Annotated in this window: 60 protein-coding genes (1 of these 60 running past the window's edge); 41 read left to right on the top strand and 19 right to left on the bottom strand. The window is 55.8% G+C overall.

What is annotated here, in order from left to right; genetic code table 11:
* The 5 genes from pckA to C0560_RS19295 form a co-directional block, all read right to left on the bottom strand.
* A protein-coding gene (pckA, locus tag C0560_RS19315) for a phosphoenolpyruvate carboxykinase (ATP) (RefSeq protein WP_123429790.1) crosses the window boundary here: on the bottom strand, positions 1-172 show its start. 1448 nt of this gene lie to the left of the window's left edge; the window shows 172 of its 1620 coding nt (coding positions 1-172); it begins with the start codon at positions 170-172; the stop codon falls past the left edge of the window.
* 331 nt (positions 173-503) lie between these two features.
* Positions 504-1382, bottom strand: a complete 879-nt coding sequence (gene hslO, locus C0560_RS19310) for an Hsp33 family molecular chaperone HslO (RefSeq protein WP_100778598.1) — start codon at positions 1380-1382, stop codon at positions 504-506.
* Between the two features lie 23 nt (positions 1383-1405).
* Positions 1406-1807, bottom strand: coding sequence for a ribosome-associated heat shock protein Hsp15 (hslR, locus tag C0560_RS19305; RefSeq protein WP_100778599.1), 402 nt, complete (start codon positions 1805-1807; stop codon positions 1406-1408).
* Positions 1804-2487: a GMP/IMP nucleotidase gene (yrfG, locus tag C0560_RS19300; RefSeq protein WP_102105332.1), complete on the bottom strand. Its 684-nt coding sequence runs from the start codon at positions 2485-2487 to the stop codon at positions 1804-1806. The genes hslR and yrfG overlap by 4 nt, the downstream gene beginning before the upstream one ends.
* A gap of 64 nt (positions 2488-2551) precedes the next feature.
* Entirely contained in the window at positions 2552-4690 is a 2139-nt protein-coding gene (locus C0560_RS19295) for an intracellular growth attenuator family protein (RefSeq protein WP_100778601.1), read from the bottom strand.
* Positions 4691-5011: 321 nt separating this feature from the next.
* Here C0560_RS19295 and nudE point away from each other — a divergent pair, with 321 nt between their 5' ends.
* Positions 5012-5572: an ADP compounds hydrolase NudE gene (gene nudE, locus C0560_RS19290; RefSeq protein WP_100778602.1), complete on the top strand. Its 561-nt coding sequence runs from the start codon at positions 5012-5014 to the stop codon at positions 5570-5572.
* Positions 5573-5659: 87 nt separating this feature from the next.
* Here nudE and mrcA read toward each other — a convergent pair whose 3' ends face one another.
* Positions 5660-8212, bottom strand: a complete 2553-nt coding sequence (gene mrcA / locus C0560_RS19285) for a peptidoglycan glycosyltransferase/peptidoglycan DD-transpeptidase MrcA (RefSeq protein ID WP_100778603.1) — start codon at positions 8210-8212, stop codon at positions 5660-5662.
* A 119-nt stretch (positions 8213-8331) separates the two neighbouring features.
* Between mrcA and C0560_RS19280 the strand changes: the two genes are divergently transcribed.
* From C0560_RS19280 to trpS, 12 genes are all read left to right on the top strand, one after another.
* Positions 8332-9114, top strand: coding sequence for a DNA utilization protein HofM (locus tag C0560_RS19280; protein WP_248859257.1), 783 nt, complete (start codon positions 8332-8334; stop codon positions 9112-9114).
* Positions 9111-9629: a PilN domain-containing protein gene (locus tag C0560_RS19275; protein WP_123429787.1), complete on the top strand. Its 519-nt coding sequence runs from the start codon at positions 9111-9113 to the stop codon at positions 9627-9629. The genes C0560_RS19280 and C0560_RS19275 overlap by 4 nt, the downstream gene beginning before the upstream one ends.
* A 3-nt stretch (positions 9630-9632) precedes the next feature.
* Complete coding sequence (locus C0560_RS19270) at positions 9633-10094, top strand: DNA utilization protein HofO (protein WP_248859255.1); 462 nt, start codon at positions 9633-9635, stop codon at positions 10092-10094.
* Positions 10084-10488 carry a HofP DNA utilization family protein gene (locus C0560_RS19265; RefSeq protein WP_248859253.1) on the top strand — a complete coding sequence of 135 codons (405 nt, stop codon included), beginning with the start codon at positions 10084-10086 and terminating at the stop codon, positions 10486-10488. Before C0560_RS19270 ends, C0560_RS19265 begins: the two co-directional genes overlap by 11 nt.
* Complete coding sequence (gene hofQ / locus C0560_RS19260) at positions 10397-11638, top strand: DNA uptake porin HofQ (protein WP_248859251.1); 1242 nt, start codon at positions 10397-10399, stop codon at positions 11636-11638. Before C0560_RS19265 ends, hofQ begins: the two co-directional genes overlap by 92 nt.
* A 297-nt stretch (positions 11639-11935) precedes the next feature.
* Positions 11936-12457, top strand: coding sequence for a shikimate kinase AroK (gene aroK, locus C0560_RS19255; RefSeq protein WP_010436374.1), 522 nt, complete (start codon positions 11936-11938; stop codon positions 12455-12457).
* A gap of 57 nt (positions 12458-12514) precedes the next feature.
* Complete coding sequence (aroB, locus tag C0560_RS19250; RefSeq protein WP_100778610.1) at positions 12515-13603, top strand: 3-dehydroquinate synthase; 1089 nt, start codon at positions 12515-12517, stop codon at positions 13601-13603.
* Between the two features lie 92 nt (positions 13604-13695).
* Positions 13696-14976, top strand: a complete 1281-nt coding sequence (gene damX / locus C0560_RS19245; RefSeq protein WP_248859250.1) for a cell division protein DamX — start codon at positions 13696-13698, stop codon at positions 14974-14976.
* 67 nt (positions 14977-15043) lie between these two features.
* Positions 15044-15859, top strand: coding sequence for an adenine-specific DNA-methyltransferase (gene dam / locus C0560_RS19240; RefSeq protein WP_100778612.1), 816 nt, complete (start codon positions 15044-15046; stop codon positions 15857-15859).
* Between the two features lie 41 nt (positions 15860-15900).
* Entirely contained in the window at positions 15901-16578 is a 678-nt protein-coding gene (rpe, locus tag C0560_RS19235) for a ribulose-phosphate 3-epimerase (protein WP_100778613.1), read from the top strand.
* Positions 16571-17332, top strand: a complete 762-nt coding sequence (gph, locus tag C0560_RS19230) for a phosphoglycolate phosphatase (protein WP_100778614.1) — start codon at positions 16571-16573, stop codon at positions 17330-17332. Before rpe ends, gph begins: the two co-directional genes overlap by 8 nt.
* Complete coding sequence (trpS, locus tag C0560_RS19225) at positions 17325-18329, top strand: tryptophan--tRNA ligase (RefSeq protein WP_100778615.1); 1005 nt, start codon at positions 17325-17327, stop codon at positions 18327-18329. Before gph ends, trpS begins: the two co-directional genes overlap by 8 nt.
* 116 nt (positions 18330-18445) lie before the next feature.
* Here trpS and C0560_RS19220 read toward each other — a convergent pair whose 3' ends face one another.
* The 4 genes from C0560_RS19220 to nirB all read right to left on the bottom strand — a co-directional run bounded on the left by C0560_RS19220 (position 18446) and on the right by nirB (position 23167).
* A complete protein-coding gene (locus C0560_RS19220; protein WP_100778616.1) occupies positions 18446-18619 on the bottom strand; it encodes a YhfL family protein in 174 nt (57 codons plus the stop codon).
* A 155-nt stretch (positions 18620-18774) separates the two neighbouring features.
* The gene (gene cysG / locus C0560_RS19215; protein WP_194513804.1) at positions 18775-20148 is read right to left on the bottom strand and encodes a siroheme synthase CysG; all 1374 of its coding nucleotides are present in this window, start codon (positions 20146-20148) and stop codon (positions 18775-18777) included.
* A 152-nt stretch (positions 20149-20300) separates the two neighbouring features.
* Positions 20301-20627, bottom strand: a complete 327-nt coding sequence (gene nirD / locus C0560_RS19210) for a nitrite reductase small subunit NirD (protein ID WP_102105343.1) — start codon at positions 20625-20627, stop codon at positions 20301-20303.
* Positions 20624-23167 carry a nitrite reductase large subunit NirB gene (nirB, locus tag C0560_RS19205; protein WP_100778619.1) on the bottom strand — a complete coding sequence of 848 codons (2544 nt, stop codon included), beginning with the start codon at positions 23165-23167 and terminating at the stop codon, positions 20624-20626. Before nirB ends, nirD begins: the two co-directional genes overlap by 4 nt.
* Before the next feature lie 240 nt (positions 23168-23407).
* Here nirB and C0560_RS19200 point away from each other — a divergent pair, with 240 nt between their 5' ends.
* On the top strand, positions 23408-24724 hold the full coding sequence (locus tag C0560_RS19200; RefSeq protein ID WP_123429780.1) for a cytosine deaminase: 1317 nt from the start codon (positions 23408-23410) through the stop codon (positions 24722-24724).
* A gap of 3 nt (positions 24725-24727) precedes the next feature.
* Here C0560_RS19200 and tsgA read toward each other — a convergent pair whose 3' ends face one another.
* The gene (tsgA, locus tag C0560_RS19195; protein ID WP_102105346.1) at positions 24728-25912 is read right to left on the bottom strand and encodes an MFS transporter TsgA; all 1185 of its coding nucleotides are present in this window, start codon (positions 25910-25912) and stop codon (positions 24728-24730) included.
* A gap of 276 nt (positions 25913-26188) precedes the next feature.
* Between tsgA and ppiA the strand changes: the two genes are divergently transcribed.
* The 5 genes from ppiA (at position 26189) to C0560_RS19170 (ending at position 29529) form a co-directional block, all read left to right on the top strand.
* The gene (gene ppiA, locus C0560_RS19190; RefSeq protein ID WP_095283699.1) at positions 26189-26761 is read left to right on the top strand and encodes a peptidylprolyl isomerase A; all 573 of its coding nucleotides are present in this window, start codon (positions 26189-26191) and stop codon (positions 26759-26761) included.
* Between the two features lie 106 nt (positions 26762-26867).
* Entirely contained in the window at positions 26868-27035 is a 168-nt protein-coding gene (locus C0560_RS19185; protein ID WP_100778622.1) for a YhfG family protein, read from the top strand.
* On the top strand, positions 27025-27627 hold the full coding sequence (locus C0560_RS19180) for a putative adenosine monophosphate-protein transferase Fic (protein WP_248859249.1): 603 nt from the start codon (positions 27025-27027) through the stop codon (positions 27625-27627). Before C0560_RS19185 ends, C0560_RS19180 begins: the two co-directional genes overlap by 11 nt.
* 32 nt (positions 27628-27659) lie before the next feature.
* Entirely contained in the window at positions 27660-28223 is a 564-nt protein-coding gene (pabA, locus tag C0560_RS19175; RefSeq protein WP_129034796.1) for an aminodeoxychorismate synthase component 2, read from the top strand.
* Between the two features lie 85 nt (positions 28224-28308).
* The gene (locus tag C0560_RS19170; RefSeq protein ID WP_123429778.1) at positions 28309-29529 is read left to right on the top strand and encodes an aspartate aminotransferase family protein; all 1221 of its coding nucleotides are present in this window, start codon (positions 28309-28311) and stop codon (positions 29527-29529) included.
* Between the two features lie 45 nt (positions 29530-29574).
* Here the strand turns inward: C0560_RS19170 and C0560_RS19165 are convergent, their stop codons facing one another.
* Positions 29575-31662, bottom strand: coding sequence for a YccS/YhfK family putative transporter (locus C0560_RS19165; RefSeq protein ID WP_248860313.1), 2088 nt, complete (start codon positions 31660-31662; stop codon positions 29575-29577).
* Positions 31663-31720: 58 nt separating this feature from the next.
* Positions 31721-32353, bottom strand: a complete 633-nt coding sequence (crp, locus tag C0560_RS19160; RefSeq protein WP_000242758.1) for a cAMP-activated global transcriptional regulator CRP — start codon at positions 32351-32353, stop codon at positions 31721-31723.
* 306 nt (positions 32354-32659) lie between these two features.
* On the opposite strand from crp, the gene C0560_RS19155 reads away from it, so the two are divergent.
* Positions 32660-33064 (top strand): OsmC family protein, encoded by a 405-nt coding sequence (locus C0560_RS19155; RefSeq protein WP_100780801.1) that lies wholly within the window; start codon positions 32660-32662, stop codon positions 33062-33064.
* Between the two features lie 83 nt (positions 33065-33147).
* On the opposite strand, the gene C0560_RS19150 is transcribed toward C0560_RS19155, so the two are convergent.
* Genes C0560_RS19150 through C0560_RS19140 form a run of 3 tightly spaced genes read right to left on the bottom strand, consistent with a single transcriptional unit; the run spans position 33148 to position 35285 of the window.
* A complete protein-coding gene (locus C0560_RS19150; RefSeq protein ID WP_100778627.1) occupies positions 33148-34017 on the bottom strand; it encodes a phosphoribulokinase in 870 nt (289 codons plus the stop codon).
* Positions 34018-34047: 30 nt separating this feature from the next.
* Positions 34048-34266, bottom strand: a complete 219-nt coding sequence (locus C0560_RS19145; RefSeq protein ID WP_095283693.1) for a YheU family protein — start codon at positions 34264-34266, stop codon at positions 34048-34050.
* Positions 34263-35285, bottom strand: coding sequence for a hydrolase (locus C0560_RS19140; protein ID WP_100778628.1), 1023 nt, complete (start codon positions 35283-35285; stop codon positions 34263-34265). Before C0560_RS19140 ends, C0560_RS19145 begins: the two co-directional genes overlap by 4 nt.
* Positions 35286-35564: 279 nt before the next feature.
* On the opposite strand from C0560_RS19140, the gene mdcA reads away from it, so the two are divergent.
* The 8 genes from mdcA to mdcH all read left to right on the top strand — a co-directional run bounded on the left by mdcA (position 35565) and on the right by mdcH (position 42614).
* Positions 35565-37220, top strand: a complete 1656-nt coding sequence (gene mdcA, locus C0560_RS19135) for a malonate decarboxylase subunit alpha (RefSeq protein ID WP_123429775.1) — start codon at positions 35565-35567, stop codon at positions 37218-37220.
* Complete coding sequence (locus tag C0560_RS19130; protein WP_100778630.1) at positions 37220-38077, top strand: triphosphoribosyl-dephospho-CoA synthase; 858 nt, start codon at positions 37220-37222, stop codon at positions 38075-38077. Before mdcA ends, C0560_RS19130 begins: the two co-directional genes overlap by 1 nt.
* Positions 38078-38086: 9 nt before the next feature.
* Complete coding sequence (gene mdcC, locus C0560_RS19125; RefSeq protein ID WP_100778631.1) at positions 38087-38386, top strand: malonate decarboxylase acyl carrier protein; 300 nt, start codon at positions 38087-38089, stop codon at positions 38384-38386.
* The gene (locus tag C0560_RS19120) at positions 38379-39212 is read left to right on the top strand and encodes a biotin-independent malonate decarboxylase subunit beta (RefSeq protein WP_100778632.1); all 834 of its coding nucleotides are present in this window, start codon (positions 38379-38381) and stop codon (positions 39210-39212) included. The genes mdcC and C0560_RS19120 overlap by 8 nt, the downstream gene beginning before the upstream one ends.
* On the top strand, positions 39212-40012 hold the full coding sequence (gene mdcE, locus C0560_RS19115) for a biotin-independent malonate decarboxylase subunit gamma (protein WP_100780802.1): 801 nt from the start codon (positions 39212-39214) through the stop codon (positions 40010-40012). The genes C0560_RS19120 and mdcE overlap by 1 nt, the downstream gene beginning before the upstream one ends.
* A gap of 126 nt (positions 40013-40138) precedes the next feature.
* Complete coding sequence (locus C0560_RS19110; protein ID WP_248859248.1) at positions 40139-41098, top strand: AEC family transporter; 960 nt, start codon at positions 40139-40141, stop codon at positions 41096-41098.
* A gap of 2 nt (positions 41099-41100) precedes the next feature.
* The gene (locus C0560_RS19105; protein WP_248859247.1) at positions 41101-41721 is read left to right on the top strand and encodes a malonate decarboxylase holo-ACP synthase; all 621 of its coding nucleotides are present in this window, start codon (positions 41101-41103) and stop codon (positions 41719-41721) included.
* On the top strand, positions 41718-42614 hold the full coding sequence (gene mdcH, locus C0560_RS19100; RefSeq protein ID WP_181826944.1) for a malonate decarboxylase subunit epsilon: 897 nt from the start codon (positions 41718-41720) through the stop codon (positions 42612-42614). The genes C0560_RS19105 and mdcH overlap by 4 nt, the downstream gene beginning before the upstream one ends.
* Positions 42615-42691: 77 nt before the next feature.
* Here the strand turns inward: mdcH and C0560_RS19095 are convergent, their stop codons facing one another.
* A complete protein-coding gene (locus tag C0560_RS19095; RefSeq protein ID WP_100778636.1) occupies positions 42692-43624 on the bottom strand; it encodes a LysR family transcriptional regulator in 933 nt (310 codons plus the stop codon).
* Positions 43625-43639: 15 nt separating this feature from the next.
* Positions 43640-45544 carry an ABC transporter ATP-binding protein gene (locus tag C0560_RS19090; protein WP_123429771.1) on the bottom strand — a complete coding sequence of 635 codons (1905 nt, stop codon included), beginning with the start codon at positions 45542-45544 and terminating at the stop codon, positions 43640-43642.
* A gap of 121 nt (positions 45545-45665) precedes the next feature.
* On the opposite strand from C0560_RS19090, the gene kefG reads away from it, so the two are divergent.
* The 4 genes from kefG to slyD all read left to right on the top strand — a co-directional run bounded on the left by kefG (position 45666) and on the right by slyD (position 48918).
* Positions 45666-46220 carry a glutathione-regulated potassium-efflux system ancillary protein KefG gene (kefG, locus tag C0560_RS19085; RefSeq protein WP_123429770.1) on the top strand — a complete coding sequence of 185 codons (555 nt, stop codon included), beginning with the start codon at positions 45666-45668 and terminating at the stop codon, positions 46218-46220.
* The gene (kefB, locus tag C0560_RS19080) at positions 46220-48025 is read left to right on the top strand and encodes a glutathione-regulated potassium-efflux system protein KefB (RefSeq protein WP_107702728.1); all 1806 of its coding nucleotides are present in this window, start codon (positions 46220-46222) and stop codon (positions 48023-48025) included. Before kefG ends, kefB begins: the two co-directional genes overlap by 1 nt.
* A 10-nt stretch (positions 48026-48035) precedes the next feature.
* Positions 48036-48236: a YheV family putative zinc ribbon protein gene (locus tag C0560_RS19075; RefSeq protein ID WP_100778640.1), complete on the top strand. Its 201-nt coding sequence runs from the start codon at positions 48036-48038 to the stop codon at positions 48234-48236.
* A gap of 94 nt (positions 48237-48330) precedes the next feature.
* The gene (gene slyD, locus C0560_RS19070; RefSeq protein WP_095283679.1) at positions 48331-48918 is read left to right on the top strand and encodes a peptidylprolyl isomerase; all 588 of its coding nucleotides are present in this window, start codon (positions 48331-48333) and stop codon (positions 48916-48918) included.
* Positions 48919-49096: 178 nt separating this feature from the next.
* Here the strand turns inward: slyD and C0560_RS19065 are convergent, their stop codons facing one another.
* On the bottom strand, positions 49097-49315 hold the full coding sequence (locus tag C0560_RS19065) for a protein SlyX (protein ID WP_100778641.1): 219 nt from the start codon (positions 49313-49315) through the stop codon (positions 49097-49099).
* Positions 49316-49551: 236 nt separating this feature from the next.
* On the opposite strand from C0560_RS19065, the gene fkpA reads away from it, so the two are divergent.
* From fkpA to C0560_RS19020, 9 genes are all read left to right on the top strand, one after another.
* Positions 49552-50373, top strand: coding sequence for an FKBP-type peptidyl-prolyl cis-trans isomerase (fkpA, locus tag C0560_RS19060; protein ID WP_095283677.1), 822 nt, complete (start codon positions 49552-49554; stop codon positions 50371-50373).
* A gap of 164 nt (positions 50374-50537) precedes the next feature.
* Positions 50538-51260 carry a transcriptional regulator gene (locus C0560_RS19055; RefSeq protein WP_100778642.1) on the top strand — a complete coding sequence of 241 codons (723 nt, stop codon included), beginning with the start codon at positions 50538-50540 and terminating at the stop codon, positions 51258-51260.
* Positions 51260-51646: a sulfurtransferase complex subunit TusD gene (gene tusD / locus C0560_RS19050; RefSeq protein WP_248859246.1), complete on the top strand. Its 387-nt coding sequence runs from the start codon at positions 51260-51262 to the stop codon at positions 51644-51646. Before C0560_RS19055 ends, tusD begins: the two co-directional genes overlap by 1 nt.
* Positions 51646-52005, top strand: a complete 360-nt coding sequence (tusC, locus tag C0560_RS19045) for a sulfurtransferase complex subunit TusC (protein ID WP_100778644.1) — start codon at positions 51646-51648, stop codon at positions 52003-52005. Before tusD ends, tusC begins: the two co-directional genes overlap by 1 nt.
* Positions 52006-52012: 7 nt before the next feature.
* A complete protein-coding gene (gene tusB / locus C0560_RS19040; protein ID WP_100778645.1) occupies positions 52013-52300 on the top strand; it encodes a sulfurtransferase complex subunit TusB in 288 nt (95 codons plus the stop codon).
* Positions 52301-52423: 123 nt separating this feature from the next.
* Complete coding sequence (gene rpsL, locus C0560_RS19035; protein WP_000246815.1) at positions 52424-52798, top strand: 30S ribosomal protein S12; 375 nt, start codon at positions 52424-52426, stop codon at positions 52796-52798.
* Between the two features lie 96 nt (positions 52799-52894).
* Entirely contained in the window at positions 52895-53365 is a 471-nt protein-coding gene (gene rpsG, locus C0560_RS19030) for a 30S ribosomal protein S7 (RefSeq protein ID WP_004106370.1), read from the top strand.
* Positions 53366-53460: 95 nt separating this feature from the next.
* Positions 53461-55575, top strand: a complete 2115-nt coding sequence (fusA, locus tag C0560_RS19025; RefSeq protein ID WP_100778646.1) for an elongation factor G — start codon at positions 53461-53463, stop codon at positions 55573-55575.
* A 68-nt stretch (positions 55576-55643) separates the two neighbouring features.
* The coding region (locus tag C0560_RS19020) for a GTP-binding protein (protein WP_248859245.1) at positions 55644-56093 on the top strand (450 nt) is incomplete at its 3' end.

The raw sequence follows: 56093 nt of genomic DNA, 5'->3' as shown, positions 1-56093 counted from the left end.
TGTCCACGGCGATAGCACCAGTGTTCGTCAACACACCTCGCTCGTATCCTTCCAGTGCTGGATTGAGCTCTTCCTGATACAGCGTATCGTAATCGGGGTTGTAGACGATTTCCTGGACGTCGTTGATACCATAAGCCTTGAGATCTTGCGGGGTTAAGTCTTTAACGCGCATGTCACTGCTCCTTAGCCAATATGTACTGCCTGAAATTGTAGGGTTTTTCTTAGGATGTTAACCGCGACGGGGCTCATAGATTTACGTATCTGGACAAAACCCTTCCTGACGGAAAACGCTGTGACTCCTGTCACGAAGCAGGGCGGATTATCGCAGGATTCGCTTTTTTGTGGGGGGAAATGTTCTCAAAAGGTTAAATGATGGAGTATTTAACCGGAAGAATGTGAATGTAATCGCATACATGTAAGAAAGTTACGTAAGGATTACATTACGAAAAACGATTCAGCTTAAAAGGGAGTTTTCCCCCTCACCGGGCGTGAGGGGGAGGGCATCAATGAACCTGCGGATCCGCCGGGGAGGCGTTGTTGCGGATCTCGGCGATATCCATCGAGTTGAACACGTAGTGAGAACCACAGTAATCACAGTTCATATCGATTTCGCCATCTTCAGCCATGATGCTGTCGATCTCTTCATCCGGCAGAGTACGCAGCGCGCCTGCGCAACGTTCACGGGAACAGGTGCATTTGAACTCCACGTCCTGCGGATCGTAAAGCGTCACCTCTTCTTCGTGGTACAGACGCCACAGCACTTCATTCGCAGGCAGCGTAAACAGCTCTTCTGCTTTGATGGTTTCGGTCAGTGTCGCCAGATGCTCGAAATCGTTGCCCTGCGCATTTTGAGCAGGCAGAACCTGCAGGAGCATACCGCCCGCCGCCAGTTGACCGTCCACTTCACCGGTGCGGATAAACAGGCGCGTTGGCAGCTGTTCGGAACGCAGGAAGTAATCTTCCAGGCACGCGGCCAGCGTATCACCTTCCAGACCCACCACACCCTGATAGCGCTCGCCTTCTTCTGGCGTAATGGTAATCACCAGGAAACCGTTGCCGACCAGCGTTTTCAAATCAGCACCTTCCGGCACCTCACCCTGCACGCGCGCCACACCGCGCATCTGCTGCTGGTTATTGCCGTTGATCACCGCCAGGGTCATCGGGCCGTCGCCCTGCAGCTGCACGGTGATATCCCCTGCAAACTTCAGCGTCGCTGTCAGCAGGCTGGTCGCCACCAGCAGTTCGCCAAGGATGTTTTTCACCGGCTGAGGATAGCTGTGGTTTTCGAGGATCTGTTTCCAGGTTTCGGATACCGTCACCAGCTCGCCGCGAACGGCAAATTGCTCAAACAGATAGCGATGTAATTGGTCGTGTTGGGACATAATTTTCTCTCTTTAAACGGCGATTACTCGTGTTCGCCGTGTTTAAATTTCATCAGATCGCGACGTTCTTTTTTATCCGGTCGCCTGTCCGGATGCGGCATGGTGAGGGCATTCATCTTGCGAGCCAGCGCCACTTTCTCGCGCTTTTCAACGCTTTCTGCCGTCTCTTCATACATCAGAACCGCTTCGGCAGCCGGGCGACGATGCTCGGTAACGGCTTTGACGATCACCGTGCGTTCATCGTTCCCCTGGCGCAGGGTCAGGGTGGCATTCAGTTCGACAAGTTTACTTGGCTTGCTGCGCTGCCCGTTGTAGTGCACCTTTCCCCCGTCGACCATTTCACGGGCCAGCGCGCGCGTTTTATAAAAACGGGCGGCCCATAGCCACTTATCCAGTCTTACCCCTTCGGAGGGTTTTTCTTTCATGGCGTCTCCTTCACGGTGAGTGAGGGGATCATTCGGCGATAGTCGTTCAGCGCCGGATGCCGCAGATAGCTTTTATCCGCCAGGCCGGAATCAGGATTCGTCACGCCCAGACAATAGCGAATACCAAATTTTGCCGCCGAATCCAGAATCGGTTCACTGTCATCAATGAACAAGGTTCTTTCGGGCTGCAAACCGGTCTCTTCCGCCACGGCCTGCCACAATCGCTGATCCTCTTTTGGATAACCAAATGTGTGGGTGGAAAGTAATAAATCAAGGTGCGACGCTAACCCGGTATGTTCGAGCTTTACCGCCAGATTGTGCGGATGCGCGTTGGTCAGCAAAATGCGTCGCTTGCCGCTCGCTTTTAGTGCATCCAGAAACGGCACTGTATCGTCGCGCAGCACCGCGTTTGGCCCCTGGGCGGTAGTCATGGCGCAGATATCCAGCCCGAGCTTTTCGCTCCAGTAATCCAGGCAGTACCAGTTTAGCGTATGCTGCACGGCGTGATACTGCTGGCGAATATAATCCTGCGCTTCTGCCGGAGTGATGCCCTGCTGCGCGCCATAAGTTTCAGGCACCAGCTTTTGCCAGAAGTGGGTATCAAATGCGAGATCGAGCAGCGTGCCGTCCATATCCAGCAGGACGGTATCAACGTCCTGCCAGGCAATATCAAGATGCATGAGGGGAACTCTCCAGCCAGAAGAAACGTGCGCGACAGGGTAGCATAACTGTCGCGCAGCGGTATTATCCGATCAGGCTGTCAGGCGCGGGGATGAGCTGCGGGTTGAGGCAGTTCTCGTAGTACTGCTGGATCTCGGCAAGACGCGTTCGCGAGCGCTGGTAGCGGCGCAGAGCGGCAATCCCGTTCCAGATAATGCACACCAGCATTGCCAGCATCAGCAGGGTGGTGCCGATATAACGCCACAATCCGGCGCTGTCCGGCATACGGTGCAGGTCAACGTGGCGCGTGCCGTTGGCGTCCGTGAAAATGCCCGTCACAATCCCTTCTGCACTGAACGGCGTTTGCATCAGCATCTGCGCCAGGCGCTGGAATTCGCCCCACTGATCCTGCGCCGGATAATCATACAGGGCCACCGGCGGGTAAGGCTGGTCGACCAAATCGCTGCCCTCGTCGCTGACAATCACAAACCCACCCGGTGCCGGGCTGTTTAACGCCTGGGCCGCGCGGGTGGTTTCCCGCATCACAAACGGTGCGGTGGAGGTGGTCACCAGATTCTCAAGCGATTCGGCACTCACCGGGCGCAGCAGAACGTTCACGCCATCGAGACGCCCTGCGTCAGCGCGTTTCACCAGCGCTTCCCAGTCTTTGCTGTTCCCGAGATTCACCAGCGCGTTTTTGAGACGTACACACTCATCTTCCGCAGAGCATAAATCCTGGGTTTTCATCACGATGTCGCCAAAATCATCCAGCAGCACCATTCCGGATTTCTGAATCGCGGCGCGCAGGGACTGGCTTACACGGGAGTTGTCTTCCGGCTTTGGATGAAGCTGGCGGCTCAGCGCCTGCGTCAGGGCTGTCGCTTTGCTGACCGTGTCTGATTCCGGCAGCGGCAGCGGTGGGGCGTCGTTCCAGATGATTTGTGAGCAATCAAACGGCGTAAACGGTGAATTCTGCCGCGTGTTCCAGGTGCCAGGCGCATGGATATTACACATGCCCGTTCCTTTCAGCTTCAGCGTATCACCCACGCGCACACCGGCCTCTTCCAGCTGATTAACGCTGGTGGCTTCAATGGTTTGTGCGCCTTTGATCCAGGAAAGAGTGAATTTGATTGGCATATCGAGCGGCACCAGCAAAATCAGCATCGCCAGCACCAGCGCAGCGCCACCGGCGATGACGGTACTGCGCAGCCAGTGCTGCAGCGGGAAGTTTTTCACTTCATCATGAAGCGATAAGAAACGGCCCTGACGCACGACGTGGCGGTCGAGGTAAATATCGATATCGGTTTTCTGCCCTAAATCCTGGGCGATCCACGGCTGCCAGTGGCGGGGATAGATCAGGTCGATAATCCCGAGCGAAATGTTGTTGATATGCTCCTGATCGTTCTCGCCGAACAGGCCCCAGCGCTTTGGCGTACCGCGCAGGCAGTGGATCTCACGCAGCGCGGTTTTGGCCGGTTTCGCGAACAATCCCCACAGGCCTGCGGCCAGCAGCAGAACGGCGCCGCCCGCGAGCCACGGTGCGAAGACGTCAGGCGTCATCAGGCAGAAGAAAAAGAGCAGGAAGGCAGCGACAATAAGGACCGCTTCACGAATGCCGTCCGGGCGGCTGAGGGCGTACTCTTCGTGGGTTTCCTGGCGAATATTCAGCAGTTCGATCTGCTCGGTCTCTTCGCCGCGAATGGAGGCCTGCGTGCCGCTGGTGCGTTCCAGCGCAAAGCGCGGCGCTTCCTGAACATATTCGCTCAGTGTATGGCCATTCAGGGCAATCACCAGCGGGATGGAATCCGTATGGATCAGCTCAACGCTATTTTCGTCATTAATATATTGTTCCCAGAACGGCGGCAGATGCACCTCGACGGAGTCGAGATAGTAGCGCCATTTATTGGGATCGTCGGTGTTAATGCCGTAGCGGGTGATCGAGCGCGTCACGCAGAGCACAGTATCGCTTTGCGCGTTCAGCGTCAGGGAGATGGGCGCGGTGCTGGCGCCGGTCGGGCCTGGCGTCTGCAGGACACGGTTCAACGTATCGAGGTAATTTTCAATCGCGCTGCGCTCTTCAGGTGCGAGTTTGCGCGTGGTGGCTCCGGCAAAGGCGTTTAAAAAAGGCAGACGGTATTGCCGTTGTGCCCGACGCCTGAATAACCACCCTGCGAGCAATGCGCAGGCCAGCATAGCAACGAAAATTATTAGAATGGTGCTCATGCTTTCCCCATCTTACTTATCTTCAGGTGTTGTCAGTTGCACCCTTTACCGTGAATGAGTCTCTGTGGTTGGCTATCGGCAAGTATGGAGTCGAACTTGAGCGTTTTGAAGCGCATCCCAGTGACCGGAGATAATAGCAAAGGCAGCGAAGGCGGGATATCAGCAAATTCCTGGAGTTATTTCAACCTCTTGACTTTTGTTGTGAAATGAGGATTAACTCACGATACGTTGCAAAAATGTAAATAAAGAGCGATTGACATTGCCGAAACCGTGCGGCGTATCGCACAATGCACTCAGTTCACACAGCAAAGACCCATCAAGATGAGCAAACCCTTACAAAAGCCCACCATTCTGAATGTTGAAACCGTCGCCAAATCACGCCTGTTTACGGTGGAAAGTGTCGACCTGGAGTTCAGCAACGGCGTGCGTCGCGTATATGAACGTATGCGTCCCTCCACGCGCGAGGCGGTGATGATCATCCCCATTGTGGACGATCACCTGATCCTGATCCACGAATATGCGGTGGGCACAGAATCCTATGAGCTGGGTTTCTCGAAAGGGCTTATCGATCCCGGTGAAACCGTTTTTGAAGCGGCGAATCGCGAGCTGAAAGAGGAAGTGGGTTTTGGCGCGAAAGATCTGACGTTTTTGAAAAAGCTGAGCATGGCGCCGTCCTATTTCTCCAGCAAAATGAATATCGTGCTGGCAGAAGATCTCTATCCGGAGAAGCTGGAAGGGGATGAGCCTGAGCCGCTGCCGCAGGTGCGCTGGCCACTGGCGCATCTGATGGATCTGCTGGAAGAACCCGATTTTAACGAAGCGCGTAACGTGAGTGCGCTGTTCCTGGTGAGGGAATGGCTGAAAGGACAGGGTCGGCTGTAGCGCGTAAAAAAGCCGGGTGGTATTACCTTACCCGGCCTGGATTGTTAAAAACGGCAGCCCCAGGGCTGCCGTTTTGCATTTTACTTCTTAGAACAACTCGTGCGTCTCGCCGTTATCGATAAGCTCGGTTCCCACCTCATGCACTGCCTGTGTGGTCGGCTGCGTGCCTTCGATGAAATACTCTGCCCGGCTGTTACCACCGTTCGCTAACTGACCGGTGCTGCGATCGATATTCACCGTCACGATACCTGGCGGAGGGGTAAGCGGCTGCTCTGGTACGCCCTCAAGAACTGCTTTCATGTAAGCGTCCCAGGCTGGCTGCGCACTCTTCGCTCCGCCTTCGTAACCCGAAATCTGGTCTTTAATCGCGCCGGATGCCGTCGTGCGACCTAAATCGCGGCGGTGATCGTCAAAACCGATCCACACGGAGGTCACCACGCCCGGGCCGTAACCCGAGAACCAGGCGTCTTTCGAGCTGTTGGTGGTGCCGGTTTTACCGCCGATATCGTGGCGCTGCAAATCACGCCCCGCACGCCAGCCCGTACCCTGCCAGCCCGGTTCCCCAAAGATGTTAGTGTTCAGCGCGCTTTTGATCAGGAACGACAGCGGCGTGTTGATCACGTGCGGTGCATACTCCTGCGCGCCGCTTTGGGCGACCAGCGCCTGGTTTGCCTGCTCAAGCTGCGGCTGCGGAACGACGGCGTTTTGCTGCTCCTGCGACTGAGCAACGTCTTCCATATCTTTGTTATCCAGCACGTTTGATTTTGGCGTATCGCCATAAATCACCGGAATATCGCACTCCGGACAGGCGATTTTCGGTTTCGCCTCAAACAGCACGCCGCCCTGATCGTTTTCAATCTTGCTGATGAAATATGGGTCGACCAGGAAGCCGCCGTTAGCCATCACGGAGTAACCGCGTGCCACCTGTAATGGCGTAAAGGAGGCGGAGCCGAGGGCCAGCGATTCCGTATGCACAATATTTTGCGCCGGGAAGCCGAAGCGCTGCAGGTACTCTGCCGCGTAATCGACGCCCATTGCGCGCATCGCGCGAACCATCACCACGTTTTTGGACTGCCCCAGACCCTGGCGTAAACGGATAGGGCCTGAATATTCCGGCGGGGAGTTTTTCGGCTGCCAGTCGGAACCGGCACCCGCATCCCAGCGTGAAATCGGTACGTCGTTGAGGATACTCGCCAGCGTCAGACCTTTATCCATCGCTGCGGTATACAGGAACGGTTTGATGTTCGAGCCGACCTGGCGCAGCGCCTGCGTCGCACGGTTGAATTTGCTCTGGTTGAAATCAAAGCCGCCAACCAGCGCCATCACGGCACCGTTTTGCGGATTGATCGACACCAGCGCGGAGTTCACGTCGGGAACCTGCGCCAGCCACCAGGCGTCGTTCACCTGACGCACCCAGATTTGCTGTCCGGTTTGCACTGCATCGGTCACTTTACGCGGCGTCGGGCCTTGCGCTGTATCAGAGCGATACGGACGCGCCCAGCGGATACCGTCCATGCGCAGCGACACGGAGGTGCCGTCGGCCATCATCGCGGTGGCTTCCTGCGGATCGGCACGGGTGACGACTGCCGGTAACAGCGGCCCATAGGTCGGCAGCGTTTTCAGGGAGTCGATGATTTTTTTGCTGTCCCATGCGCTTTCGCCCACTTTCCACAGCACGTTCGACGGGCCACGGTAGCCGTGACGCATGTCGTAATCCATCACGTTGTTACGCACCGCCTGCTGTGCCGCCTGCTGCACTTTGCGGGTGATGGTAGTGGTGATCCGGTAGCCATCTTCATACGCCTGCTCGCCGTAACGGCTGACCATCTCCTGTCGAACCATTTCAGTCAGATAGGGGGCAGAGAAGGCGATTTCCGGCGCGTGATAGTTGGCGTCGATGGCGTCGTTGCGCGCCTGATCGTACTCAGTCTGGCTGATGTAGCCTTCGCTCAGCATGCGCGACAACACCACGTTACGACGCGCAGTGGCGCGGTTGAGGGAGTAGAGCGGGTTGAACGTTGACGGCGCTTTCGGCAGACCGGCAATGGTCGCCATCTCGCTTAAGGTCAACTGATCGACAGGTTTACCGAAATAGACCTGCGCTGCTGCACCTACGCCATAGGCGCGATAGCCCAGATAGATCTTGTTGAGGTAAAGCTCGAGGATCTCGTCTTTGCTCAGCAGTTGCTCGATGCGAATGGCAAGAAACACCTCTTTGATCTTACGCGTCAGGGTTTTTTCCGGGCTGAGGAAGAAGTTACGCGCCAGCTGCTGCGTGATGGTACTCGCCCCCTGAGAGGCACGACCAGAGAACAGCGCGACGCTGGCGGCACGGAAAATCCCCACCGGATCGACGCCATGGTGTTCGTAAAAACGGCTGTCTTCCGTGGCGATAAAGGCTTTCACCATCACCGGCGGAATCTGGTTAAGGGTCAGCGGGATACGTCGTTTTTCGCCGTACTGGGCGATCAACTCGCCATCGGCGCTATAGACCTGCATTGGGATCTGGAGTCGCACATCACGCAGTGTGGCGACATCGGGTAGTTGCGGCTCAATATATTTGTACAAACCATAAATCGAGCCTGCTCCCAGCAGAATGCAACAGACTGCAAGGATCAATAAATACTTTACGAACTTCACTGGAGATTTCCCATTTAGTTTCACTTGGGCAGTTTCTAAACAATCGCGCGGTAGTATAAAGGCAAGCCTGAAGCATTGATAGAGCCGTCACCTGACGGGCGATAAGGAGATCGTGAAGTATGGCTTTCAAAACGTGGCGAACAGGTTTTCATCTTCAACAAGATAGCGTTCTGGCTGTCTCAGTCACCCAGGAGCGCACCGGGTGGTGTCTGCGCCGCTGGTGGCGTATCCCGCTACCAGCGGGAATTATCCGCGACGGGAAAATTATCCAGCCGGAACAACTGGTTGCGGCGCTGAGGGACTGGAGTCAGGCACTGCCCCATTATCACCGCCTGTTTATCGCATTTCCGGCCGCCCGCACGCTGCAAAAGACGCTGTCTGCTCCGGCGCTGACGTTACGCGACAGTGAACAGGCGTTGTGGATTGCCTCAGCGATCTCCCGTGAACTGGAAATGCCGCCAGAAGCGCTGTGCTTTGACTATACGCAAGACACCTTTAGCCGTGCCTTTCACGTGACAGCCGCACAAAACCAGGAGGTGGCGGCGCTGTTAACGCTCGGGGAGTCGTTGCGTCTGCATGTGGCGGCGATTACGCCCGACGCTGCGGCGCTGGCGAATCTCCTGCCGCTTCTTGACCCTCCCGCGCAGTGCGTGGCGTGGTGCGATGGCCAGCACTGGCTATGGTCGATGCGTCACCAGTGGGGGCGAAAACGCGCGGATGAGGCGAAAGATGTGGCCGAGCTGGCGGCCCTGTTAGCGCTCAGCCCTGAGGATATCGCGCTCTTCGACGCCGCAGCGCGTGATCCCTTTAGCCTGCTGGCACGTTCCCAGCCGCCGCTGCCTGAATGTGGCGCGGATTTTACCGTTGCTCTGGCCCTCGCGATGGGAGAACTCTTCGAGTGACAACGACTAACTTTTTGCCGTGGCGCCATCAACAACAGCACGCCTGCTGGCGTTTTTGGGTATGGCTTTTTGCAGGCTCCGGTCTGGTTTCTCTTGCCGTGATGATAAACCTGCGAACTGGCGATGGGCTTAAGGTGCGGGCGCTGGAGGCGCATCTGGCGGGTGAGCGCGTGATTCAACAAAAACTGCACGCCCATCGCGCACAGTGGCAGGCGCAGCAGAAAGCGCACCCGCAAACCCTGCAAGCTGGCGTACAGCGCGCGAAAACACAGGCCTGGCAATCATCGTTGGTTTCACTGGCATCAAAGATGCCGGAGCAGGCGTGGCTGACACAGCTTCAGTACCAGAAGCCTCGGCTAATGTTGACGGGGTTTGCCGCGACACCCGTCGCGCTTTCTGCACTGGCGGCGTCGCTCAGGCAACTGCCGGGTTTTATTCTCGGGCCTGCGGGTGAAATGCAGCAGGACGCTGAGGGACGCTGGACGTTCAGTTTTACCCTCACGAGTCAGGGGTGAACCGTGCGCCTCTTTTATGAACGTTGGTATGAATTTCTACCGCGCACGCGCCTGTTCTGCTGGAGCCTTTTTACCGTCGCTGTACTGCTGGGTGCCTGGCTGCTGTTGGTGCGACCGGTTATTCAGCAGCTGACACAGCTTGAGGCAAAGCGAAGTCAGGCTGGCGCAGAGCGCGCTGAATTATGGGCGAGTGAAGCGCAGCCACATCCGGTTTTGGCTGCGCCTGTGATCCCCGCGTCGCTGCTGTTTTCTCCACTGGATTTTCAAACCGACGGCGTGCGGCTGGTGCGCTGGCTGCCTGGCGCGAAGGGAGGTGAATTAACGCTGAAAGTAGACTGGGCGCAGATTCCGGCCTTGTTTGAGCGGCTTGCGCAGCGTGGGATGGGAGTGAGCGGGTTTTCCGTCAAGCCGGAGGAGACGCGGTTACAGCTGGTTTTGCAGGTGGAGAACACCGATGCGAACTGAGCTGCGCTGTCTGATTTTGTGTTCACTGGCGCTGCTCACCGGCATGCGTGACCCCTTTCGCCCGCCGGACGATCGCTGTGCCACAGGGACATTAGCGCGCTGGCGCTATCAGGGGATGATCCAGAGCGGAAGTGCTGTGGGTATCGTCAAGGATGAAGAGGAGCGCTGGCATCGCATACGGCAGGGCGAACGACTGCCAGCGGGCTGGCAGGTGCTGACATTCAATGAAACGGAAATGGTCGTCGGGCTTGGCGAGGGATGCGAGCCGAAAGCGTGGCGATGGCAACGAGAGGGAACGAAGAATGAAACGACTCAGGAGAATCATCCTGCTGATGATGCTCAGCATGCCGACATGGGCCGCAGTGCCAAAACCCGTCACTCTGGCGGTGGATGACGTACCCGTGGTGCAGATTTTACAGTCACTGGTGGAGCTTGAGGGCCGTAATCTGATTGTTGCACCGGACGTGAAAGGCGCGCTTTCGCTGCATCTCACCCATGTGCCGTGGCGGCAGGCGCTGCACATCGTCGTGACCAGCGCCGGACTGGTGCTGCGCGAAGAGGGCGGTATTTTCTATGTCAACACTGCTGCAGGGCAACATGAGCAGCAGACGCGAAAAGAGGAGGAGCTGGCACAGCAGAAACTGAATGTGCCGCTCTCCTCGCGCGCGCTCTCTTTAGCCTACGCGGATGTCACCGAGCTGCAAAAAGCGGCAGAAAAACAGCTCAGCCCCAAGGGCAGTCTCTCCGTGGATAAACGCACCAACCGCCTGCTGGTGCGGGATATCCCCGTGGTACTCGATTCTCTGGAGCACTGGGTCGAACAGATGGACCTGCCCGTGGCGCAGGTGGAACTCGCCGCCCATATCGTCACCATCAATGAAAAAAGCCTGCGTGAACTGGGGGTGAAGTGGAATCTGGCGGAGGCGCAGAGTGCCGGTTCACCGGGACAAGTCACCACGCTGGGTGCCGATTTGTCAGTGGCGAGCGCCACAACGCACGTCGGATTTAATATTGGACGGATCGACGGCAGGCTGTTGGATCTGGAGCTGTCGGCACTGGAGCAAAAGCAGCAGCTGGAGATCATCGCCAGCCCACGGCTATTGGCGTCGCATATGCAGCCTGCCAGTATCAAACAGGGCAGTGAAATTCCGTATCAGGTGTCCAGTGGTGAGAGCGGGGCGACATCGGTGGAGTTTAAAGAGGCGGTGCTGGGGATGGAAGTGACGCCCGTGGTGCTTCCAAATGGCCGCGTGCGATTAAAGTTACACATTAGCGAAAACATGCCTGGCCAGGTTTTACAGCAGGCCGATGGCGAAACCCTGGCGATTGATAAACAGGAAATCGAAACGCAGGTAGAAGTAAAAAGCGGTGAAACACTCGCGCTGGGTGGAATTTTCTCGCAAAAGAATAAAACGGGCAGTGACAGTATTCCGGGTCTCGGTGGACTTCCCTGGGTGGGGCAACTCTTTCGCCACGACGGCAAGGATAACGAGCGGCGCGAGCTGGTGGTCTTCATCACACCGCGTCTGATTAGTATTCAATAATGGAAACGATCCCCGCGAGGATTTTGCAGCCAGTTTGTTGCAGATGTTTGACGTGGGGCATGAATTAGCATACAAGGAGTACCGATTTGAGTTTCAGCTTCTCCTAATCTTACCTCTTGTTGCTTTAAGCATCTGGCGTGGTGATTTAATCAGTTGCCAAACAAGCAGGACTACTGAGATAATTTTTAGTCTGACTCTCGCACTATCGCATATGAGGTTTCAGTTCATGTCCTGCTACGCTGAGTGTCTGCGAAGCGGGGATTACCATTAACGAATAGTCTTAGTAGTACCGAAAAAATGGCAGAGAAACGCAATATCTTTCTGGTTGGGCCTATGGGTGCCGGCAAAAGCACTATTGGGCGCCAGTTGGCTCAACAACTCAATATGGAATTTTACGATTCTGATCAAGAGATTGAGAAACGAACCGGAGCTGATGTGGGCTGGGTCTTCGATGTAGAAGGCGAAGAAGGTTTCCGTGACCGTGAAGAAAAAGTTATCAATGAACTTACGGAAAAACAGGGCATCGTGCTGGCAACGGGCGGTGGTTCTGTAAAATCTCGCGAAACTCGTAACCGTCTCTCCGCCCGCGGCGTTGTGGTCTATCTTGAGACGACCATCGAAAAACAGCTGGCACGGACGCAGCGCGATAAAAAGCGCCCGTTACTGCAAGTTGAAACGCCTCCACGTGAAGTTCTGGAAGCATTGGCCGGTGAGCGCAATCCACTGTACGAAGAGATTGCTGATGTAACCATTCGTACCGACGATCAGAGCGCTAAAGTGGTTGCAAACCAGATTATTCATATGCTGGAAAGCAACTGATTCTGGCTTTATATACACTCGCCCACGGGTATAAGCATTTAAGGTGGATGTCGCGTCATGGAGAGGATTACAGTTACTCTCGGGGAACGTAGTTACCCTATCACCATCGCGGCTGGCTTGTTTAACGATCCAGCTTCCTTCTTACCACTGAAAGCGGGTGATCAGGCAATGCTGGTCACCAACGAGACTCTGGCTCCGCTTTATCTCGACAAGATTCGTCATCTGCTGGAACAGGCAGGCGTGAAGGTCGACAGTGTGATTCTGCCTGATGGCGAGCAGTATAAAAGCCTGGCGGTACTCGATACCGTCTTCACCGCATTACTGCAAAAACCGCATGGTCGCGATACGACACTACTTGCCCTGGGCGGTGGTGTTGTTGGCGATCTGACGGGGTTTGCTGCGGCAAGTTATCAACGTGGTGTTCGTTTTATTCAAATTCCTACCACGTTACTCTCGCAAGTCGACTCCTCAGTTGGCGGCAAAACGGCCGTCAATCATCCGCTTGGCAAAAACATGATTGGCGCGTTCTACCAGCCCGCTTCGGTGGTGGTGGATCTCGACTGTCTGAAAACCCTGCCTAAACGCGAACTGGCGTCAGGCCTTGCTGAAGTGATCAAATACGGCATTATTCTTGACGGTGAGTTCTTCACCTGGCTGGAAGAGAACATGGATGCGCTGCTTAACCTTGACGGTCAGGCACTGGCGTATTGCATCCGCCGTTGTTGTGAGCTGAAAGCAGAAGTCGTTGCAGCGGACGAGCGGGAAACCGGCTTACGTGCTTTACTGAATCTGGGGCATACGTACGGTCACGCGATTGAAGCCGAAATGGGCTACGGCAACTGGCTTCATGGTGAAGCGGTCGCTGCAGGCATGGTCATGGCTGCTCGCACCTCCGAACGTCTGGGTCAGTTCACGAAAGAAGAGACTCAACGCATCATCACGCTGCTGGAGCGCGCGGGTTTACCCGTGACGGGACCACGCGAGATGTCTTCGCAAGCGTATTTACCCCACATGATGCGTGATAAAAAAGTATTGGCTGGCGAGATGCGTTTAGTCCTCCCGCTGGCAATAGGGAAGAGTGAAGTGCGCGGCGGAGTGTCGCACGAAGTGGTTCTTGGCGCGATTGCTGATTGCCAGCAGGCGTAACAACTAGAAAGGTCTGGCTACTGTCAAAGGTGGCTATTTAGATTCAGGTGCAATGCAACGTCGTAAGCATGAGCCTTTGAGTGGGGTGTTAAATGGATGAATTCAAACCAGAAGACGAGCTGAAACCCGATCCCAGCGATCGTCGTACTGGTCGTTCTCGTCAATCTTCAGAACGTGATAACGAGCCGCAAATCAACTTTGACGATGTTGATTTGGATGCAGACGATCGTCGTCCGTCCCGCAGCCGCAATGCGCGTGATGAGCGAGAAGAAGAAGAGGGTTATGAGTCCGAAGAAGATTCAATGGACGAAGAGCCTGTAGAGCGTCGCCCACGCAAACGTAAAGCGGCAGCCAAAAAACCGGCTTCCCGCCAGTACATCATGATGGGCCTTGGCGTGTTTGTCCTGCTGCTGCTGATTATCGGCATCGGCTCCGCGCTGAAAGCACCGTCAACAGATTCCACTGAGCAGACGCCTTCTGCCGAAAAGAGCATTAATCTTTCGGGGAATGACACTGCCGATCAGGCCAATGGTGCGCAGCCTGCGCCTGGCACAACATCTGCTGAGCAGACTGCAAATGCGACGCAGGATGTTTCTCTGCCGCCTGTCTCCTCAACGCCAACTCAGGGTCAAACGCCTGCTACGCCAGAAGGCCAGCAGCGTGTAGAAGTTCAGGGCGATCTGAATAACGCACTGACCCAACCGCAGAGTCAGGATCAGGTGAACAACGTAGTGGCTAACTCTACGCTGCCAACCGAGCCTGCAACGGTAGCACCGATTCGTGGTGGCGCGGCTCAACCGCAAACCGCAGCAACGGAAACCAAACCGCGTCAGACTCAGACCCAGACTGCGCCTCGACCAGAGCGCAAACAGGCTGTCATTGAGCCGAAGCGTGAAACCAAACCGCAGACGGTTGCGAAAGCGCCAGAAGCGAAACCTGTTGCACAGCCTAAGCAGACCGAAACCGCAGCCGTGAAAGCGCCTGCTGCGACGACGACTGCACCGAAGGCCACGACCTCAACGCCAGCAGCCACGCCTGCGCCAGCCGCGACGGCAACGGCCAGCGCTGCAGCCACGGGTAAATCTACGGGCAACGTGGGTTCGCTGAAATCAGCGCCTTCCAGCAACTACACGCTTCAGTTGAGCAGCTCTTCCAGCTACGACAATCTGAACGGCTGGGCGAAGAAATCGAATCTGAAAAACTATGTGGTTTATCAGACGACCCGCAACGGACAACCCTGGTATGTGCTGGTGAGCGGTGTGTACGCGTCTAAAGACGAAGCGAAACGCGCAGTTGCCGCGTTACCTGCGGATGTTCAGGCGAAAAACCCGTGGGCGAAACCGATTCATCAGGTTCAGGCTGATTTGAAGTAATGGTTAAAGCGCAGGATGCTGTCGGAGCTTTTTCCACAGCCGGAGAAGGTGTAATTAGTTAGTCAGCATGAAAAAAAATCGCGCTTTTCTAAAATGGGCGGGGGGGAAATACCCCCTGCTCGACGATATTAATAAACATCTGCCGAAAGGCGAGTGTCTTATCGAGCCCTTCGTGGGCGCCGGGTCGGTGTTCCTGAACACCGACTTTTCTCGCTATATCCTTGCGGATATCAACAGCGATCTCATTACCCTCTACAACATCGTTAAAACTCAGACAGATGAGTATATCGATGCGGCGCGTCAACTCTTTACCCCAGAGAACAACAACCCGGACGCCTACTATCAGTATCGCGCCGAGTTCAACCAGAGCACGGATGCGTTCCGTCGCGCGCAGTTGTTCTTGTATCTGAACCGTCATGGCTACAATGGCCTGTGCCGGTACAACCTGAAGGGTGAATTTAACGTGCCGTTTGGCCGCTACAAGCGTCCCTACTTCCCGCTGGCCGAGCTGCAGCATTTTGCCGAAAAGGCACAGAAAGCGGAGTTCCATTGCATCTCGTATGAAAAGTGCATGGAAATGGCGAACGCAGACTCCGTGGTTTATTGCGATCCGCCTTACGCCCCGCTCTCGGCCACGGCGAATTTTACCGCCTATCACACCAACAGCTTCAGCCCGAAAGAGCAGGCTCATCTGGCTGAAATGGCGGAAAAGCTGGTCAGTAAGCAAATCACGGTGTTAATTTCGAACCATGATACGCCTGATACTCGCGAGTGGTACAAAGCGGCGAACGATCGTATTCAGCTTAAAGTGCGGCGCAGTATCAGCAGCAACGGCGGCACACGTAAAAAGGTGGACGAACTGCTGGCTCTTTATCGACCCTGAGCCGTTTCGCCCGCCGGTAACTACATTTCAAGGAGATGCGGATGAAACAGTTTTTGATTGCTCCCTCAATTCTGTCAGCCGATTTCGCCCGCCTGGGTGAAGATACGGCCAACGCCTTAGCCGCCGGTGCGGATGTGGTCCATTTCGACGTCATGGACAACCACTACGTGCCGAACCTGACCATCGGCCCGATGGTTCTGAAAGCGCTGCGTAACTACGGCATCACCGCCCCGATTGACGTTCACCTGATGGTGAAACCGGTCGATCGCATTGTGCCGGATTTTGCCGCCGCAGGGGCCAGCATCATTACCTTCCATCCCGAAGCCTCCGAGCATGTCGATCGCACGCTGCAGCTGATTAAAGAAAACGGCTGCAAAGCGGGCCTGGTGTTTAACCCGGCAACCCCGCTCAGCTACCTTGATTACGTCATGGATAAGCTGGATGTGATCCTGCTGATGTCCGTTAACCCAGGCTTTGGCGGCCAGTCCTTTATCCCGCAAACGCTGGATAAACTGCGCGAAGTACGCCGTCGTATTGATGAGTCTGGCTATGACATCCGACTGGAAGTGGACGGCGGCGTGAAGGTCAACAACATCGGCGAAATCGCGGCGGCGGGTGCGGATATGTTCGTTGCCGGCTCGGCGATTTTCGACCAACCGGATTACAAAAAAGTCATTGAAGAAATGCGCGCTGAACTGGCAAAGGTAAGTCATGGATAAGTTGAAGGCAATTCGGGGCGTCGCGTTCGACCTCGATGGCACGCTGGTCGACAGCGCGCCAGGTTTAACCAGCGCCGTGGATCAGGCGCTGTATGCGCTCGAACTGCCGATGGCAGGCGAAGATCGCGTAGTGACCTGGATCGGTAACGGCGCAGATGTGCTGATGGAACGTGCCCTGACATGGGCGCGCCAGGAGCGTGCGATTCAGCGCGCCGCGCAGGGTAAACCCGGCGTTGATCACTCGGATATCCCTCAGGACGAGCAGTTACGCGTCCTGCGTAAACTCTTCAATCGGTACTATGAAGAGACGGTGGAAGAGGGCAGCTTCCTGTTCCCGGACGTGGTGGAAACCCTTAGCGCGCTGCATTCTAACGGCCTGCCGCTGGCGCTGGTAACCAACAAGCCAACGCCGTTTGTTGCTCCGTTGCTTGAAGCGCTGGGCATCGCGAAGTACTTCTCCGTGATCGTCGGCGGTGATGACGTACAAAACAAAAAGCCGCATCCTGAGCCGATCTTACTGGTGGCAGGAAAACTGTCGTTATCGCCTGAACAGCTGCTCTTTGTCGGCGATTCGCGCAATGATATTCTGGCGGCCAAATCGGCAGGATCCCCCTCTGTCGGCCTAACCTATGGCTACAACTACGGTGAAGCCATTACGCTGAGTGAGCCGGACGTGGTGTTCGATCACTTCAAAGATTTACTGCCCGCACTCGGGCTTTCGCACAGTGAACATCAGGAATCGAAAAATGACTAAGCCCATCGTATTTAGTGGCGCACAGCCTTCAGGTGAATTGACCATTGGTAACTACATGGGTGCGTTACGTCAGTGGGTCAACATGCAGGATGATTATCACTGCATCTACTGCATCGTGGATTTACACGCGATTACCGCGCGTCAGGATCCAGAAAAACTGCGCAAAGCGACGCTGGATACGCTGGCGCTGTACCTGGCCTGTGGCATCGATCCTGAGAAAAGCACCATCTTCGTGCAGTCTCACGTGCCAGAACACGCACAGCTCGGCTGGGCGCTGAACTGCTACACCTATTTCGGTGAACTGAGCCGCATGACCCAGTTCAAAGACAAATCTGCGCGCTACTCCGAAAACATCAACGCCGGTCTGTTTGACTACCCGGTGCTGATGGCGGCAGATATTCTGCTGTACCAGACTAACCAGGTCCCGGTCGGTGAAGACCAGAAACAGCATCTGGAGCTTAGCCGTGATATCGCCCAGCGCTTCAATGCCATTTATGGTGATGTCTTTAAAGTACCAGAGCCGTTCATTCCGAAATCCGGCGCGCGCGTAATGTCTCTGCTTGAGCCGACGAAGAAGATGTCCAAGTCCGACGATAACCGCAATAACGTGATCGGCCTGCTGGAAGATCCGAAAGCGGTGGTTAAGAAGCTTAAGCGTGCAGTGACCGACTCCGACGAGCCGCCTGTTGTTCGCTACGACGTGCAGAACAAAGCGGGCGTATCAAACCTGCTGGATATTCTCTCCGGCGTGACCGGTCAGAGCATCCCTGAGCTTGAGCAGCACTTCGAAGGCAAAATGTATGGTCACCTGAAAGGGGAAGTGGCTGAGGCGGTTTCCGGCATGCTGACTGACCTGCAGGAGCGTTATCACCGTTTCCGTAACGACGAAGCGTTCCTGAACAACGTGATGCGCGACGGTGCCGATAAAGCCAGCGCTCGTGCGTCTGAAACCCTGAAAGCGGTGTATGACGCGATTGGGTTTGTAGGTAAGCCGTAAGCCGTTGCCGGGTGGTTTGACGTAGACCGGGAAAGCGCGAGCGTAACCGGCGAAACAACCGCTCTGCACCAAAAAAAAACCGGGATATTCCCGGTTTTTTTGTGCCTGAAAAAGACTTACGGCTGTTCTGCCGCCGGGCCGCAGCCGCCGATCATTTTCGAAATCGAGATCGCAGGGTGCAGGAAGTAATCATAGCCGCAGTTGTTTTTGGTGTTTTGCACGTGACCCGTACACGCCGTCAGGGTAGATAACAAGCCAACTAACACAGCGGCTTTTGCCAGTTTAAACATACACTTTCCTTGTAATGGAGCCGTACTTTTGGATGTAAAATGAGGGAATTAATGGAAAAGATTCCATTTCGCAGGCGGTATGTTATCGGCAGGTGTCAGGCGGGAGTAGTCCGGTTAAAGACTACTCCCTGAAGTGTGAATATGCGGGGGTAAGATTAATGGTTGGAAAACCAGTTCAGCTTTTCGCGCAGTTCGACCACGCGGCCGACAACGATCAGCGCCGGGCTTTCCACCTGCTGCGCCAGTTCACCCAGTTGAGTCAGAACGCCGCTCACCACGCGTTGCGTAATGGCGGTGCCGTTTTCCACCAGCGCCACCGACATATCCTCCGGCATACCGTGTTCCAGCAGTTTTTCCTGGATGGTGGCCGCCTGGTTTAGCCCCATGTAGAACACCAGCGTCTGTTTCTCTGCGGCCAGGTTATGCCAGTCCAGCTCGCTGCCGGTTTTCAGGTGGCCCGTCACCAGGCGCACGCTCTGGGCGTAATCGCGATGAGTCAGCGGAATACCGGAGTAGGCCGAGCAGCCGGACGCTGCCGTAATTCCCGGTACAACCGAGAACGGAATACCCGCATTGCAGAGCGTTTCCAGCTCTTCGCCGCCGCGCCCAAAGATAAACGGATCGCCGCCCTTGAGGCGCACCACGCGTTTTCCTTTTTGCGCTTCGCGCAGCAGAATCTGGTTAATCTCTTCCTGCGGCACGCAGTGATACCCGGCGCGTTTACCCACGAAGACCCGGTCAGCGTCGCGGCGCACCAGATTCATGATGTCATCAGAGACCAGACGATCGTAAACCACGATATCCGCCTGCTGGATCTGCTGCAGCCCTTTCAGGGTCAATAGCCCCGCGTCACCCGGCCCTGCGCCCACAAGCACTACTTCACCGCGATGGTCCAGCGGCTCGGTCAGCAGGCGTTCAGTGGTCTCGGTGATGGCTTTCTGATCCTGATTTGCCAGCGACTGCGCCAGGCGATCGTTTACAAAGAATTTTTCCCAGAAGCGACGGCGCTCGCCAACGGTGGCGAAGGTTTTCTTCACTCGCGAGCGGAGTTGCCCCGCGTAGTGCGCCACCTGACCAAGATGCTGAGGCAGTATCGCTTCCAGTTTCTCACGCAGCAAACGCGCCAGCACCGGAGAGGTGCCGCCGGACGACACCGCCACCATCAGCGGCGAGCGGTCGATAATCGACGGCATAATAAAACTGGCCTCTTTTGGCGCGTCGACCACATTGCAGAAAATACGGCGGGTTTCACAGGCGTCGCTGACGCGCTGGTTCACTTCGTCGTTATCTGTAGCGGCAATGGTCAGCCAGCAGGTATCGAGCAGCGCTTCGTCAAATTCGCCTTCGACCAGTGTCAGCATGCCTTCCTGCGCCCATACGGTGAACTGAGGGTCAAAGGCGAGGGCATTCACCGTCAGTCGGGCACCCGCTTCTAACAGCAGACGCGCTTTGCGTTCAGCGACATCGCCACCGCCCACCAGCAGGCAGTCGCGATGGCGTAATTGACAGAAAATCGGCAGGTGATCCACGACATTACCTCTTAAGAGTGGGCTTTCGCCTGAACAGTTGCGATGGTTTACGGAGTCGGATGCTCCGCTTTGTGAGTAGCATACCCGTAACGACAAGCGTCATACAGAAAACATGTGAAACGTACGGGAGGCATTGCGCCTCCCGTTCTGGTTTAGCCTTTCAGCTGCACGTTGCCGTCTTTCACGCGAACGTCGTAGTGCTTCACAGAGTGACTTTCATCTTCCATACAGTGCCCGTCCGTTAAGCGGAAACGCTGTTTTTTCAGCGGGCTGGCGACCCACAGCTCGCCCTGGTGTTCAGCAATCAGGCCGCGAGACAACACGCTGGCCTCAAAGAACGGATCGATATTGCTGATCGCGAAGAGCTGTTCATCGTGGCGCGGGCGGAAGATCGCCACATGCTCGTTGCCCAGCAGCGCACAGACGCCGGTTGCCGGAATGATGTCGTCGATTTTGCAGATGTTTACCCACTGGCTCATACGTTTTCCTCCACCAGAGTCACCGGAATGCGCTCGTATGGCGTTGCCGGACGGTGCTGCTCGCGCTCAGGAACAACCTGTACGTTCGGATCGCGCTGGGTGCTGTTGATAAAGTGTTTGAAGCGAACCTGCGCGGCTGGCGTGTTGACGGTTTCTGTCCACTCGCAAATGACGGCCTCGCGCAGGCGGGCAATCTCTTCTTCCAGATGCTCGTTCAGGCCAAGTTTATCGTCGATGATCACCGATTTCAGGTATTCGATGCCGCCTTCCAGGTTATCGAGCCAGGAGGCGGTACGGGTCAGTTTGTCGGCGGTACGAATGTAGAACATCATGAAGCGGTCGAGATACTTGAGCAAAGTTTCGCGATCGAGATCGGCCGCCAGCAGGTCGGCGTGACGCGGTTTCATCCCGCCGTTACCGCATACGTATAGGTTCCAGCCTTTTTCGGTGGCGATAATCCCCACGTCTTTACCCTGCGCTTCCGCACATTCGCGGGTACAGCCGGAGACGCCAAACTTCATTTTGTGTGGGGTACGGATGCCTTTGTAGCGGTTTTCCAGCTCAACGCCGAAGCCCACGCTATCGCCTACGCCGTAACGGCACCAGGTGCTGCCGACGCAGGTTTTCGCCATACGCAGCGCTTTGGCATACGCGTGACCGGTTTCGAAGCCCGCTTCGATCAGCTGACGCCAGATTTCCGGCAGGTCATCTTTCTGCGCGCCAAACAGGCCGATACGCTGGGAACCGGTGATTTTGGTGTACAGGTTAAATTCGCGCGCCACGCGGCCCACGGCCACCAGCCCTTCCGGGGTGATTTCGCCACCGGCGGAACGTGGGATCACGGAGTAAGTCCCGTCTTTCTGGATGTTCGCCAGGAAGTTGTCGTTGGTATCCTGCAGCGGCGTGTGCTCTGGCTTCAGGATGTATTCATTCCAGCAGGAGGCCAGCAGTGAACCGACGGTCGGTTTACAGACTTCGCAGCCGTAGCCCTGACCGTGTTTTTGCAGCAGTTCGTCGAAGGTTTTGATGCCTTCCACGCGGATCAGGTGGTAAATCTCCTGGCGTGAGTAAGAGAAGTGCTCACACAGGTTGTTGTTCACTTCGATGCCCTGTTTCGCCAGTTCGGCGTTCAGCACCTGGGTGACCAGCGGAATACAGCCGCCGCAGCCGGTACCGGCTTTGGTTTCGGCTTTCAGGGCGGCGACGGTATGGCAGCCTTTGTTGATCGCCGAAATCAGCATGCCTTTGGTCACGTCGAAGCAGGAGCAAATCTGCGCGCTGTCGGGCAGTTTATCCACGCCGATGGAAGGTTTACCGTTGGAGGCGTGAGCCGGCAGGATCAGCGCGTCCGGGTTTTCCGGCAGTTCGATGGCGTTCAGGACCAGCTGCAGCAGGTTACCGAAATCGCTGGTATCCCCCACCAGCACCGCACCCAGCAGGTTTTTGTTGTCCTGACTGACGATCAGGCGTTTGTAGACTTCTTTGCTTTCGTCGAGGTAAACGTAGCTGCGACAGCCTGGTGTGCGACCGTGCGCATCGCCGATCCCGCCGACGTCCACGCCGAGCAGTTTCAGCTTGGCGCTCATGTCCGCGCCGGTGAAGGCATTTTCGTTACCGAGAATATGGTCAACGGCGACCTGCGCCATTTTGTAGCCGGGTGCCACCAGACCATACACGCGGTTGTTCCAGCTGGCGCATTCGCCGATGGCGTAAATGTCCGGGTCGGAGGTCTGACAGGCGTCGTTAATCATGATCCCGCCGCGCTGAGCCACGGCCAGACCGCACTGGGTCGCCATTTTATCGCGCGGACGGATACCGGTGGAGAAGACGATGAAGTCGACTTCCAGCTCGCTGCCGTCGGCAAAGCGCATGGTTTTACGCGCTTCGGTGCCTTCCTGAACGATCTCTTTGGTATTTTTGCTGGTGTGAACTTTCACACCCATGCTTTCGATTTTACGGCGCAGCTGATCGCCACCCATGTGGTCGAGTTGTTCAGCCATCAGCATCGGGGCAAATTCGATGACGTGGGTTTCGACCCCCAGGTTTTTCAGCGCGCCTGCCGCTTCGAGGCCCAGCAGACCGCCGCCGACTACCGCACCGCGTTTACTGCGGCGTGCACAGGATTCGATCGCTTTGAGGTCTTCAATGGTACGATAAACGAAGCAATCCTGCGTTTCCGAGCCTTTGATTGGCGGGATCCACGGGTAAGAGCCAGTCGCCATGATCAACTTATCGTAAAAAACCGTGCGTCCGGCACTGGAGTGGATCACTTTTTCCTGGCGGTTGATGGTGATAGCGCGTTCGCCCACCAGCACCTTAACGCCATGCTTCTCGTAGAAACCTTCGCGCACCAGCGAAAGTTCTTCCGCGGTGTGATGAGAGAAGTAGGAAGAGAGGTGTACACGATCGTATGCTTTGCGGGGTTCTTCACAGAAGACGGTAATATCGAACTGGGCAGCGTCAGCTTTATCAAGGAGATCCTCAATAAAGCGGTGGCCGACCATGCCGTTACCGATAATAGCGAGTCTGACTTTGCTCATTTTTGCCTCGATTTCTTTTCTATTACTGCCTACCTTAACGATTCAGCAGGGGCACTTATTGATGCAAATCAAATACGCCTTAACCTACCACTTAGTGGGTATATGACTGATTTGTCAGGATTTTTATAAGTCATGGAAATAGCACGCTTTTCGCGAGCGTCTAATTTATATACAAATTAGGGGGCTAATGATTACGATGACGTACCCCTTAATTTCAGCCGCATTTTTCGGGAGAAAGGTATGACGACAACACCGCTTTGGCTGGTTCAGAATGTTCGGTTACCTGGCCGGGAAGGGCTATGGCAAATCGGCATTGAGAATGGCCGTTTTGCAGAGATCACCCCGATGCGCGACGCTCATGACGAAAGTTATGAAGTGCTTAACGCTCGCGGTGGACTGGCGATTCCGCCGTTTATCGAGCCTCATATTCATCTGGATACGACGCAAACCGCCGGGGAACCGAGCTGGAACCAGTCGGGGACGCTGTTTGAAGGTATCGAACGCTGGGCCGAACGCAAGGCGCTGCTCAGCCATGACGATGTCAAAGCCCGCGCGTGGAAAACGCTGAAGTGGCAAATTGCCAACGGCATCCAGTTCGTGCGCACCCATGTGGATGTCTCCGATCCGACCCTGACCGCCCTGAAAGCGATGCTGGAAGTGAAGCAGGAAGTGGCGCCGTGGGTCACGCTGCAAATCGTCGCATTCCCGCAGGAAGGCATTCTCTCTTATCCCAACGGCGCGGCGCTGCTGGAGGAGGCCTTAAAACTGGGGGCCGATGTGGTCGGGGCGATCCCGCACTTTGAATTTACCCGCGAGTACGGCGTGGAGTCCTTGCACATCGCCTTCGCGCTGGCGAAAAAATATGACCGCCCGCTGGATATCCACTGCGATGAGATCGACGATGAGCAGTCGCGCTTCGTCGAAACCGTCGCCATGCTGGCGTATGAGGCGGGCATTGGCCATCGCGTGACCGCCAGCCATACCACGGCGATGCACTCCTACAACGGTGCTTACACGTCGCGCCTGTTCCGCCTGCTGAAAATGTCAGACATCAACTTTGTCGCCAATCCGCTGGTGAATATACATCTGCAAGGTCGTTTTGACGACTATCCGAAACGCCGCGGCATCACTCGCGTGAAAGAGCTGCTCGAGGCAGGAATTAACGTCTGCTTCGGTCATGATGACGTCTTTGATCCCTGGTATCCGCTGGGGACGGGCAATATGTTGCAGGTGCTGCACATGGGGCTGCATGTTTGCCAGATGATGGGCTATCCGCAAATCGACAGCGGGTTAAACCTGATCACGCACAACAGCGCCAGAACGTTTGGCCTGACGGATTACGGCATCGAAACGGGTCATCCGGCGAACCTGATTATTCTGCCTGCTGAGAGCGGTTTCGAAGCGGTGCGTTGTCAGGTGCCGGTGCGCTGGTCGATTCGTCAGGGACGGGTGGTCGCCACCACACAGCTGGCGCAAACGTGGATACAAACCGATAGCGGGGGAGAGGAAGTGAGTTTTACCCGAAACAGCCCCTTTGCCGATGGCAAAGGGGCGTAGGCATTAGTGAGAAGCCGCTGCCGTGTTGTGCTGACGGTGGCGGGTGACAAAGCCCAGAATCAGACACATCACGAACACCACGGCGTACAGGCCGTTAGCCGTGTGCAGGGCTGCCAGCGGGCCACTGTGCGCCACGATTGGACCGGTCACCACGAAAGTCAGCATGGTGCCGATGGTGCCGCAGGTCAGCACAAAGTTCACCAGCTTCGGCGACGCCACTTTGGTTTGCAGGGAGCCGAGCGTAATGATCGAGGTGTAAATCGCGCTGGAGAAGAAACCGAGGGTCAGAATGAACCACGGCATATGCTCCGGCGAACCGTTGATGAACAGATACATCAGCACGGTTGCCAGGCCCGCCAGCACGGTCAGGATGCGCTGCAGATCGAAGAAGCGCAGGATGAAGCTAAACGCCCACATGCCAAACATGTAAGACATCCAGAAATCACTCACCAGTTTACCGGCGTCGTTCAGACTCATGCCCAGCCCTTTGGCATATTCCGGCACCCACGAGATAAAGCCCAGCTGGCCGAGGATGTAGCACAGCGCGGCAATGGAGAGGAACAGCACGCCGATTCCCCATTTCTCTTTCACCACCGGCTCAGACGTTTGCACCGCTTTTTTGCCCAGTACCGGGAAATCGCAGCCGAAGGTCAGAATAAAGATAGCGACGTACACCAGCCCGATGCAGGCATAAACCCAGTACCACTCGATGCTACGCGCCAGAAGAACGGCGGCCACCATTGGGAAGATCATCCCCGCCATGCTGAAGAACGAGTCGGTGAACAGCAGACGCGCGCCGCGCTGGCGGCCTTCATACATGTGGGTGATCAGGAAAGTCCCGATGGACATGGTGATCCCGCTGACCAGCCCGAGAACGAACATCGACGCCGAGAACAGGGCGATACTGTGGCTGACCATCAGGCCCGCCACGGCGGCGACCATCAGCACAAAGCCGAAGCGCAGCTGCGTTTTCAGCGGCACGATTTCCATCAGCCAGGCGTTTAAAAAGATCGAAATCAGGATCCCGGCGTTCAGGAAGGTGAAGGTGTTACTCATGCTGGAAACAGGTAGCTGGAAATAATCGGCAATATTGCCCATTACCATCCCGGTGACGATCACCAGTGCGCCGGTGAGGGCGTACGAGAAGAAGCTGATCCATGTGAGCTTGATGCGGTTGCTGTTAGTCATGTCTGCCTTGTATATGTACGTAAAGCGCGTTGACGCGCGAAGTGCGGGCAGATTTTAGTCATTAAAGTGATCTATTTAAATCTTTTCTGAAAATTATGATCATCGTTACAGTATTTATCATGACGTAAGTCACCTTTTTACCCGCTGGATTCAACTGTTTGCGCCGTTACAACTGTTTCAAATTCGTAAAATTAGGTAAAAGGCTGGCCTCCATCCATACTGCTCTTTAGAATCAAGCAACTTGCCTTATTTACCGCGCTTTTTTAAGGAATTCTCATGCTCAAATCAACTCTGGCGGCTGTCGCAGCTGTGTTTGCTCTTTCTGCTGTCTCTCCTGCTGTTCTCGCAGCGAAAGGCGACCCCCATGTTTTGCTGACAACGTCCGCCGGGAATATTGAGCTGGAACTGAATAGCCAGAAAGCTCCTGTTTCTGTGAAAAACTTCCTTGATTACGTCAATAGCGGTTTCTATAACAACACCACATTCCACCGCGTGATCCCGGGCTTCATGCTCCAGGGCGGCGGTTTTAACGAGCAGATGCAGCAGAAACAGCCTAACGCGCCGATCAAAAACGAAGCCGATAACGGCCTGCGTAACACCCGTGGCACCATCTCCATGGCACGTACTGCCGACAAAGACAGCGCGACCAGCCAGTTCTTCCTGAACGTTGCTGATAACGCCTTCCTCGATCACGGTCAGCGTGATTTTGGTTATGCGGTCTTCGGTAAAGTTGTGAAAGGCATGGACGTGGCGGACAAGATCTCTCAGGTGCAGACCCACGACGTCGGTCCATACCAGAATGTGCCGACAAAACCGGTAGTTATCCTCTCCGCAAAAGTGCTGCCGTAAGATTCTCCTCTGCGGGCATTCTCGCCCGCATTGCTTTCCCCTCCCTGCGAAAGCGCAGTTTGCTGCTTATACTTGTGGCAAACGGACACATTCAGGGAGGCGTTAAGTGAAAAAACTCACCGATAAGCAAAAATCCCGTCTCTGGGAGCAACAGCGAAATACCAATTTCCAGGCCAGCCGTCGTCTCGAAGGCGTCGATAGCCCGTTAGTCACGCTCAGTGCGCAGGACGCCGAGGTTCGTATTCAGGAACTCAGGAGGCACTATGAGCGATAAAATTGGTGACGACCGCGATCCGTACCTCTATCCCGGCCTGAATGTGATGCGTAATGCGCTCAGTATTCGTCAGGCAGAGCGCCTGGCACAGGCCTCCTACGAACTCACCGCCCTGCGCGCGGCCACGCTGCCTCTCGGCCCGCCGGCCCGTGGGTTGCCGCATCTGTGCGCCATCCATCGCCACCTTTATCAGGATATTTTTAGCTGGGCGGGGGCGATTCGTGAGGTCGATATTTATCAGGGCGATACCCGTTTCTGCCATTTTGCCTACATCGAAAAAGAGGGCAACGCCCTGATGCAGGACCTGGAGGAGGAGCACTATCTGACCGGTCTTGAGCGCGAGGCGTTTATTGCCAGACTCAGCCACTACTACTGCGAGATTAACGTGCTGCACCCGTTTCGCATTGGCAACGGCATCGCGCAGCGCGTCTTCTTCGAGCAGCTGGCGATCCATGCGGGCTATCAGCTGAGCTGGCAGGGGATCGATCCGGATACGTGGTCGGCGGCCAACCAGAGCGGGGCGATGGGCGATCTGACCGCGCTCAACGCCATCTTTGCCAAAGTAGTGAGCGAAGCGCGGGAAACTGAGTAGAATAGGGCGGCTATTTTTGTCCCGGAGCCGCCATGATCCTGTTGATTGATAACTACGATTCCTTTACCTGGAACCTTTACCAGTACTTTTGTGAACTGGGTGCAGAGGTCATTGTCCGGCGCAACGATGACATTACGCTGGCTGATATCGACGCACTGGCCCCGCAGAAAATCGTGATTTCACCGGGACCGTGTACGCCTGACGAATCGGGTATTTCGCTGGAGGTCATCCGCCACTATTCCGGCAAACTGCCGATTCTGGGGGTTTGTCTCGGTCATCAGGCTATCGCGCAGGTGTTTGGTGCGACCATTGTTCGTGCCGAACGCGTGATGCACGGCAAAACCTCACCGGTCACCCACACCGGCGTGGGGGTGTTTCAGGGGCTGAATAACCCGCTGACGGTTACGCGCTACCACTCGCTGGTGATCGACCCGCCCACGCTTCCCGCGTGTTTTGACGTCACCGCCTGGAGCGACACCCGGCAGATCATGGGCATTCGCCATCGCGAGTGGGACCTCGAAGGGGTGCAGTTCCACCCGGAGAGCATTCTGAGCGAACAGGGCCACCAGCTTCTCGCCAATTTCCTCAATCGCTGAATTTTATTGCCTTGTTGTGGTTTTTTATGCATATTTTGTGATTATATTTTCACAATTAATGTGACATAAAACGGACGGGCATGACATGGCAACTGAACAACCTGCAATTACGCGCGCAACATTCGATGAAGTGATTCTGCCGGTTTATGCACCGGCGGAGTTTATCCCGGTGAAAGGGAAAGGCAGTCGGGTATGGGATCAACAGGGCAAAGAGTACGTTGATTTTGCGGGCGGCATTGCGGTGACGGCGCTGGGGCACTGCCATCCGGCGCTGGTTGAGGCGCTGAAAACCCAGGGGGAAACCCTGTGGCACACCAGCAACGTGTTCACTAACGAACCGGCGCTGCGCCTGGGCCGTAAGATCATTGATGCTACTTTTGCCGAGCGTGTGCTGTTCATGAACTCCGGCACCGAAGCCAATGAAACCGCCTTTAAGCTGGCGCGCTATTACGCTTCCACGCGTCACAGCCCATACAAAAGCAAGATTATTGCATTCCATAACGCCTTCCATGGCCGTTCGCTGTTCACCGTTTCCGTGGGCGGGCAGCCGAAATATTCCGACGGTTTTGGTCCAAAACCTGCTGATATTATCCACGTGCCGTTTAACGATCTGCATGCGGTCAAAGCGGTGATGGACGATCACACCTGCGCGGTGGTGGTTGAGCCGATCCAGGGCGAGGGCGGCGTGATGGCCGCGACGCCGGAATTTCTGAAAGGACTGCGCGAGCTGTGCGATGAGCATCAGGCGCTGCTGGTCTTTGATGAAGTGCAGAGCGGTATGGGGCGTACCGGCGATCTGTTTGCCTATATGCACTACGGCGTAACGCCGGATATCCTGACCAGCGCCAAAGCGCTCGGCGGCGGTTTCCCGGTGAGCGCCGTCCTGACGACGCAAGAGATCGCCTCAGCCTTCCACGTTGGCTCTCACGGCTCCACTTATGGCGGCAACCCGCTGGCGTGCGCGATCGCCGGGGCGGCGTTCGATATTATCAACACCCCGGAAGTGCTGAACGGCGTAAACGCGAAGCGTGAGCAGTTTGTGCAGCATCTTCAGCAGATCGACGCGCAGTACGACGTGTTCAGCGATATTCGCGGCATGGGACTGTTAGTCGGTGCGGAACTGAAGCCGCAGTACAAAGGTCGCGCGCGCGATTTCCTCCACGCCGCTGCCCACGAAGGGGTGATGGTGTTGAATGCCGGGCCGGATGTGATGCGCTTTGCGCCGTCGCTGGTGATTGAAGGGCAGGATATCGATGACGGTATGAACCGCTTTGCCAGTGCGGTGAAGAAGATCGTTCAGGGCTAGTGGAGTCGCGGCTTCGTTTTGTTCCGACCTACGGAGCCGCAAACCTCACGATGCCTTACGGCGCATAATCCTCGTCAGCCAAACCCCGTGATGCGGACGCTGACGCCACGCCACCGACGAAATGGTGTGCATGGTGTTCAGGTGTCCTATTACGCGCTGTAAATGCTGCTCCAGAGTGCTCATTGGCCCGTGGGTGAGCGTCTCTGGCGCTTCCAGAATATTGGAATCTCCCGACTCTCCCGGCGCGTCGTACTCCAGACGCTGCTGGCAACGCTGCAATGCAATTTCACACGACTGCAAATAGCGCTGCGCCAGATCCGGCGTCAGCATCGTGTGCTCGCGCGCCAGGGTCGTCATCGCGTTAATGTGTTCGACGATGAACTGGCTGTGCGTCACCCACAGTTTCATATCTGCCAGATAGTCTGAATTAAAGCCCGGCTCCTGCATCGCCTGGTTGAGGGAGTTATACAGCGCGTTGTGCGCCTGGTTGACCTTCATGCGCTCGTACGCCAGCGGCGAAGGTTTGGGATCGTCGCTCAGGATCAGACGAATGGCCTGCTGGTCCGCTTCAAGGGCGTCGTGGGCGTTCTGGCGCAGCAGCCCGCTCTGCCACTGTGGCCACAGCCAGACCATGCCGCCAAAGGCGATCAGACAGCCAATCAACGTATCCACCAGTCGCGCCACGATAAACTGCTCGCCGTTCAGGGTCAGCAGTTGCAGGGTGTATACCGCCGTCACTGTAAACCCGACCATTGCCCAGCCGTAGTTTTTGCGAATGATCAGATAGCCGACCAGGGTAATGACCAGCATTCCCAGCAGGGTATAGCCGTCAGGAACATGGAAGTGCAGGGTGATACCGGCAATCACCAGCCCGGCAAACGTCCCGAGCGCACGGTGCAGAATTCGCACGCGCGTCGCGCCATAGCCATTCTGCGTGACAAACAGCACGGTCATTAAAATCCAGTAGGGCTTGGGTAAGTGCAGCGCGACGCCCATCAGGCTGGCGATGCTCAGCATCACGCTGATGCGTGCGGCATTGCGCAGGGCGGAGGATTTCAGTGATAAATAGCTTTTCAGCGCCGGCAGCAGCGGCAGACGCTTTTGTTTATCGGCCATCAGGTCGCGCGGGTAGAGCGGGCGCTGAGTGCGCAACACGCGTGCGATGCGGCTAAAGTGCCAGGCGCAGAACTGCCCAACCGGATTATCCGGGTGCTGACGGGCTATTTTCTCCAGCGCGCCCAGCTGTTTATCCATCGTAAAACGCGTGGGATAACGGTGGTAAAGAATATCGTCAGCCAGCACCCGCAGGCGCGCCGCGACCGTCTGGGCATTCCAGCGGATCACCGCTTCGGCGTGGCTGCGCTCCACCAGTTTTTGCACCTCCTGCGGATGATGCAGACTGACCGAAATATGCTCCTGCAGATCAAGCCCCACCTGGAAGACGCGCAGCAGTCGCTTGTATTCATGGTTTTTATTGGCCGCCAGCATGTGCAGCTGCTGATAGCACTGGCTGATTAAGTCGACCACTTTTTGCTGGCGCGTAAGCAGCGGGGGCAATGATTTTTCCGGGTCTGTGTGTTGCGTCAGCAGGGTGTATTTGGCTTCGCAATAGTCCGCGAGCTGGACGTAGAGCAGGCTCAGGGATTCGCGCAGGGGCTGCTCCCGCCACATCCAGAACCAGAACCAATTAAACAGCCCATACCACAGGGTACCGAACGTATAGATCAGCAGCGGCTCCCAGACGGGCATATTTCCGGCGAGGCTCAGTGTGAAAATCGCGGCAATCAGTGAGGCGGGCAGCAGGCGAGCGTGCAGCGAACTGATCTCCGCCGTGACGCCCAGCGTCATCGCCAGCACGGTAAGGATTAACGGCAGCGGGATATCACGGGCCAGCAGCAGCTGCACGGCCAGGCTACATCCGGCGAACAGGCAGCCGCCGATAATCAGGCGTTTGAAAAAGCGTTTATGCGGTGTATCGAGACCGGCAATGTTGCAGCAGGCAGGAACGAGAGAGAACAACAGCCCATGTTGCAGATGGCCCAGGATTAAACCGACAGCCACGGGAAGACATAACACCAGAGTTTGACGTAGTGCGTAGTTAACTTCGGGGTGATAAATCAGCCTGCGCCACATGATCGTCAGAGACAAAAACGGCGTGACACCTCGCGATGGCACGCCGTTCGTTCCGGAATTAACGCGTTCCGTAGACCACGATAGTTTTACCGTGAGCGGAGATCAGGTTTTGATCTTCCAGCATTTTCAGGATACGGCCAACGGTTTCACGAGAACAGCCGACGATCTGACCAATCTCCTGACGGGTAATTTTAATTTGCATACCGTCCGGGTGGGTCATGGCGTCAGGTTGTTTCGCCAGGTTCAACAGGGTCTGCGCGATGCGGCCTGTTACGTCCAGGAAGGCGAGGTTACCCACTTTCTCGGAAGTGACCTGCAGGCGGCGAGCCATCTGCGAAGAAAGACGCATCAGGATGTCCGGGTTCACCTGGATCAGCTGGCGGAATTTCTTATAGGAGATCTCTGCAACTTCACACGCGGTTTTCGCACGCACCCAGGCGCTACGTTCCTGGCCTTCTTCAAACAGGCCCAGTTCACCGATGAAATCGCCCTGGTTAAGATAAGAAAGGATCATCTCTTTCCCTTCTTCATCTTTGATCAGCACTGCCACCGAGCCTTTGACGATGTAATACAACGTTTCCGCTTTTTCACCCTGGTGAATCAGCGTGCTCTTCGATGGGTACTTATGAATGTGGCAATGAGACAAGAACCATTCGAGAGTCGGGTCTGTTTGCGGTTTGCCAAGCACCATGCGCTGTTATCCTCTGTTATAAGCTGTCTCAGAGTCAAAATCGCATCCTGACTCTGGGGTTGCAATCGAATTCTTACCCGTACCTGGGAAGTGGCTGTCGCACTGTTCGCAGCCAGTAAAGTTTGATGTCCTCTGCATACATGTGTAACGTCAATGTATTACTGTAGCATCGAGACTGTTTTAGCATAGCTTTAGCCGCGTGTCTCCTGGTGTCTCGCTTCAGCATGATGCAGGTCGCCTTCCGTTGCGAGAATTGTAACGCACGCGTAATCTGTTCGGAAAAATGCAACTTTGGAGTTAATGAAAATGCAAGCGCGTGTGAAATGGGTTGAAGGTTTAACGTTCCTTGGCGAATCCGCTTCAGGACACCAGATTTTGATGGACGGCAACTCCGGAGATAAAGCGCCAAGCCCGATGGAAGTGGTGCTGATGGCGGCGGGCGGATGCAGCGCGATTGACGTGGTATCCATTCTGCAGAAAGGCCGCCATGACGTGACGGACTGCGAAGTGAAGCTGACGTCAGAGCGTCGCGAAGAGGCGCCACGTCTGTTTACGCACATCAACTTGCATTTTATCGTCACCGGTAAAGAGCTGAAGGATGCGGCGGTTTCCCGTGCGGTGGATCTGTCAGCGGAGAAGTACTGCTCCGTGGCGCTGATGCTGGAAAAAGCGGTGAACATTACGCATTCGTACGAAGTGATCGACGCTTAACATAACGCCCGGTAGCGCTACGCTTGCCGGGCCTGTCACCGCATGATTCAGCCGGATAGCGAAGTGCCCTCCGGCGACTGAACTCAGGCGATCTTCTTGCCTTCCATCAGCCGTTGCACCAGCGGCATCATGATCAGCTCCATCGCCAGCCCCATCTTCCCGCCCGGGACCACTAATGTATTGATATGGGAAATGAATGAACCCTGCAGCATCGCCAGCAGCCAGGGGTAATCAATGTCTTCCAGATTGCGGAAGTGAATCACCACAAAACTCTCGTCCAGCGACGGAATTGTTTTCGCCGCAAACGGGTTAGAGGTGTCCACCGTCGGGACGCGCTGGAAGTTGATGTGGGTGCGCGAGAACTGCGGCGTCAGGAAATTGATGTAATCTTCCATCGAGCGCACGACCGAATCCATCACTGCTTCACGCGAATGGCCGCGCTCGCTCATGTCACGGGTCAGCTTCTGAATCCACTCTAGGTTGACAATCGGCACCACGCCGACCAGCAGATCCACATGGCGCGCCACATCGTGCTGTGGAGTCACCACGCCGCCGTGCAATCCTTCATAAAACAACACGTCCGTCGGCTCCGGCAGGGGCTGCCACGGGGTGAATGTGCCAGGAACCTGATTCCATGGCACCGCTTCATCGTAGGTGTGCAGATATTTACGCGACTGACCTTTTCCCGTGTGGCCGTAGTCCTGGAAAGTTTGTTCCAGCAGGCCAAAGTCGTTGGCGTCTGGCCCGAAATAGCTGATGTGTTTACCTAAATCCCGGGCCTTGCGGATAGCCATGTCCATTTCAGGACGGGTGAAGCGATGAAAACTGTCGCCCTCAACCTCGGCAGCGCGCAGATTGAGCTGTGCGAAAATCTTGCGAAAAGCGAGGCTGGTGGTGGTGGTTCCCGCACCACTCGAACCCGTAACGGCAATAACCGGATGTCTGGCGGACATAGCAACTCCCTGACTGGAAAGATGGAACAATCAACCGCGAAACTGATTGCGCGGCATGATGTTGACGGTTTCGTGCAGTTCAGACCACACCAGCAACACCTCGCCACTCTGTAGCTGCCGTTTTACATCGGCGACCTTTTGTTCAAGCGAACGCTCATGTTCACCATAATCGGTGCCTTCGCGTAATACAAAGCTTTCAATCAGGCTATCCAGCGTTTCGGGAGCCAGATCCTGCCAGGGAATCATCATTTTACTCTCTCCAGAAATGGGGTTAACCAGTCAGGGATGCGCGATTCCAGCCACATTTTCGGGCGAAGTAACGTCCCGGTGATAAAGCCGACGTGGCCGCCGTGTTCGGTCAGCTGATACTGCACGTTTGCAGGCAGATGTTCCGGGGCCGGAATGGAGTGATGATCCATAAAGGGATCATCCTTCGCATGGATGATCAGCGTCGGTTTGGTGATCTGATTCAGCAACGGCATCGCGCTACACTGACGATAGTAGTCGATCGCGTCAGCAAAGCCGTGGATCTTCGACGTGATCAGATCGTCAAATTCGCGAAGACGACGCATCCGCTTCAGCTGTTGCAGGCTGATGGGCAGGGTGTCCGGATAGGCCTTTAGCTTACGCGCGGCGTTAGCTTTCAGCAGGTTGAGCAGATAGCGCTGATAGACCCGCGAAAAACCCTTTTCCATATGGTAGCTGCACTGCTCAAGCATGAACGGTGCGGAGACAATCACCGCCGCATCCAGCGGAACGTTATTGCTCTCTTTTGCCAGCAGGCAGGCGAGCATATTACCGCCCAGGGAGTAGCCTACGGCGGCCGTTGGCACGGTGCCGAAGGTAGTGCTTAACCAGTGTAAAAACCAGGTGCCGTCTTCGGTTTCGCCGGAGTGATAAATTCGCTCACGGCGATTCGGCTCGCCGCTGCAGCCGCGAAAATGCATCACGACGCCGAGCCAGCCGCGTGATTTTGCCGCGTGGATCAGCCCATGGGCGTAAGGGCTGTGCAGGCTCCCTTCCAGGCCATGAAACACCACCAGACGCGGTTTGTGCCTGGCCTGTTCGGGATCTTCGCTCCAGGCTAAATCCACGAAATCTCCGTCCGGCAGGTCGAGGCGCTGCCAGTGCGGCGTAAACTGCAGTTTTCGGCGCAAAATCCGCGGCAGCATGGTCTGCAGATGTGGGTTCGCCACACCCCGCATGGGGACGAATGCTGCGCTCTCATCGCTTGCGATGTCGAAATCTGATGGAATAATTTGAGTCATAACGATGCAATGTTAATTCTTGTCAGTTATTTACTATACCTTCCGAATTGTACCCTGTTTATAAAAACGAAGAGCGTTTACCTCCGATTCAGCCATTTCTGCCACCTCTGGCATTTTTTCGCGCGATGCGAACTGATCTCGATCACAAATCTTTACCTCGATTATTACTCTCAGGCTAATGATTCCACACTACGCTTAATTGATGCCTTTCTCACCAGAGCGCACACTTTGTTCAGCGTTAAGCAAATCAGAATGATGTGCTGAATCAGGAGGTTAATAATGTTATCTGGGCAAACACCCGCCCGGGTCTGGAACACGCGTCGCACTGAAAAAGCGCGCCGCCTGGCTTCTGTCCCGGTGCAAGGCAAGGTTCTGCCAACCGACGATCTTGTCGCCATGCTGGAAAAACTGATTGCTCCGGGCGATAAAGTCGTACTGGAAGGCAACAACCAAAAGCAGGCTGATTTTCTGTCCCGTTCACTGGCCGAGGTCAATCCGCAAATCGTGCATGACCTGCATATGATCATGCCAAGCGTCGGTCGCAGCGAGCATCTCGATATCTTCGAAAAGGGCATCGCCCGCAAACTCGATTTCTCCTTCTCAGGAACCCAAAGCCTGCGTATTTCGCAGCTACTGGAGGACGGCCAGCTCGAAATCGGTGCCATTCATACTTACATCGAACTCTACTCCCGCCTGTACGTCGATCTTTCACCGAACGTGGCACTGATTGCCGGTTTTAAAGCGGACCGCAAAGGCAACCTGTATACCGGCGCAAGCACCGAAGACACGCCTGCACTGGTGGAAGCCGCCGCGTTCCACGACGGGATCGTCATCGCTCAGGTGAACGAGCTGGTGGACGATGAGTGCGATCTGCCGCGCGTCGATATTCCTGGCTCGTGGATTGATTACGTGGTCGTTGCCGACAAGCCGTTCTTCATCGAACCGCTCTTTACCCGCGACCCGCGTCTCATCAAACAAGAACACATCCTGATGGCGATGATGGCAATTAAGGGCATCTACGCGGAACACCAGGTGCAGTCTCTGAACCACGGTATTGGCTTTAACACCGCTGCGATTGAGCTGCTGCTGCCGACCTACGGCGAACAGCTCGGTCTGAAGGGCAAAATCTGTAAGCACTGGACCCTGAACCCGCATCCTACGCTGATTCCGGCGATTGAAAGCGGCTGGGTCGAGAGCGTTCACTGCTTCGGCGGTGAGCTGGGGATGGAAGAGTACATCCGTGCCCGTCCTGACGTGTTCTTTACCGGTGCCGACGGCTCGATGCGTTCCAACCGTGCATTCTGCCAGCTGGCAGGCCAGTACGCGGTGGATATGTTTATCGGTTCGACCCTCCAGGTTGACGGCTATGCCAACTCCTCGACTGTGACTCGCGGTCGCCTGTCCGGCTTCGGCGGTGCGCCAAACATGGGCCATGATCCCCACGGTCGCCGTCATGCCACGCCAGCATGGCTCAACATGATCACCGAACCAGACCCGATGCAGCGCGGTAAAAAGCTGGTGGTGCAGATGGTGGAAACTTTCCAGGCGGGCGTTAAACCGACCTTCGTGGAAAAACTCGATGCCATTGAAGTGGCGAAAACCTCGGGGATGCCGCTGGCGCCAGTCATGATTTACGGCGATGACGTGACGCACGTGCTCACCGAAGAGGGGATTGCATACCTCTATCGCGCTGAAAATCTCGAAGAGCGCCGCGCAATGGTTGCGGCAGTGGCCGGGATCACCGACATCGGCCTGGGTGTGGACGCTAAACGCGTCGCTGCGCTGCGCCAGAGCGGCAAAGTGGTCTATCCGGAAGATATGGGTATTCGTCGTACCGATGCGACCCGATCTCTGCTGGCAGCCGGGAGTGTCTCTGACCTGGTGGAATGGTCCGGCGGTCTTTACAACCCACCTGCGAAATTCCGGAGCTGGTAATGAAACTTCTGCCACAGATTCAGGTTGAAGGCGGTGCCGAATGGCTGGCGCGAACCGCCACGCAGTGTCTGATTGACGAAGCACGATTAAGCCCGAAACCCGGTCTGGTGGACAGTCGGGGGAATGGCGCGCACCTGGATCTCTCGCTCGCGTTAATGGAGCGGTCCGCGCACAGCCTGACCCCCACGTTTCAGGCACTGGCACAGCAAAGCTGGCAGCGTCCGGCCGACATTGCGCTCAGACAAACCATCGGCAGGCTCGGCCGTGAGGGCGAGCAGAACATGATGGCGGCCACCCAGGGAGTGAACACCCACCGTGGCGCAATCTGGGCGCTCGGGCTGCTGGTAAGCGCGGTAGCGATGCTGGGCGGCGACGCGCGTCCGCAGACTATCGCACGGACTGCAGCCGAACTGGCCACGCTGCCCGATGACGCCGCCCCGAAAGTGTTCAGCAAAGGGCTTCGCGCCACGCACCGCTACCGGGTGCCGGGCGCTCGCGAAGAGGCGCAGCAGGCGTTCCCACACGTTTTACAGCGGGCACTGCCGCAGCTTCGTCTCAGCCGCCTGAACGGCAGCAGCGAATCGCACGCCAGGCTTGATGCGCTGATGGCCATCATGACCTCGCTGACCGACACCTGCGTGCTCTCCCGCGCCGGGATGGAAGGACTGGAGACGATGCAGGACGGCGCTCGCGCCGTGCTGAATGCGGGTGGAACCGCGCAGCCGGAAGGCCAGCGCGCTTTGGCGGAACTTGACCGTCGGATGCTGGCGCTCAACGCCTCTCCGGGTGGTGCCGCCGATCTGCTTGCCGCCACGCTGTTCCTCGACCGCGTCGAGACGCCTTATTCAAAGCATTAAGAGGATGTTATGGAAAAAATCACATTGACCGTGCCAGCCAGCCGCGAAGTAAGCGGCAGGGCGCTGGCAGGGGTTGTCGGTTCTGGTGATATGGAGGTGTTATTCACCGCCGACCAGAGCCAGACCTTAACCATCGATATCACCACTTCCGTCGACAACAGCCGTGGTCGCTGGGAGGCACTATTCAACCGTCTGCACACCGTGAGCAGCCTGCCTGCCGGTCGCCTCACCATTCATGACTTTGGTGCCACCCCTGGCGTGGCGCGCATTCGTATTGAACAGGTCTTTGAAGAGGTGAGCCATGCGTGACGATCTGAGTTTTATCGAATTAAAAGCGCGCCAGCGTGCGCACGCGCTGCTGGACGATGGCAGCTACCGTGAACTGCTGGACCCGTTTGAAGGCATTACCTCTCCGTGGCTCGGCGCACAGGGTATCGTGCCGCAGGCCGACGACGGGATGGTGGTCGCGAAAGGGACCATTAACGGTCAGCCTGCTGTCGTCGTGGCGATCGAAGGTGCGTTCCAGGGCGGCAGTATGGGCGAAGTCTCAGGGGCCAAAATGGCCGCCGCACTGGAACTGGCGGCAGAAGATAACCGCAACGGTATCCCGACCCAGGCGGTGCTTTGCCTCGAAACCGGCGGCGTTCGTCTGCAGGAAGCGAATCTCGGCCTGGCGGCGATTGCTGATATTCACGCGGCGATTGTCGATTTACGTCGCTATACGCCGGTCATCGGGATTGTCGCCGGGACCGTCGGTTGCTTCGGTGGGATGTCGATTGCGGCGGCCCTGTGCAGCTATCTGATTGTCACCCGCGAAGCACGTCTCGGTCTTAACGGCCCGCAGGTTATCGAGCAGGAAGCCGGGATTGATGAGTACGACTCTCGCGACCGTCCGTTTATCTGGAGCATGACCGGAGGCGAAATCCGCTATGAAAGTGGTCTGGTGGATGCGCTGGTGGGTGACGGCGTGAACGCGGTGAAACAGGCGATGAACGAGGCCATTGCCAAAGGGGTTCCGGCTGCGCATCGCACCGATAACTATGATGATTACCTGGATCGTCTGAGCCATTTCGACACCCGCAAACAGGCGGATACCGAACAGATTCATGCGCTTTTTGCCCGGGAGGTGAAATGATGACTACTACAATCAGCCGCGGCGAACTCTGGCTGCAAACGCTCGCCCCACATGCCCAACGTTTGTCAGGGCTATGCCCGTCCGTACAGGCCGCTGACGGTGAACTGAACGGTGAAACCGTACGTTTCGTTGCCGTGGTCCCGGATGCGAACAACCATTTCCCGCGCGCCGCGCAGGGTGAAGTGGGGCTGCTGGAGGGCTGGACGCTGGCTAAAGTGGTGAGCGAAACCATTGCCGCTGATGCCGATAAAGCCGTTAAACGTCCTATCGTGGCGGTGATCGACGTGCCCAGCCAGGCGTATGGCCGTCGCGAAGAGGCGTTCGGCATCCATCAGGCGCTGGCCGGTGCAGCTGCGGCGTATGCCAATGCGCGTCTGGCCGGTCATCCGGTCATCGGCCTCATCGTCGGCAAAGCGATGTCGGGTGCTTTCCTGGCACACGGCTACCAGGCAAACCGCCTGATTGCTTTCAACGACAAGGGCGTACTGATTCATGCGATGGGCAAAGAGTCTGCCGCACGTATCACCCTGCGCACCGTCGACGCGCTGGAAAAACTGGCGGCCACCATCCCGCCAATGGCGTACGACATCAGTAACTACGCCACGCTGGGGCTGCTCGCCGATCTGCTGGACATCAGCAATCCGGATGCCCCTTCCGACAGCGATCTGGCGCAGGTGAAAACCACTCTGCAACAGGCCATCAACGACGCACGTCAGGATACCACGCTGAAAAGCCGTCTGGGTGCTGACAACCGCCGCAGCTCTGCTCTGGTACGCGAACGTATGCGAGCAAGCTGGTAATTAAAAAAAGTCCTGCCAGATGCAGGGCCACGTAGGCGCACTCGCTGCGCCTGCGCGGGAACCTGCATCCTGAAAATAATAATCATCGCGCCAGTGCTATCTCTTTTTTTAAATTACAGGTGATTTATGACTTACGTAATTGTTCATGCTCTTGCTCCGATTTTTGTCATCATGCTGCTGGGATTCTGGGCCGGTAAGGCCAAAATGGTCGATAACAAAAATGTCTCCCTGCTGAATATCTTTGTGATGGATTTTGCGCTGCCTGCGGCGCTGTTTAGTGCCACAGTACAAACCCCGTGGACGGGCATCCTCGCCCAGTCGCCGCTGATTCTGGTGCTGACGCTGGCGATGTGGATCACCTACGCGGCGATCTATTTCCTGGCCACCAAGGTCTTTAAAAAATCCCCGCAGGATGCGGCCGTACTGACCCTGACGGTTGCCCTGCCTAACTATGCGGCGCTCGGTCTGCCCATTCTCGGCAGCGTGCTCGGGGAAGGTTCGTCCACCTCGCTCTCCGTGGCGGTTTCCATCGCCTGTGGTTCTGTCCTGATGACACCGTTCTGCCTGCTGATTCTGGAGCGCGAAAAAGCGCGCGCCGAAGGCGGCAACAGCGGTTCGACTCTGGCGATGCTGCCGGTGCTGATGTGGCGCTCTATCAAAAAACCGATCGTGATGGGCCCGCTGCTCGGGGTGATTCTGTCGGCTATTGGTATCAAAATGCCGGAACTGATTCTGGCGGCGATTAAACCGCTGGGTCTGGCGGCTACGGCGGCAGCGCTGTTCCTGACCGGGGTGATCCTCTCTGCGCGTAAACTGCAAATCAACACCATAGTGATCACCTCCACTATTGCCAAACTGCTGATTCAGCCTGCCATTGCCTGGGGTCTGGTGCTGATTTTCGGTCTGCATGGATCTGTGGCGATCACGGCAATTCTGATGATTGCGCTCTCCGCAGGTTTCTTTGGCGTGGTCTTCGGCAACCGTTTTGGCGTGCAGTCTCCTGATGCAGAAGCGGTGCTGCTGTTAAGCTCGGTCCTGTGTATCCTGTCTCTGCCGCTGTTTATCTCGCTGACTTCAGGAATGTAATTATGATCACAACATTACGCCCGCACGATCTTATCTGGCTTAACGCGCGCGACGCGCTGGAAGGTATCACCGAATCCTGGGTGGATGGCGTGTGGCATACCGGTCTGCCTGTGGTGGTGCGGCGTGATGTTGATGGTACCGGACGGATCCCCGTCGGCGTGCGCGGTTTGAAGCGCGAACAACGCGCCGCCGGTTGGGTTAACCCCGAGCGCGTGACCCGCGTGGTATCTCCGGAAGATTTAAGCGTCGCGACCGATTTGCTGCGCTCCTCGTTTATCACCCAGCCGCCCGTGCAGGTGGCGTTTCAGGTTGCGCAGCAGGCGTGGCCCTGGACGTGGGGGATAACCGGCAGTACCGGCTACGCGCTGGCAACCGGCGTTCCGGTGATCCATGCCGAGAGCGATCTGGATCTGCTGATCCGGGCGCCCGTGCCGCTTCTTCAGGAAACGTTCCAGCACTGGACAGCGCAACTCGGCAGTGCGTTGTGCCGCGTGGATACGCAGGTGGAAACCTCTGCGGGCGGTTTCGCACTGAACGAGTGGCTGCGCGAGGGGAGAGCGCTGCTAAAAACGCATCGTGGGCCGCGCCTGGTAGCCGACCCGTGGGGCAGGGAGGAGTCATGAAAATTCTGTTTACCTTCCCGGGACAGGGGACGCAGCGTGCAGGCATGCTGCAGGACCTGCCGGGTACAGAGAGAGCGGTAGCGCGCGAAGTTCTGGGCGAAGAAGCGGATCGGCTGGATTCCCCCGACGCGCTGAAACACACCCGCGCGGTGCAACTGTCCCTTCTGATCGCTGGCGTTTCCTGGGCGCGAGAACTGGAACGACGTGGCGTGACGCCAGATATTGTCAGCGGTCTGTCGATTGGTGCTTATCCTGCTGCCGTGATCGCCGGTGCACTGACGTTTACCGACGCGCTTCGGCTGGTGGCCCTGCGCGGTGATTTGATGGAGCAGGCGTATCCCCACGGCTACGGTTTGACGGCCATCATGGGGCTGACGCTGCCACAGGTGGAGGCGCTCCTCGTGGGCACCGGCACGTACATCGCTAACCTCAACGCCGAAACGCAGATTGTGATTGCCGGCACCGATGAGGGAATGGCCGAAGTGGCAAAACGCGCGCTGGAGAAGGGCGCAAATAAAGCCCATCGGCTGGCGGTGAGTGTGCCTTCGCATTGTGAACTGCTGGCGGCACCGGCGCAGAAACTGGCGGAGGCGTTCAGCCATGTGACCCTATCTCGCCCGCGCTGTGCCTGGCTCAGCGGCAGTACCGGACGCGTATTATGGGCGCCGGAGAAAATTGCCGACGATTTAGCCATGAACATGGCGCGTACGGTGCGCTGGCAGGAGGCGGTGATTTCCGCCAACGAGCGTGAGGCGCGACTGGCGATAGAGATGCCTCCCGGCGGTGTGCTGACGTGCTTGACGCGACAGGCGGCGTGGGAAGGCGAAGCGGTTTCGCTCGAGCGTAGCGGTGTGGATGTGGCGGTGCATCTGGCAAAACGTCTTCGCGGGTAGTTTTTGCCTGTTGGCACCGGGCTTTTTGTTCCTGCAAGAACCTGGGTCGGGAACGCGGAGTTACACCCGGCAAAGCATCAGCTACCGTCCTGCAAACTGCGGGCGTACATTCGCCCCTCTGCAGCCAGTGCCCGCAGGCTCGGATCCTGCTCGCGGTTGCGGGCAAAGACAATCGCGATCAGCTGTTGCATCTGGTACGGCTGCGCCAGCTTCAGCAACTGCACGGAGTTCTCGTAGACCTTTTTCATCCTGCCGGGCATCAGCGTAAAGCCCACACCCGCCTGCACCAGACTTAACATCGAGAAGATATCATTCACACGGGTGACGATTTCCGGCTCAAAACCGGCGATCTGGAAGGCGTCCTGAAAACCGGCGTAGGTGGCAAACCCTTCCGCCAGCGAGACGAACTTCTGATCTTTGTAATCGCGCAGATCGGCCAGGCCGTTGCTGTTGAGTTTGGCCGACGCGGGCGCGGCGAGGAAAATGTCGTCGTGGAACAGGGGCAGCACTTCGAGGGTATTTCGGTCGATATCGCTTTCGGAGATGGAGATCAGGATTGCGTCCAGCGCGCCTTCATCGAGCAGATGGAGCAGGGTGTCGTTAGAGCCCATCGTCAGGTCCATCTCCAGGTCCGGACGGCGCAGCTTCATCCCCATAATCAGCCGCGGGACGGTTTCCATCGTCAGAGAGTAAAGCGTACCGACGCGCAGGCGGCCTTGTCCTATCCCGGCGATTTTGCGTGACTCTTCCAGCCCGCGCTCCATTACCTGCATCACTTCCTGGCAATACTCCAGCAGTGTCCAGGCGGAAGGTAGCGCAATCAGATTGCGTCCTTTGTGGGTGAACAGCGGGCAGCGAACGTTCTCTTCAAGGGTATGCAAGGCGCGGTGCACGCTGACACCGCTCAGGCCCAGAGCCTCGGCGGTGCGGGCGATATTGCCCTTTTCCATGAAGGTCATGAAAATACTCAGTTTGCGAAATGTAATGTCGCTCGTGATGTCGATAGTCATAACCTTCCTGATCCCTTAATCGGTTTGCAGCATCTCTTCCAGCTGTTCCTGCGCCTCGAGCCACGCCATTTCGCACTCTTCCAGGCCAGATTTGGTTTTAGCCTGCACCTGCAGGCACTCGGTCAGCTCGGCTTTGCGCGCCTGATCGTACAGGCCGCTGTCGCCGAGCTTCTCTTCCACCGTGGCCAGCTGCGCGTGCAGTTTTTCCATCTCTTTTTCCAGACGCGCGATCTCTTTACGCAACGGCTGGGTTTGCGTGCGCAGTTCTGCCTCGCGACGTTTCTGGTCTTTACGCGCCTGTGCGCTGTTGGCGTTATCTTTCGCGTCATCGGCAGGCTGGTTTTCCTGCTTCTGCACGTCCGTTAGCCACTGCTGATAATCTTCCAGATCGCCGTCGAACGGTTCGACTTTGCCATCGTGCACCAGATAGAGGTCATCGGTGGTGGAGCGGATCAGGTGCCTGTCGTGCGAAACCACAACCAGGGCGCCTTCGAATTCGATCAGCGCTTCGGTCAACGCTTGACGCATATCGAGATCCAGGTGGTTAGTCGGTTCATCGAGCAGCAGCAGGTTCGGACGCTGCCAGACGATCAGCGCCAGCACCAGACGGGCTTTTTCCCCGCCGGAGAAGCGCTCGGTGTTCTCGCTGACTTTATCGCCCTGGAAGCCGAAACCGCCGAGGTAATCGCGCAGCTTTTGCTCCATTTCCTGAGGTGCCAGACGCGCCATGTGCTGAATCGGCGATTCGTCTGCGCGTAAAAATTCCAGCTGGTGCTGGGCGAAGTAGCCCAGTTTGATGCCCTTCGCCAGCCCGATATCGCCGCTGACCGGGTTCAGTTCGCCCGCCAGCAGTTTAATCAGTGTGGACTTACCCGCGCCATTACGCCCGAGCAGACCGATGCGCGAACCGGGCACCAGGTTGAGCTTGATGGAGTCGAGAATAATGCGCTCGCCGTAGCCGGCGCTGACCTTCTCCATCTTCAGCAACGGGTTAGGCAGGCTTTCCGGGGCGCGGAAGCTAAAGTGGAACGGGTTATCCACGTGCGCAGGGGCAATCATCTCCATGCGCTCGAGCATCTTGATGCGGCTCTGGGCCTGTTTGGCTTTGGAGGCTTTAGCCTTAAAGCGATCAACAAAGCTTTGCAGATGGGCAACGCGCTGCTGCTGGCTTTCGTACATCGCCTGCTGCTGTGACAGGCGTGTGGCGCGCTGGCGCTCGAACGAGCTGTAGTTGCCCGTATATTCGAACATCGATTCCTGTTCGATATGAATGATTTTATCGACGACCGGATCGAGGAAGTCGCGGTCGTGGGAGATCAGGATCAGCGTGCCCTGATAGCTTTTCAGCCATTTTTCTAGCCAGATCACCGCGTCGAGATCGAGGTGGTTGGTCGGTTCATCGAGGAGCAGCAGATCCGAGCGGCAGACCAGCGCTTGCGCGAGGTTCAGGCGCATACGCCAGCCGCCGGAGAAATCGCTCACCGGGCGCTCTAACTGCTCGTTGCTGAAGCCCAGACCGTGCAGCAGGCTGGAGGCGCGCGAGCGGATGGTCCAGGCGTCTATGGCGTCGAGCTTGCCGTGAACGGTAGCGATGGCGTGGCCGTCGTTGCGCTCGTTGGCGGCGTTCAGCTCGGCTTCCAGCTTGCGGTATTCGCGGTCGCCGTCAATGACATAGTCGAGCGCCGGAACGCTCAGGGCAGGGGTTTCCTGGTTAACCCAGGCCAACTGCCAGTTTCCCGGATAGGTGAAGCTCCCTGCATCGGCGCTCATCTCGTTTTTCAGAAGCGACAGCAGAGTGGATTTGCCGCAGCCGTTTTTGCCCACCAGACCGACTTTTTGCCCAGGGTTAATGGTGGCTGTAGCGTTGTCCAGCAGGACGCGTACGCCGCGACGAATTTGTAACGAGGAGAAAACAATCATAGAGCGCCGTGTGTTCCGACTATGTTAAGTTGTCATTATAATGGAGTTAAATGTTGTACCGCGCCTGACGCGGGAGTGCCATGTTAGCCCAAAATGGCAATGATGACGACCCGGGAGGGGAATGATGTCCCAGACAGCAAAAGTGCTGCTGCTGTATGCCCATCCGGAATCACAGGACTCGGTCGCTAACCGGGTTTTGCTCAAACCGGCTCGACAACTCAGCAATGTGACGGTGCACGACCTGTACGCGCACTATCCTGATTTTTTTATTGATATCCCACACGAACAGGAACGGTTGCGTCAGCATGACGTGATTGTGTTCCAGCATCCGCTCTATACCTACAGCTGTCCGGCGTTGCTGAAAGAGTGGCTGGACCGGGTGTTGACCCGCGGCTTTTCCAGTGGACCAGGGGGAAACCAGCTGGCGGGAAAGTACTGGCGGAGTGTCATTACGACCGGTGAACCCGAGAGCGCCTACCGTCACGACGGGCTAAACCGCTATCCCATGAGCGATATTCTTCGCCCTTTTGAGTTGACGGCGGCCATGTGCCGTATGCAGTGGATGAGCCCGATTGTGGTCTATTGGGCTCGCCGCCAGCCCTCAAAAGAGCTGGCGAATCATGCCAAAGCCTATGGCGACTGGCTGGCCTCACCGATTCTGACAGGAGGCCGCTGATGGAAGGTTCCGATCTGTTACTGGCTGGTGTGTTGTTCCTCTTCGCGGCGGTTGTGGCCGTGCCGCTGGCCTCCCGGCTGGGTATCGGCGCGGTGCTGGGCTATCTGCTGGCAGGTATCGCGATTGGCCCGTGGGGGCTTGGGTTTATAAGCGACGTGGATGAAATCCTCCACTTCTCCGAGCTGGGTGTGGTCTTCCTGATGTTTATCATTGGGCTGGAGCTGAATCCGGCGAAGCTCTGGCACCTGCGGCGCTCGATTTTTGGCGTGGGTGCCGCACAGGTGTTGTTCAGCGCGGTGATCCTCGCTGGATTGCTGATGTTGACCGAGTTCAAGTGGCAGGCGGCGGTGATCGGCGGGATTGGTCTGGCGATGTCTTCGACGGCGATGGCGCTGCAGCTGATGCGCGATAAGGGGATGAATCGCAACGAGTCGGGACAGCTCGGTTTTTCCGTTTTGCTGTTTCAGGATTTAGCGGTGATCCCCGCGTTAGCGCTGGTGCCGCTGCTCGCCGGGTCTGGCGACGATCATTTCGACTGGATGAAAGTTGGCATGAAGGTGCTGGCGTTTGCAGGCATGCTGATTGGCGGGCGTTACCTGCTGCGTCCGGTGTTTCGCTTTATTGCGGCGTCCGGCGTGCGGGAAGTGTTTACCGCGGCGACGCTGCTGCTGGTGTTGGGTTCCGCGCTGTTTATGGATGCGCTGGGGCTGTCGATGGCGCTGGGGACGTTTATCGCGGGCGTTCTGCTTGCCGAGAGTGAATATCGTCACGAGCTGGAGATTGCCATCGATCCCTTTAAGGGGCTGCTGTTAGGGCTGTTCTTTATCTCTGTAGGCATGGCGCTCAACCTTGGCGTGCTCTACACCCATCTGCTGTGGGTGGTGATCAGCGTCGCGGTGCTGGTGGCGGTGAAAACCGGCGTGCTTTACGCCCTGGCGCGGATTTACGGCCTCCGAAGTTCTGAGCGCATGCAGTTCGCGGGCGTGCTGAGTCAGGGGGGAGAGTTCGCATTTGTGCTCTTCTCCACAGCATCGTCCCAGCGTTTATTTCAGGATGATCAGATGGCGCTGCTGCTGGTGACGGTCACCCTGTCGATGATGACCACGCCGCTGCTGATGAAGCTGATTGATAAATCCCTGTCGCGCCGCTTTAATCCGCCGGAAGACGAAGCGGAAACACCGTGGGTGGAAGATGATAAACCACAGGTAATTGTGGTGGGGTTTGGCCGTTTTGGGCAGGTCATTGGCCGCTTGCTGATGGCCAATGAGATGCGTATTACGGTGCTGGAGCGTGATATCAGCGCAGTAAATCTGATGCGCAAATACGGTTATAAAGTCTATTACGGCGATGCGACGCAGCTTGAACTGCTGCGTTCAGCAGGTGCCGAGGCCGCAGAGTCTATCGTCATCACCTGTAATGAACCGGAAGATACGATGAAGCTGGTGGAGCTGTGTCAGCAGCATTTCCCGCATCTGCATATTCTGGCGCGTGCCAGAGGGCGCGTGGAAGCCCATGAGCTGTTACAGGCGGGGGTGAAAAACTTCTCGCGTGAGACGTTTTCCAGTGCCCTTGAGCTAGGCCGTAAGACGCTGGTTTCGCTGGGGATGCATCCGCACCAGGCGCTGCGCGCCCAGCTGCATTTCCGCAGGCTTGATATGCGTATGCTGCGCGAGTTAATGCCCGTCCATAGCGATACGGCGCAAATCTCCCGCGTGCGGGAAGCTCGCCGTGAGCTGGAAGAGATCTTCCAGCGTGAGATGCAGAAGGAACGGCGTCAGCTGGATGGCTGGGATGAATTTGAATAGGGGAAAAAGTATGGCAGTTCGTAAACGTTTTATTGCAGGCGCAAAATGCCCGTCCTGCCAGGCGCAAGATACCCTGGCCATGTGGCGCGAGAATAATATCGATATTGTTGAGTGTGTTAAGTGTGGGCACCAGATGCGCGAGGCGGACAAAGAGGTTCGCGAGCATGTTCGCAAAGAAGAGCAAGTGATCGGCATTTTTCATCCGGACTAGCGATATGCCCTCAGATTTTTTAAGCTAAAGGGTACACGGGTGCAGATTTCCGCTACAATCTGCGCCAGCAATTTTCCCACGCTCAGGAGATATCATGAAAGTAGCAAAAGACCTGGTGGTCAGCCTGGCCTATCAGGTACGTACAGAAGACGGTGTGTTGGTTGATGAGTCTCCGGTGAGTGCGCCGCTGGACTACCTGCATGGTCACGGTTCCCTGATTTCCGGCCTGGAAAACGCGCTGGAAGGTCATGTTGTTGGCGACAAATTTGATGTTGCTGTAGGCGCGAATGACGCTTACGGTCAGTACGACGATAATCTGGTTCAGCGCGTTCCTAAAGACGTGTTCATGGGCGTTGACGAGCTGCAGGTTGGCATGCGTTTCCTGGCTGAAACTGACCAGGGTCCAGTACCTGTTGAAATCACAGAAGTTGAAGACGAGCACGTTGTGGTTGACGGTAACCACATGCTGGCTGGCCAGAACCTGAAATTCAACGTTGAAGTTATCGCGATTCGTGAAGCGACTGCTGAAGAGCTGGCTCATGGCCACGTTCACGGTGCAAATGGTCACGACCACGATCACGACCATGACGGTTGCTGCGGTGGTCACGGCCACGATCATGACCACGGTCATGAGCACGGCAAAGGCGGTTGTGGTGGTAACGGCGGTTGCGGCTGCCACTAAATCACCGGCGTCTTTCGAGCCGCAGAGACGTTGACCGCGTTTTCCAGTCCCGGTTGTAGAGTGTTCTATGCTCTCGGGAATGTTCTAACCAGTCACCTTTCTGCAACGCGAATGACCGGGTAATTTAGCAATGTCGCAGGCATAAAAAAGCGGGAAATATTCCCGCTTTTTTTATGCCTCAATAGTGAGGTGGGGGCGTCTCTTCTGCCTGTGAGGCGATGTGTGACGACTGTGTCGCTTTCACTTTTTCCGTAAGCAGGCGCAGAAGATCGCGCAGTTTGGCCATTTCCAGTTCGTGAGCCGTCACCGTCTGGTTCAGCTCATCGATGGTCACTTCCTGAAAAGCCAGGCGGCTTTCCAGCTCGGCCAGCCGCGCTTCCAATGTCGTATTTTGCATGATTGACCTCTCTGTGATTTCGCACGCCAGGGGCGTTGGCGGCGGCGAATTTTACCCGAGTTTACTCCTCTGTAAAGCATCCTGCCTTAATGCAAGAAACTTATTTAAACAAAAATAGTCTGAAAAGAAGCGAGTTTAGGGAGAGTCTGTCTGTAGATTTCTTCTTCAACGTTCTATAGTACGCTTCTCATATACGTTTAACGCTGGGGTGAGAGGCCCCGGTCCTGGAGAAATGGATGAAATCACTGTTTAAAGTAACGCTGCTGGCGACCACGATGGCCGTCGCACTGAATGCGCCGCTCTCTTTCGCTGCTGATACCGCTGCGAAGCCTGCTGCAAGCGCAGACAGTAAAGCTGCGTTCAAAAATGACGACCAGAAATCAGCCTATGCGCTGGGCGCATCTCTGGGCCGTTACATGGAAAACTCTCTCAAAGAGCAAGAGAAACTGGGCATCAAACTGGATAAAGACCAGCTGATCGCCGGGGTTCAGGATGCGTTTGCAAACAAGAGCAAACTGTCTGACCAGGAAATCGAACAGACCCTGCAGGCTTTTGAAGCTCGCGTGAAAGGTGCTGCTCAGGGCAAGATGGAACAAGACGCAAAAGACAACGAAGCGAAAGGCAAAGCCTACCGCGATACTTTTGCTAAAGAGAAGGGTGTGAAAACCTCTTCTACTGGTCTGCTGTACAAAGTAGAGAAAGCCGGTACTGGCGATGCGCCTAAAGACAGCGATACCGTAGTTGTGAACTACAAAGGTACCCTGATCGACGGTAAAGAGTTCGATAACTCTTATACCCGTGGTGAACCGCTCTCCTTCCGTCTCGACGGTGTTATCCCAGGCTGGACCGAAGGCCTGAAAAACATCAAGAAAGGCGGCAAAATTCAGCTGGTAATCCCACCTGATCTGGCTTACGGCAAAACGGGCGTTCCGGGTATTCCGGCTAACTCCACTCTGGTCTTCAATGTTGAGCTGCTGGACATCAAACCAGCACCGAAGGCAGATGCCAAACCAGATGCTGCTGCAGATGATAAAGCTGCAGACGCAGCGAAGAAGTAAAACGCTGAAAACCGCCGCCTTTAAGGCGGCGGTTTTTTTATTGTGGGGCAGATATAATTAACACTGGAAAGCGTTACCTACGCTGTATTAATTTAGTTGTCCGTGTAAATATGAGCCTGCCCTGACAACCTAATGACAGGCTCCTGAAAAGGAGTGTTTTTTTCATGTCCAGGTCGCTTTTAACCAACGAAACCAGTGAACTCGATTTGCTGGATCAACGTCCTTTCGACCAGACCGACTTCGATATTCTCAAATCCTACGAAGCGGTGGTGGACGGGTTAGCGATGCTCATTGGCTCCCACTGCGAAATCGTATTGCACTCCCTGCAAGATCTGAAATGTTCCGCCATCCGCATTGCTAATGGTGAGCACACTGGCCGCAAAATTGGATCGCCAATTACCGACCTTGCACTGCGTATGCTGCACGACATGACCGGCGCGGACAGCAGCGTCTCCAAATGTTATTTCACTCGTGCCAAAAGCGGCGTTCTGATGAAGTCAGAAACGATCGCCATCCGTAACCGCGAGCACCGCGTAATCGGACTGCTGTGTATCAACATGAACCTTGATGTGCCGTTCTCTCAAATCATGAGCACCTTTATTCCGCCTGAAACGCCGGAAGTGAACTCGTCGGTGAACTTTGCGTCTTCCGTTGAAGACCTCGTCACCCAGACGCTGGAGTTCACCATCGAAGAGGTCAATGCCGATCGCAACGTATCGAACAACGCTAAGAACCGTCAGATCGTGCTGAACCTCTATGAAAAAGGCATTTTCGATATTAAAGATGCGATTAACCAGGTGGCAGATCGCCTGAACATTTCCAAGCACACGGTTTATCTTTACATCCGCCAGTTCAAAAGCGGTGATTTCCTGGGACAAGAGAAGTAATGCGTTTTGCCATCGTGGTGACAGGCCCGGCTTACGGTACTCAGCAGGCCAGTAGCGCTTTTCAGTTTGCCGAGGCGTTGTTGGCTGCCGGGCATCAGCTGAGCAGTGTCTTTTTCTACCGGGAAGGGGTCTACAACGCTAACCAGTTGACCTCGCCTGCGTCGGATGAGTTTGATCTGGTGCGTGGCTGGCAGAAACTTAATGAGTTACAGGGCGTCGAGCTGCACATTTGTGTCGCGGCGGCGTTGCGTCGCGGTGTGACGGATGAAGCAGAAGCCGAGCGTCTTGGCCTTGCCGGGGCGAATCTCCAGCCCGGCTTTTCCCTCAGTGGCTTAGGCGCGCTGGCTCAAGCGGCGTTGACCTGCGATCGGATGGTACAATTCTGATGAACCGCGTTGCCTTTGTATTTACTTCTGCCCCACACGGCAGTGCAGCCGGCAGGGAAGGGCTTGATGCGCTTTTGGCGACATCGGCACTGACGGAAGATATCGGTGTCTTCTTTATCGGTGATGGTGTGCTCCAGCTTTTGGCCGGGCAACAGCCTCAGCAGATTTTGGCGCGTGACTATATTGCGACCTTCAAAGTTCTGCCCCTGTACGACATCGAGACTTTCTGGGTCTGTGCGGCATCGCTAAAAGAGCGCGGGCTGGATAAAAACACCGCTATGGTTCTGGATGTGACCGTCGTCGCGCCCGAGGTGTTACGCGAACAACTCTCTCAATATCATACTGTTCTGACTTTCTGAGGCCGTCATGCTCCATACCTTGAGCCACTCTCCGTGGCAGTGCGATATCGACGGGTTGCTGAGAATGCTGGCCGACGGTGACGACCTGCTGCTGATTCAGGACGGCGTGCTGGCCGCAATTGAAGGCAGCCGCTTTGTTGAAATGCTCAATAATGCCCCCATTACTGTCTCTGCGCTAAAGGAAGACATTGATGCACGCGGCCTTGCTGCTCAAATTTCAGCCAAAATCGACGTGGTTAGCTATACTGATTTCGTCAATCTCTCGGTAAAAAACACAACTCAAATGAGTTGGTGAGGTGAGATCGCTGTATATTTCTTGACACCTTTTCGGCGTGGCCCTAAAATTTCGCGTCCTCATATTGTATGAGGCGATTTATTACGTGTTTACGAAGCAAAAGCTAAAACCAGGAGCTATTTAATGGCAACAGTTAACCAGCTGGTACGCAAACCACGCGCTCGCAAAGTTGCAAAAAGCAACGTGCCTGCGCTGGAAGCCTGCCCGCAGAAACGTGGCGTATGTACTCGTGTATATACCACCACTCCTAAGAAACCAAACTCCGCACTGCGTAAAGTATGCCGTGTGCGTTTGACCAACGGTTTTGAAGTGACTTCCTACATCGGTGGTGAAGGTCACAACCTGCAGGAACACTCCGTGATCCTGATCCGTGGCGGTCGTGTAAAAGACCTTCCGGGTGTTCGTTATCACACCGTTCGTGGTGCGCTCGACTGCTCCGGCGTTAAAGACCGTAAGCAAGCTCGCTCCAAGTATGGCGTGAAGCGTCCTAAGGCTTAATGGTTCTCCGTTAAGTAAGGCCAAACTGATTTATCTTAATGTCAAACTAAACTCTTTGAGTTTTGGACAATCCTGAATTAACAACGGAGTATTCCCATGCCACGTCGTCGCGTCATTGGTCAGCGTAAAATCCTTCCAGATCCTAAGTTCGGATCAGAACTGCTGGCAAAATTTGTAAATATCCTGATGGTAGATGGTAAAAAATCTACTGCAGAAGCAATCGTATACAGCGCGCTGGAGACCCTGGCTCAGCGTTCTGGTAAAAATGAACTGGAAGCTTTCGAAGTCGCTCTCGACAACGTTCGCCCAACCGTAGAAGTTAAGTCCCGCCGCGTTGGTGGTTCTACTTATCAGGTTCCAGTTGAAGTTCGTCCGGTTCGTCGTAATGCTCTGGCAATGCGTTGGATCGTTGAAGCTGCTCGTAAACGCGGTGATAAATCCATGGCTCTGCGTCTGGCGAACGAACTTTCTGATGCTGCAGACAACAAAGGTACTGCAGTTAAGAAACGTGAAGACGTTCACCGTATGGCAGAAGCCAACAAGGCGTTCGCACACTACCGTTGGTAATCCCTTCGGAGTCATAGTCACCAGGCGGGCGCTTCAGAGAAGCCGCCCGCTCTGGGTTACTTAACTGAACGCCAAAGAATCAAACGAGGAATCAAATGGCTCGTACAACACCCATCGCACGCTACCGTAACATCGGTATCAGTGCGCACATCGACGCCGGTAAAACCACTACTACCGAACGTATTCTGTTCTACACCGGTGTAAACCATAAAATCGGTGAAGTTCATGACGGCGCAGCTACCATGGACTGGATGGAACAGGAGCAGGAGCGTGGTATTACCATCACCTCCGCAGCGACTACTGCATTCTGGTCAGGTATGGCTAAGCAGTATGAACCGCATCGCGTAAACATCATCGACACCCCGGGGCACGTTGACTTCACTATCGAAGTTGAACGTTCCATGCGTGTTCTTGATGGTGCAGTAATGGTTTACTGCGCAGTTGGTGGTGTTCAGCCACAGTCTGAAACCGTATGGCGTCAGGCTAATAAATACAAAGTTCCACGCATCGCGTTCGTTAACAAAATGGACCGTATGGGTGCTAACTTCCTGAAAGTTGTTGGTCAGATCAAAACCCGTCTGGGCGCGACTCCGGTTCCGCTTCAGCTGGCAATTGGTGCTGAAGAAGGTTTCACCGGTGTTGTTGACCTGGTGAAAATGAAAGCCATCAACTGGAACGAAGAAGATGCAGGCGTCACCTTCGTTTATGAAGATATTCCAGCAGACATGCAGGACCTGGCCGACGAATGGCACCAGAACCTGATCGAGTCCGCTGCTGAAGCTTCAGAAGAGCTGATGGAGAAATACCTGGGTGGTGAAGAACTGACTGAAGAAGAGATCAAGAAAGCTCTGCGTCAGCGCGTTCTGAACAACGAAATTATCCTGGTAACCTGTGGTTCTGCGTTCAAGAACAAAGGTGTTCAGGCAATGCTGGATGCGGTAATTGATTACCTGCCATCTCCAGTAGATGTTCCTGCGATCAACGGTATCCTGGACGACGGTAAAGACACTCCGGCTGAACGTCACGCAAGTGATGACGAGCCGTTTGCTGCACTGGCGTTCAAAATCGCTACCGACCCGTTCGTGGGTAACCTGACGTTCTTCCGCGTGTACTCTGGCGTGGTTAACTCCGGTGACACCATCCTGAACTCCGTGAAAGCTGCACGTGAACGTTTCGGTCGTATCGTACAGATGCACGCGAACAAACGTGAAGAGATCAAAGAAGTTCGCGCAGGCGACATCGCTGCGGCTATCGGTCTGAAAGACGTGACTACTGGTGACACCCTGTGTAACCCAGATCACCCGATCATTCTGGAGCGTATGGAGTTCCCTGAGCCAGTAATCTCTATCGCCGTTGAACCAAAAACCAAAGCTGACCAGGAAAAAATGGGTCTGGCTCTGGGCCGTCTGGCTAAAGAAGACCCATCATTCCGCGTATGGACTGATGAAGAATCTAACCAGACTATCATCGCTGGTATGGGTGAACTGCACCTCGACATCATCGTTGACCGTATGAAGCGTGAATTCAACGTTGAAGCTAACGTGGGTAAACCTCAGGTTGCTTACCGCGAAGCGATTCGTGCGAAAGTTACCGATGTTGAAGGTAAACACGCTAAGCAGTCTGGTGGTCGTGGTCAGTACGGTCATGTTGTTATCGACATGTACCCACTGGAGCCGGGCTCAAATCCGAAAGGTTACGAGTTCATCAACGACATCAAAGGTGGTGTAATTCCTGGCGAATACATCCCTGCCGTTGATAAAGGTATCCAGGAGCAGCTGAAGTCTGGCCCTCTGGCAGGTTACCCGGTAGTAGATCTCGGCGTGCGTCTGCACTTCGGTTCTTACCATGACGTTGACTCCTCTGAACTGGCGTTTAAACTGGCCGCTTCTATCGCCTTCAAAGATGGCTTTAAGAAAGCGAAACCAGTTCTGCTTGAGCCTATCATGAAGGTTGAAGTAGAGACTCCGGAAGAGAACACCGGTGACGTTATCGGTGACCTTAGCCGTCGTCGTGGTCAGCTGAAAGGTCAGGAATCTAACGCTACTGGCGTTCAGATTCATGCTGAAGTTCCGTTGTCAGAAATGTTCGGGTACGCAACTCAGCTGCGTTCTCTGACTAAAGGTCGTGCATCTTACTCCATGGAATTCCTGAAGTATGATGATGCGCCGAACAACGTTGCTCAGGCCGTAATCGAAGCCCGTGGCAAATAAGCCTCAGGTTTAAAAACCAAAATCCCGTGTCCCCTCGGTGAGGGGGCACTATAGTAAGGAATATAGCCGTGTCTAAAGAAAAATTTGAACGTACAAAACCGCACGTCAACGTTGGTACTATCGGCCACGTTGACCATGGTAAAACTACCCTGACTGCTGCAATCACTACCGTTCTGGCTAAAACCTACGGTGGTTCTGCTCGTGCATTCGATCAGATCGATAACGCACCAGAAGAAAAAGCTCGTGGTATCACCATCAACACTTCCCACGTTGAATATGACACCCCGACTCGCCACTACGCACACGTAGACTGCCCGGGCCACGCCGACTATGTTAAAAACATGATCACCGGTGCTGCTCAGATGGATGGCGCAATCCTGGTTGTTGCTGCGACTGACGGCCCTATGCCTCAGACTCGTGAGCACATCCTGCTGGGTCGTCAGGTTGGCGTTCCTTTCATCATCGTGTTCCTGAACAAATGCGACATGGTTGATGACGAAGAGCTGCTGGAACTGGTT

The sequence above is a fragment of the Lelliottia sp. AC1 genome, assembly GCF_023278595.1.
Taxonomy (GTDB): domain Bacteria; phylum Pseudomonadota; class Gammaproteobacteria; order Enterobacterales; family Enterobacteriaceae; genus Enterobacter; species Enterobacter nimipressuralis.
This window is presented reverse-complemented; position numbering and strand designations above follow the sequence as displayed.

Excerpts from the sequence above, each read along its gene's own strand:
- hslO (WP_100778598.1), bottom strand. The coding sequence starts at position 1,382 with ATGTCCCAACACGACCAATTACATCGCTATCTGTTTGAGCAATTTGCC.
- hslR (WP_100778599.1), bottom strand. The coding sequence starts at position 1,807 with ATGAAAGAAAAACCCTCCGAAGGGGTAAGACTGGATAAGTGGCTATGG.
- yrfG (WP_102105332.1), bottom strand. The coding sequence starts at position 2,487 with ATGCATCTTGATATTGCCTGGCAGGACGTTGATACCGTCCTGCTGGAT.
- C0560_RS19295 (WP_100778601.1), bottom strand. The coding sequence starts at position 4,690 with ATGAGCACCATTCTAATAATTTTCGTTGCTATGCTGGCCTGCGCATTG.
- nudE (WP_100778602.1), top strand. The coding sequence starts at position 5,012 with ATGAGCAAACCCTTACAAAAGCCCACCATTCTGAATGTTGAAACCGTC.
- C0560_RS19280 (WP_248859257.1), top strand. The coding sequence starts at position 8,332 with ATGGCTTTCAAAACGTGGCGAACAGGTTTTCATCTTCAACAAGATAGC.
- C0560_RS19265 (WP_248859253.1), top strand. The coding sequence starts at position 10,084 with ATGCGAACTGAGCTGCGCTGTCTGATTTTGTGTTCACTGGCGCTGCTC.
- hofQ (WP_248859251.1), top strand. The coding sequence starts at position 10,397 with ATGAAACGACTCAGGAGAATCATCCTGCTGATGATGCTCAGCATGCCG.
- aroK (WP_010436374.1), top strand. The coding sequence starts at position 11,936 with ATGGCAGAGAAACGCAATATCTTTCTGGTTGGGCCTATGGGTGCCGGC.
- aroB (WP_100778610.1), top strand. The coding sequence starts at position 12,515 with ATGGAGAGGATTACAGTTACTCTCGGGGAACGTAGTTACCCTATCACC.
- damX (WP_248859250.1), top strand. The coding sequence starts at position 13,696 with ATGGATGAATTCAAACCAGAAGACGAGCTGAAACCCGATCCCAGCGAT.
- dam (WP_100778612.1), top strand. The coding sequence starts at position 15,044 with ATGAAAAAAAATCGCGCTTTTCTAAAATGGGCGGGGGGGAAATACCCC.
- rpe (WP_100778613.1), top strand. The coding sequence starts at position 15,901 with ATGAAACAGTTTTTGATTGCTCCCTCAATTCTGTCAGCCGATTTCGCC.
- gph (WP_100778614.1), top strand. The coding sequence starts at position 16,571 with ATGGATAAGTTGAAGGCAATTCGGGGCGTCGCGTTCGACCTCGATGGC.
- trpS (WP_100778615.1), top strand. The coding sequence starts at position 17,325 with ATGACTAAGCCCATCGTATTTAGTGGCGCACAGCCTTCAGGTGAATTG.
- C0560_RS19220 (WP_100778616.1), bottom strand. The coding sequence starts at position 18,619 with ATGTTTAAACTGGCAAAAGCCGCTGTGTTAGTTGGCTTGTTATCTACC.
- nirD (WP_102105343.1), bottom strand. The coding sequence starts at position 20,627 with ATGAGCCAGTGGGTAAACATCTGCAAAATCGACGACATCATTCCGGCA.
- nirB (WP_100778619.1), bottom strand. The coding sequence starts at position 23,167 with ATGAGCAAAGTCAGACTCGCTATTATCGGTAACGGCATGGTCGGCCAC.
- C0560_RS19200 (WP_123429780.1), top strand. The coding sequence starts at position 23,408 with ATGACGACAACACCGCTTTGGCTGGTTCAGAATGTTCGGTTACCTGGC.
- tsgA (WP_102105346.1), bottom strand. The coding sequence starts at position 25,912 with ATGACTAACAGCAACCGCATCAAGCTCACATGGATCAGCTTCTTCTCG.
- ppiA (WP_095283699.1), top strand. The coding sequence starts at position 26,189 with ATGCTCAAATCAACTCTGGCGGCTGTCGCAGCTGTGTTTGCTCTTTCT.
- C0560_RS19180 (WP_248859249.1), top strand. The coding sequence starts at position 27,025 with ATGAGCGATAAAATTGGTGACGACCGCGATCCGTACCTCTATCCCGGC.
- pabA (WP_129034796.1), top strand. The coding sequence starts at position 27,660 with ATGATCCTGTTGATTGATAACTACGATTCCTTTACCTGGAACCTTTAC.
- C0560_RS19170 (WP_123429778.1), top strand. The coding sequence starts at position 28,309 with ATGGCAACTGAACAACCTGCAATTACGCGCGCAACATTCGATGAAGTG.
- C0560_RS19165 (WP_248860313.1), bottom strand. The coding sequence starts at position 31,662 with ATGTGGCGCAGGCTGATTTATCACCCCGAAGTTAACTACGCACTACGT.
- crp (WP_000242758.1), bottom strand. The coding sequence starts at position 32,353 with ATGGTGCTTGGCAAACCGCAAACAGACCCGACTCTCGAATGGTTCTTG.
- C0560_RS19155 (WP_100780801.1), top strand. The coding sequence starts at position 32,660 with ATGCAAGCGCGTGTGAAATGGGTTGAAGGTTTAACGTTCCTTGGCGAA.
- C0560_RS19150 (WP_100778627.1), bottom strand. The coding sequence starts at position 34,017 with ATGTCCGCCAGACATCCGGTTATTGCCGTTACGGGTTCGAGTGGTGCG.
- C0560_RS19145 (WP_095283693.1), bottom strand. The coding sequence starts at position 34,266 with ATGATGATTCCCTGGCAGGATCTGGCTCCCGAAACGCTGGATAGCCTG.
- C0560_RS19140 (WP_100778628.1), bottom strand. The coding sequence starts at position 35,285 with ATGACTCAAATTATTCCATCAGATTTCGACATCGCAAGCGATGAGAGC.
- mdcA (WP_123429775.1), top strand. The coding sequence starts at position 35,565 with ATGTTATCTGGGCAAACACCCGCCCGGGTCTGGAACACGCGTCGCACT.
- C0560_RS19130 (WP_100778630.1), top strand. The coding sequence starts at position 37,220 with ATGAAACTTCTGCCACAGATTCAGGTTGAAGGCGGTGCCGAATGGCTG.
- mdcC (WP_100778631.1), top strand. The coding sequence starts at position 38,087 with ATGGAAAAAATCACATTGACCGTGCCAGCCAGCCGCGAAGTAAGCGGC.
- C0560_RS19120 (WP_100778632.1), top strand. The coding sequence starts at position 38,379 with ATGCGTGACGATCTGAGTTTTATCGAATTAAAAGCGCGCCAGCGTGCG.
- mdcE (WP_100780802.1), top strand. The coding sequence starts at position 39,212 with ATGACTACTACAATCAGCCGCGGCGAACTCTGGCTGCAAACGCTCGCC.
- C0560_RS19110 (WP_248859248.1), top strand. The coding sequence starts at position 40,139 with ATGACTTACGTAATTGTTCATGCTCTTGCTCCGATTTTTGTCATCATG.
- C0560_RS19105 (WP_248859247.1), top strand. The coding sequence starts at position 41,101 with ATGATCACAACATTACGCCCGCACGATCTTATCTGGCTTAACGCGCGC.
- mdcH (WP_181826944.1), top strand. The coding sequence starts at position 41,718 with ATGAAAATTCTGTTTACCTTCCCGGGACAGGGGACGCAGCGTGCAGGC.
- C0560_RS19095 (WP_100778636.1), bottom strand. The coding sequence starts at position 43,624 with ATGACTATCGACATCACGAGCGACATTACATTTCGCAAACTGAGTATT.
- C0560_RS19090 (WP_123429771.1), bottom strand. The coding sequence starts at position 45,544 with ATGATTGTTTTCTCCTCGTTACAAATTCGTCGCGGCGTACGCGTCCTG.
- kefG (WP_123429770.1), top strand. The coding sequence starts at position 45,666 with ATGATGTCCCAGACAGCAAAAGTGCTGCTGCTGTATGCCCATCCGGAA.
- kefB (WP_107702728.1), top strand. The coding sequence starts at position 46,220 with ATGGAAGGTTCCGATCTGTTACTGGCTGGTGTGTTGTTCCTCTTCGCG.
- C0560_RS19075 (WP_100778640.1), top strand. The coding sequence starts at position 48,036 with ATGGCAGTTCGTAAACGTTTTATTGCAGGCGCAAAATGCCCGTCCTGC.
- slyD (WP_095283679.1), top strand. The coding sequence starts at position 48,331 with ATGAAAGTAGCAAAAGACCTGGTGGTCAGCCTGGCCTATCAGGTACGT.
- C0560_RS19065 (WP_100778641.1), bottom strand. The coding sequence starts at position 49,315 with ATGCAAAATACGACATTGGAAGCGCGGCTGGCCGAGCTGGAAAGCCGC.
- fkpA (WP_095283677.1), top strand. The coding sequence starts at position 49,552 with ATGAAATCACTGTTTAAAGTAACGCTGCTGGCGACCACGATGGCCGTC.
- C0560_RS19055 (WP_100778642.1), top strand. The coding sequence starts at position 50,538 with ATGTCCAGGTCGCTTTTAACCAACGAAACCAGTGAACTCGATTTGCTG.
- tusD (WP_248859246.1), top strand. The coding sequence starts at position 51,260 with ATGCGTTTTGCCATCGTGGTGACAGGCCCGGCTTACGGTACTCAGCAG.
- tusC (WP_100778644.1), top strand. The coding sequence starts at position 51,646 with ATGAACCGCGTTGCCTTTGTATTTACTTCTGCCCCACACGGCAGTGCA.
- tusB (WP_100778645.1), top strand. The coding sequence starts at position 52,013 with ATGCTCCATACCTTGAGCCACTCTCCGTGGCAGTGCGATATCGACGGG.
- rpsL (WP_000246815.1), top strand. The coding sequence starts at position 52,424 with ATGGCAACAGTTAACCAGCTGGTACGCAAACCACGCGCTCGCAAAGTT.
- rpsG (WP_004106370.1), top strand. The coding sequence starts at position 52,895 with ATGCCACGTCGTCGCGTCATTGGTCAGCGTAAAATCCTTCCAGATCCT.
- fusA (WP_100778646.1), top strand. The coding sequence starts at position 53,461 with ATGGCTCGTACAACACCCATCGCACGCTACCGTAACATCGGTATCAGT.